This is a genomic window from Streptomyces sp. NPDC037421 (genome assembly GCF_055602105.1).
On the sequence record NZ_JBVJWV010000013.1, the window covers coordinates 60849 to 117851 of the forward strand.

A 57003-nucleotide genomic window follows, 5' to 3' on the forward strand; every position below is an offset into this window, starting at 1 on the left:
CACCACCCCCCCCCCCCCCCCCCCCTCTCCCCCCCCCCCCCCCCCCCCCCCCCCCCCCCCCCCCCCCCCCCCCCCCCCCCCCCCCCCCCCCCCCCCCCGCGGCACCTCAGGCGGACGTCCGTCCGGTCGCGGGAGCGGCGGCCGGAGCACCCGCCGGCGCACCTCCCTGCGCCGGGACCGGGGCCGCGGCGGCCGGGCGGCGGACCAGCAGCCCCACCGTCAGCGCACCCGCCAGACCCATCGCCCCCGACACCAGGAAGGTGTCCCGCAGCCCGCTCGCGAAGGCCGCGTCGACCCACTCCCGCGCCCCCGGCGCCGCCAGCAGCCGCCCCGCCCCGCCGGAGGCCAGGGCGTCGGCGAGCTCCCGGGGCCGCCCGCCGAGCCCGTCCGCCAGCCCGGCGTGGAACACCGCGCCCAGCACCGCGATCCCCAGCGCGGTACCCAGCTGCCGCGCGGTGTTCAGCACACCGCCGGCCATGCCCGCCCGGGCCGGGGCCACCGCCCCCATCGCGGTGGCGGCCAGCGCCGGGGTCGCCATGCCCACGCCCACACCGCCGACCAGCAGCCCGGGCGCCAGCGCGGTCCAGCCGTCACCCGCGTCCAGCATCCAGGCCTGGAGCAGCGCCCCCGCCCCGATCAGCAGCAGCCCGCCGCCGATCGTCAGCCGGGGCGGGGCCCCGTGCAGCAGCCGCCCGGCCAGCGCCGCGACGACGAAGCCGGCGAGGCTCATCGGCAGCAGCACCAGGCCGCCGCCCACCGGGCTCATCCCCTCGGCCGACTGGAGCCAGAGGGAGACGTACATCAGGTACGAGAACGCCGCGCCGGACAGCAGCAGCCCGGCGGCCATCACCGCCACGAAGACCGGGCTGCGGAAGAGCGACAGGTCGAGCATCGGGCGGGAGCCGCGCAGTTCGACGAGGACGAAGGCGGCGAAGGCGGCCACCGCGAGGCCGAGCAGGCCGAGGGTGGCGGGCGAGGTCCAGCCGTTCTCGCCGACCCGGATCAGGGCGTACGTCAGGGCCCCGGCCCCGACGGTGAAGGTGGCCATGCCGGGCAGGTCGAGGCCCCGCGCGCGCGGGTCGCGGGACTCGGCCACCGCCTTCAGGGTCACCCAGACGGCCAGCGCGCAGACGGGCAGGTTGATGAAGAAGATCCAGCGCCAGCCGAAGTGCTCGGTCAGGAGCCCGCCGATGATCGGCCCGGCTGCGGCGGCGGCGCCGTTGACCGCGCCCCACACGCCGAAGGCGACGCCCCGGTCGCGGCCCCGGTAGGCCGCGCCGAGCAGGGCCATGGTGGTGGCGAACATGGCCGCGCCCCCGATGCCCTGCACGGCGCGGAAGGCGATCAGCGCGGCCGGGCCGTCCGCGACCCCGCAGGCGAGGGAGGAGGCGGCGAAGAGGACCAGGCCGCCGAGGTAGACCCGGCGGCGGCCGATCCGGTCGGCGAGCGAGCCCGCGCCGAGCAGCAGGGCGGCCAGGGCGAGGGCGTAGACGTCCATCACCCACTGGAGGCCGGCGAAACCGGTGCGCATGTCGGCGGCCATGTCCGGGAGGGCGACGGTCACGATCGTGACGTCGACCAGGAGCATGAACGCCCCGAGGCACACCGCCGTCAGCGGCAGCCATTTACGCATGGGGGTTCTCCTCGGATCGGGGGTGGGGCGGGGAACGCCCCCGCGTGACCCCACGGTCGCAGCGGGCCGGTCCGGAACCCCACCCGCCGACCGCCGTCTGCCGGATTTCAATCACCGGCGAAGCCCCCATGATGGAAACCATGAATGAAGAGGAGCTGGACGGTCTCGACCGTTCCCTGATCCAGGCCCTGGTGATCGACGGCCGGGCCGCCTTCAGCCGGATCGCCGAGGTGCTGGAGGTCTCCGACCAGACCGTCGTACGCCGCTACCGCCGGCTGCGGAGCGCCGGCCTGATCCGGGTCGTCGGGCTGCCGGTGGGCAGCCGCGTCGGGCTGTTCGAGTCCTGGCTGCGGGTGCAGTGCGCCCCCGACGCGGCGCTCCCGGTGGCCGAGGCCCTCGCCCGCCGCCCGGACATCGCCTGGGTGACCATGAACTCCGGCGGCACGGAGATCCACTGCATGACCCGGGCCCGTACCCGCCGGGACCGCGACGCCCTGCTGCTGGACAAGCTGCCGCGCACCCGCCGGGTGACCGGCATCAGCGCCCACACCATCCTGCGGAAGTTCTTCGGCGGGCCCGACGCGTGGGCGGGCGTCGACGAGCTGCGCCCCGACCAGATCGCGGCCCTGCAACGCCCTCCGGCCGGGCCGGGGCCGGAGCGGTACGTCCTCGACGCCGCGGAGTCGGCTCTGCTGGCGGTGCTGGGCCGCGACGGCCGTGCGGGGTACCCGGAGCTGGCGCGCGCCACCGGGCTGTCGGAGTCCACCGCCCGCCGCCGGCTGGAGCGGCTGCGGGATCTCGGCGCGGTCTTCTTCGACGTGGAGTTCGTGCCCGAGCTGTTCGGCTACGAGGCGGAGGCGACGCTGGTGCTGACCGTCCCGCCGGCCCGGCTGGCGGAGGTGGGCAACGCGCTGGCGGGTCACCGCGAGGTGCCCTTCGCGGCGGCGGTGACCGGGGCGGCCTCCCTGATGGCGGTGGTGGTGTGCCGGGACACCGACGCCCTCTACACGTATCTGACCGAGCGGATCGGCGCGGTGGACGGCGTGGGCCAGGTGGAGGTGATCCCGGCCCTGCGCAGCGTGAAGCGGGCGGGGATGCTGGTCGAGGGCGGGCGGCTGGTGGATCCGCCGCCCGCCCCCTGATCCCGCCCGGCGCGGCTCAGCGCAGCAGTACGCCGCCCGGCGCGTCGGTGTCCACCGGGGTCGCGACCAGGCCCAGTTCGGCCGGGGTCGCCAGCAGCGGGTGCGTCGGCAGGATCCGTACGGTGTAGCCGAAGGGCCCGGTCCGGTCGAGCGCGAGCGGGCCCTCGTAGACCCAGCGCCCCTCCAGGTCGGGTCCGGCGGCGGGCTTGAGCGGGAAGGCCCGCCCGTCCCGGATCACGTCCTGGGCGTCGACCCGCCCGGCGACGGCCTGCACCTCCACGTCCTCCGGCGCGAGCGCGTCCAGCGCGACCCGCACCCGCAGCGTGAGGGTGGCGCCCAGTTCGGCGGTGCCCCCCACGGGCGCGGCGGCGACGGCCTCCACGTGCTCGACGGCGACCCGCGGCCAGGAGGCCCGGATCCGGCCCTTCCACCAGGCCAGTTCCTGCGCGGCGTCGGGGGTCAGGGCCCGGTGGGAGAGCGCGGCGGGGGCGTAGAGGCGTTCCACGTACTCCCGTACCATCCGCCCCGCGAGCACCTTCGGGCCCAGGGACACCAGGGTGCGCCGGACCATCTCGATCCACCGAACGGGCAGCCCGGCCCGCCCGTCCCGGTCGTAGAAGCGGGGCGCGACCCGCTTCTCGATCAGCTCGTAGAGGGATCCGGCCTCCAGGTCGTCGCGGCGGTCCTCGTCCGTGCCGAGCCCGTCGGCCGTGGGGATGGCCCAGCCGAAGTCGGGCTCGAACCACTCGTCCCACCAGCCGTCCAGCACCGACAGGTTGAGGCAGCCGTTGAGCGCGGCCTTCATCCCGCTGGTGCCGCAGGCCTCCAGCGGGCGCAGCGGGTTGTTGAGCCAGACGTCGCAGCCCGGGTAGAGCTTCTGCGCCATGGCCATGCCGTAGTCGGGCAGGAAGACGATGCGGTGGCGCACGCGCGGGTCGTCGGAGAAACGGACCAGCTCCTGCACGAGCCGCTTGCCCCCGTCGTCGGCCGGATGCGCCTTGCCGGCGACGACGATCTGCACCGGGCGGTCCGGGTCCAGCAGCAGCCGGCGCAGCCGCTCGGGGTCGCGCAGCATCAGCGTGAGCCGCTTGTACGAGGGCACGCGCCGGGCGAAGCCGATGGTCAGCACGTCCGGGTCGAGGACGCCGTCCACCCAGCCCAGTTCGGCGTCGGCGGCACCGCGCTGCTTCCACGAGGCGCGCAGCCGGTCGCGCACCTCCTGGACCAGCTGCTCGCGCAGGGCCCGGCGTACGTCCCACACGTCCTGGTCGGCGATCTGCGCGACGGCGTCCCAGCGGGCGGAGGAGCCCACGGCGAGGGCGTCCTCGGTCCGTCCGGCCCCGATCTGGCGGGCGCCGAGCCGCATGACCTCGGGGGCGACCCAGGTCGGGGCGTGCACCCCGTTCGTCACGGAGGTGATGGGGACGTCGGCGGCGTCGAAGCCCGGCCAGAGCCCGGCGAACATGCCCCGGCTGACCGCCCCGTGAAGGGTGGAGACCCCGTTGGCGCGCTGGGCGAGGCGCAGGCCCATCACGGCCATGTTGAACACCCCGGGGTCGCCGCCCGGGTAGGGCTCGGCGCCCAGTTCCAGGATCCGCTCGACGGGTACGCCGGGCAGTTCGCCGCCGTCGCCGAAGTGCCGGGCGACCAGGGAGCGCTCGAAGCGGTCGATGCCGGCGGGCACGGGGGTGTGCGTGGTGAACACGGTGCCGGCGCGCACGGCTTCGACGGCCGCGTCGAAGCCGAGGCCCTGCTCGCCGTCGAGTTCCCTTATGCGTTCCAGTCCGAGGAAGCCGGCGTGTCCCTCGTTGGTGTGAAAGACCTCGGGGTCGGCGTGGCCGGTGATCCGGCAGTACGCCCGTACGGCGCGGACGCCGCCGATGCCGAGCAGCATCTCCTGGAGGAGGCGGTGGTCGCTGCCGCCGCCGTAGAGCCGGTCGGTCACCTCGCGGGCGCCGGCGTCGTTGTCCTCGACGTCGGAGTCGAGCAGGAGCAGCGGCACCCGCCCGACGCGGGCCTGCCAGATGTGCGCGTGCAACGACCGCCCGCCGGGCAGGGCGAGAGACACCCGGGCGGGGACGCCGTCCTCCTGCCGCAGCAGGGACAGGGGCAGCTCGTGGGGATCGAGCACCGGGTAGTGCTCCTGCTGCCAGCCGTCGCGGGAGAGCGACTGGCGGAAGTACCCGTGCCGGTAGAGCAGGCCGACGCCGATGACCGGGACGCCGAGGTCGCTGGCGGCCTTGAGGTGGTCCCCGGCGAGGATCCCGAGGCCGCCGGAGTACTGGGGCAGGGCGGCGGTGATGCCGAACTCGGGGGAGAAGTAGGCGATGGCGGCGGGGAACTCCGCGGCGTTCTCGCTGGTCTGGTACCACCTGCCGCCGTGGAGGTAGTCGTCGAGGTCGGCGGCGGCCACGGCGAGCCGCCGCAGGAACCGCCGGTCGGCGGCGAGTTCCTCCAGCCGGGAGGCGGGCACGGCGCCGAGCAGCCGGACGGGGTCGCCGCCGGCGGCCTGCCAGCCCTCGGGGTCGACGGATTGGAAGAGTTCGCGGGTTTCCGTATGCCACGACCAGCGCAGGTTGCGCGCGAGGTCGGCGAGCGGCATCAGGGGTTCGGGGAGGACGGGGCGCACGGTGAATCGACGGATAGCCTTCACACGTTCCACCTTCGCAGGGGATGACGGATCGGAGCGACCGCACCACGCTGTGCACCCGCGCGTCGCCCCCGGAAGGCTAGCGGCGGAACCCCTCCCCGGCCATCCCGCCTCCGCTGCGGGAGGGGGGCGGGCCGGGCTCGAAGAGCGGTGCCGCGCCGTGCACCCGGGGCCGGGGCGGGGGCGGCCGCACGCCCCCGGACCGGCTCGCCGGCCGCCGGCCCCGTCAGGGCCCGGGCTCGTCCGTGGCCAGCCGCGCGTGCAGGTGTTCGTCGTGCCGGCCGTCCTCGTGCAGCAGCGCCCCGCGCATGGTGCCCTCCAGGGGGAAGCCCGCCTTGAGCGCGACCGCGCAGGAGGCCGGGTTGGCCACCGAGTGGCAGATCCGCAGCCGGTGCAGCCCGGCCTCCTCGAACGCCCAGCGGGACACCGCGGTCACCGCCTGCGGCATCACCCCGCGGCCGCGCCCCCGGGGCAGCAGCCAGTAGAGGAACTCCGCGGCCCCGCCCCGCGGGTCGAAGTCCGCGAGGCCGACCAGCCCCACCGCCCGGTCCGCCTCGTCCGCGACCGCCCAGATCGCCGCCGCCTCCTCGGCCCACTGCCGGTTCCAGCGCGCGATCCGTGCCGCCGCCTCGTCCGGGGTCATCGGCCCGGGCCGGTTCCAGTGCCGGATGTCCGGATCCTCGTACGCGGCCGCGCGCACCGGGGCGTCGGCCTCGCGCCAGGGCCGCAGCAGCATCCCGCAGGGGAGGCCGAACACCGGCTGAGGGGTCCCGCCCCATGGGGCGGGAGGGGCTATGGGGGCTCGCGTGACGAGGGTGTTTTCGCTGTCCATCGGCCCATCCTCACCGACTTGACGGAGCCTCTGCGGATGCCGAGCCGTTCCTTGGTCGTCCGCGTCCACTACGTACGAGTAGTTAACCGACGGCGCGGATTGGGCGGGGTGAGAGTGGGAAGGGCTGTGCGGGTACACGCGGTACACGCACGGCGCACCCGCCCACAACCTTTCCCCGCCACCCGAGTGAACGCGGACAGGAGCGGCCATGCCCGCAGCCCAGCCGTCTTCCGAGCGGCTAGAAACAGAGCGAACAGAGCGTGCACTACCAGCCGTGACTCCGGCTGGCCCGTCACCGAGCCCTGCGAACTGCCCCCAGGTGATCCCATCATGATCGGTCGCATTCCCGTGCTGGACGTCCGCCCCGCCGTCGACTGCGGCGCCAGACCCGCCAAGGCGGTCGTGGACGAGGTCTTCGAGATCTCCGCCACCGTGTTCCGAGAGGGCCACGACGCCGTGGCCGCCCATGTCGTACTGCGCGACCCGAGCGGGCGGCTGCGCCCGCCGGTGCCGTTGCGGGAACTCGCCCCCGGCACCGACCGGTGGGGTGCCCGGGTCTCCGCCGAGGTCGAGGGGAGGTGGACCTACACCGTCGAGGCGTGGAGCGATCCGGTCGCCACCTGGCGGGCCCACGCCGCGATCAAGATCCCGGCCGGCCTCGACACCGGGCTGACCCTCCTCGAAGGCGCGGAGCTCTACGAGCGCGCCGCCGCCAAGATCCCCAAGCGGGACGGGCGCGAGGCCGTACTGGCCGCGGCCGACGCGATGCGCGACGAGGACCGGCCGGCCGCGCAGCGGTACGAGGCCGCGCTCGCGCCCGCGGTGGACGCGGCGCTCGCCCGGCGCCCGTACCGGGAGCTGGTCACGGCCGCCAAGCCGCTGCCGCTGATCGTCGAACGCAAGCGGGCCCTCTTCGGTTCCTGGTACGAGATGTTCCCCCGCTCGGAGGGAGCGGTGGTGGAGCCGGGCAAGGCCCCGGTGAGCGGCACCTTCCGCACCGCCGCCGAACGGCTGCCGGCCATCGCCGCCATGGGCTTCGACGTCGTGTACCTGCCGCCGGTCCACCCCATCGGGTCCACCTACCGCAAGGGACCCAACAACACTCTTTCGGCTGGTAGTTGGGACCCGGGTGTGCCCTGGGCCATCGGTTCCCCGGAGGGCGGCCACGACGCGGTCCACCCCGAGCTCGGCACCCTGGAGGACTTCGACGCCTTCGTGGCGCGCGCCCGCGACCTCCGGATGGAGATCGCCCTCGACTTCGCCCTCCAGTGCTCCCCCGACCACCCCTGGGTGGAGAAGCACCCGGAGTGGTTCCGCCACCGCGCCGACGGGACGATCGCGTACGCCGAGAACCCGCCGAAGAAGTACCAGGACATCTTCCCGGTCCACTTCGACGCGGACATGGCCGGCATCGTCGAGGAGACGGTCCGGATCCTGCGGCACTGGATGGACCACGGCGTCCGGATCTTCCGGGTCGACAACCCGCACACCAAGCCGGTCGTGTTCTGGCAGAAGGTGATCGCGGAGATCAACAAGTCCGACCCCGACGTGATCTTCCTGGCGGAAGCCTTCACCCGCCCCGCGATGATGCGCGCGCTCGCCTCCGTCGGTTTCCAGCAGTCGTACACCTACTTCACCTGGCGCAACACCAAGGCCGAGCTGACCGAGTACCTGACCGAGCTGTCCGGCGACCGTTCGGCGTCCGTGATGCGGCCGAACTTCTTCGTCAACACGCCCGACATCCTCCACGAGTACCTCCAGCGGGGCGGCCGGCCCGCCTTCGAGGTCCGGGCGGTCCTCGCCGCCACCCTCTCCCCCACCTGGGGCGTCTACGCGGGCTACGAGCTCTGCGAGAACACCCCGGTCCGGGAGGGCAGCGAGGAGTACCTGAACTCCGAGAAGTACGAGCTGCGCCCGCGCGACTGGGCCGCCGCCGACCGCGACGGCAGCTCGATCGCCCCGCTGATCACCTCCCTGAACCGGCTGCGCCGGCGCAATCCCGCCCTCCAGCAGCTGCGCGACATCCACTTCCATCCGACCGACAACGAACAGGTGATCGCCTATTCGAAGCACTCCGGCGGCAATTCCGTACTGGTGGTCGTCAACCTCGATCCGCACCACACCCAGGAGGCGACGGTCTCGTTGGACATGCCGGTACTCGGCCTCGACTGGCACGGGTCCCTCGCGGTGCGCGACGAGCTCACCGGCGAGACCTACCACTGGGGCAGGGCGAACTACGTGCGCCTGGAACCGGGCCGAACGCCCGCGCACGTCCTGGCCGCCCTGCGACCGTCCCCGCCCACCGGAGGGTCACCCACCACATGATGATCAACGATCCCGTCCACGACACCTTCGAGGACACCCCCGCCAAGGACCGCGACCCCGACTGGTTCAAGCGGGCGGTCTTCTACGAGGTCCTGGTCCGCTCCTTCCACGACAGCAACGGCGACGGCGTCGGTGACCTCAAGGGGCTCACCGCCAAACTGGACTACCTCCAGTGGCTCGGCGTCGACTGCCTGTGGCTGCCGCCGTTCTTCGCCTCGCCGCTGCGCGACGGCGGCTACGACGTCTCCGACTACACCTCCGTACTGCCCGAGTTCGGCGACCTCGCCGACTTCGTGGAGTTCGTGGACGCCGCGCACACCCGCGGCATGCGGGTGATCATCGACTTCGTCATGAACCACACCAGCGACCAGCACGAATGGTTCCAGCAGTCGCGCAAGGACCCCGACGGGCCGTACGGGGACTACTACATGTGGGCCGACAACGACAAGCAGTACCAGGACGCCCGCATCATCTTCATCGACACCGAGACCTCCAACTGGACGTACGACCCCGTCCGCAAGCAGTACTACTGGCACCGCTTCTTCTCGCACCAGCCGGACCTCAACTTCGAGAACCCGGCCGTGCAGGAGGAGATCATCTCGGCGCTGCGGTTCTGGCTCGACCTCGGCATCGACGGGTTCCGCCTCGACGCCGTGCCCTACCTCTACGCCGAGGAGGGCACCAACTGCGAGAACCTGCCCCGCACCCACGAGCTCCTCAAGCGGGTCCGCGCCGAGATCGACGCGCACTACCCGGACACCGTGCTGCTCGCCGAGGCCAACCAGTGGCCCGAGGACGTCGTCGACTACTTCGGCGACTTCGCCAAGGGCGGGGACGAATGCCACATGGCGTTCCACTTCCCCGTCATGCCGCGCATCTTCATGGCCGTGCGAAGAGAGTCACGCTACCCCGTCTCCGAAATCCTGGCCAAGACCCCGGCGATCCCGGACGGCTGCCAGTGGGGCATCTTCCTGCGCAACCACGACGAGCTCACCCTCGAAATGGTCACGGACGAAGAGCGCGACTACATGTACGCCGAGTACGCCAAGGACCCCCGGATGCGGGCCAACATCGGCATCCGGCGCCGGCTCGCCCCGCTCCTGGACAACGACCGCAACCAGATGGAGCTGTTCACCGCCCTGCTGCTGTCGCTGCCCGGCTCGCCGGTGCTCTACTACGGCGACGAGATCGGCATGGGCGACAACATCTGGCTCGGCGACCGCGACGGCGTGCGCACCCCCATGCAGTGGACCCCGGACCGCAACGCCGGTTTCTCCTCCTGCGATCCGGGCAGGCTGAACCTGCCGGTCATCATGGACCCGGTCCACGGGTACCAGGTCACCAATGTCGAGGCGGCCATGGCGTCGCCCTCCTCACTGCTGCACTGGACCCGCAGGCTGATCGAGATCCGCAAGGCCAACCCGGCCTTCGGCCTCGGCTCGTACACCGAACTGCCCTCGTCCAACCCGGCGGTGCTCGCGTTCCTGCGCGAGTTCGGGGACGACCTGGTGCTGTGCGTGCACAACTTCTCCCGCTTCGCGCAGCCCACCGAACTGGACCTGAGGTCGTTCAACGGGCGGGTCCCGGTGGAGCTCACGGGTGACGTGCGCTTCCCGCCGATCGGCGAGTGGCCGTACCTGCTGACCCTGGCGGGCCACGGCTTCTACTGGTTCCGGCTCCGCAGCGACCAGCGCGCCGACTGACGGACCCGCTACGGGGCGGGCACTCCTTTGGGTCAACGGCCCGCCCCTGTACGGATCATCCTGACCCGACACACGCACATACCGGAGAAGCAACTGCCGCGCATCCGGGACACTCTGCGCATTCTGTGACGGCCCGGGGAAAGGACGCGACGCCATGTCGGAGGCTGCATCCGCCCGGAGTCGGCTGACGCCCGCCCGGGCCGGCGGAACCGCCGGGACCGCCGGAGCACCAGGGTCCGCAGGGACCGCCGCGCTGGAACCGATGCTGAGGGACTGGCTGCCCGCACAGCGCTGGTTCGCCGGCAAGGGGCGCCGGATCGGCACGATCGAGGCCGTCTCGGCGGCCGAACTGCTGCCGCCGGGCTCCGCCCCCGGACTGCTGCACCTGCTGCTCGACGTGGACGGGGACTGCTACCAACTCCTGCTGGGCATCCGCCCGTCCCCGCTCCCGCCCGCCCTCGCGCCCGCCCTGATCGGGCACGCCGAGAGCGGCCCGTACGCCGGCCGGGCCGTGTACGAGGCGCTGGGCGACCCCCGGCTCGCCTCCCTGCTGCTGGAACGGCTGCGCTCCCCCGGGACACTGGGCCCGCTCCGCTTCGACCGGGACCCGGACACGCCGGTCCAGGCCGGGCTGCCGCCCCGGCCCTTGTCCGGGGAGCAGACCAACTCCTCCCTGATCTACGGGGATTCGTACATCCTCAAGGTGTTCCGCCGGGTCGGCCCCGGGGTCAACCCGGACCTGGAGCTGCCCAGGGCCCTGGCCGCCGCCGGCTGCGCCCGGGTGCCCGCACCGGTCGCCTGGTACGAGGCCGAGCTGGCCGGAGGAGAACCGTTGACCCTGGGCGTGCTCCAGCCCTACCTGCGCGGCTCCGACGACGGCTGGCAGCTGGCCCTGCGCAGACTCGGGGCCGGGGCCGACTTCACCGCCGAGGCGCACGCCCTGGGCCGGGCCACCGCCGAGGTGCACAGCACCCTCGCGACCGCGCTGCCCACCCTGGCCCTCGGCCCCGAACAGACCGCCCGGCTCGCCGCCGGGATGACCGCCCGGCTCGCCGCCACCTGCCGCGAGGTGCCCGCGCTGCGGCCGTACGAGGCCGGGCTGCGCGGCGCCTTCGACGCGCTGGCCGCCTCCCGGGGCGCCGGGGTCCCCGCCCAGCGCATCCACGGGGACCTGCACCTGGGCCAGACCCTGCGCACGGCCGACGGCAGCTGGGCCCTGATCGACTTCGAGGGGGAGCCGGCCCGGCCGCTCGCCGACCGCCGCCGCCCCGAACCGGCGGTCCGCGACATCGCCGGGATACTGCGCTCCTTCGACTACGCCGCCCGCTCGCACCGGCCCTTCGCCCCCGCCTGGGCCGACGCCTGCCGGACCGCGTTCTGCGAGGGCTACGCCCGCACCACCGGCCGCGACCCGCGCGAGGACCCGGTGCTGCTGCGCGCGTACGAGACCGACAAGGCGGTGTACGAGGCCCGGTACGAGTCCCGGCACCGCCCCGACTGGCTGCACGTCCCGATGGCGGCGATCCGCCGGCTGTCGGAACCCCAGCGGCCCGCACACCGCATGCCCCCGCCGACTCCCGGCACCACCCCCACCCCCCATCCGAAGCCCCCGAGGAGGCCGCTCGCGTGAGCGCCGCACGACAGCCGTCACCGACCGTCCGCGAGGAAGCCGTACCCGTACCCGAACCCGCGAAGCGGGCCCGCGCGCCTCGGGCCCGCCGCGCCGCCCCGCCCCACGGGGTCCGGCCGGCGCCCGCGCTGGACGCGGAGGAACGGGCCCGGCTGCTGGAGGGCCTCCACCACGACCCGCACTCGGTGCTGGGCGCCCGCACGCAGCGGGGCGGGGTGGCCTTCCGGGTGCTGCGCCCGTACGCGAAGGCCGTCACCATCGTGGCCAAGGGGCTGCGGGCCGAGCTCTTCGACGACGGGGACGGGCTGTTCTCCGGGCTGCTGCCGCTGACCGGGGTGCCGGACTACCGGCTGCTGGTGACGTACGAGAGCGACGAGGTCGAGGTCCACGACCCGTACCGGTTCCTGCCCGCCCTCGGGGAGCTGGACCTGCACCTGATCGGCGAGGGCCGGCACGAGGAGCTGTGGACGGCGCTGGGCGCCCGGCCGATGGAGCACCAGGGCGTGGCCGGCACCCGCTTCACGGTGTGGGCGCCGAACGCCCGGGGGGTGCGGGTCACCGGGGACTTCTCGTACTGGGACTCGGTGGCCTACCCGATGCGCTCGCTCGGCGCGAGCGGGGTGTGGGAGCTGTTCCTGCCCGGGGTCGGCGAGGGCACCCTGTACAAGTACGACATCACCCGCCCGGACGGCGGCCACACCCTGCGCGCCGACCCGATGGCGCAGTACGCGGAGGTCCCGCCGGCGAACGCCTCGGTGGTCACGGCCTCGCGGTTCGTGTGGCAGGACGCCGAGTGGATGGCCACGCGCGGCGCCCGCGCGGCGCACCAGGCTCCGCTGTCGGTGTACGAGCTGCACCTGGCGTCCTGGCGGCCGGGGCTCACGTACCGGCAGCTGGCCGACCAGCTGCCGGCGTACGTGAAGGAGCTCGGCTTCACCCACGTGGAGTTCATGCCGGTCGCCGAGCACCCCTTCGGGGGGTCCTGGGGCTACCAGGTCACCGGCTTCTACGCGCCGACCTCGCGGATGGGCACCCCGGACGACTTCCGGCTGCTGGTGGACTCGCTGCACCGGGCCGGGATCGGAGTGATCGTCGACTGGGTGCCCGCGCACTTCCCGCGTGACGACTGGGCCCTCGCCGAGTTCGACGGGCGTCCGCTGTACGAGCACCAGGACCCGCGCCGGGCCGCGCACCCGGACTGGGGGACGCTGGAGTTCGACTACGGGCGCAAGGAGGTCCGCAACTTCCTGGTGGCCAACGCCGTCTACTGGTGCCAGGAGTTCCACGTGGACGGGCTGCGCGTGGACGCGGTGGCCTCGATGCTGTACCTGGACTACTCGCGCGGCGAGGGCGAATGGTCGCCGAACGAGCACGGCGGCCGGGAGGACCTGGACGCGGTGGCGCTGCTCCAGGAGATGAACGCGGTGGTCTACCGGCGCTGCCCGGGGGTGGTGACCATCGCGGAGGAGTCCACGGCCTGGGACGGGGTCACGCGGCCGACGGACGCGGGCGGGCTGGGCTTCGGCCTGAAGTGGAACATGGGCTGGATGCACGACACGCTGCGGTACGTGTCCAAGGAGCCCGTGCACCGCAAGTACCACCACCACGACATGACCTTCGGGATGGTGTACGCCTTCAGCGAGAACTACGTGCTGCCGATCTCGCACGACGAGGTGGTGCACGGCAAGCGCTCGCTGGTGTCGAAGATGCCGGGCGACTGGTGGCAGCAGCGGGCCACGCACCGCGCGTACCTGGGCTTCATGTGGGCCCACCCGGGCAAGCAACTGCTGTTCATGGGACAGGAGTTCGCACAGGGCTCGGAGTGGTCGGAGACGTACGGGCCGGACTGGTGGCTGCTGGACTCCTCCTATCCGGCGGCCGGCGACCACCGGGGCGTGCGCGACCTCGTGCGCGACCTGAACCGCGCGTACACGGCGGCCCCCGCGCTGTGGGAGCGGGACACGGTGCCCGAGGGTTTCGCGTGGGTGGAGGCGGACGCCGCCGAGGACAACGTGTTCGCGTTCCTGCGGTACGCGCAGGACGGCTCGCAGCTGCTGTGCGTGTCGAACTTCTCCCCCGTGGTCCGGCACGGCTACCGGATCGGGGTGCCGGAGGAGGTGCCGCTGTGGCGGGAGGTCCTCAACACCGACCGGGAGGAGTACGGCGGGAGCGGCGTCCACCACGGCCGGCCGCTGCGCCCGGAGCCGGTACCGGCCCAGGGGCGTGCGGCGAGCCTGCGGATGACGCTCCCGCCGATGGCGACGGTCTGGCTCAGGCCGTGACCGGCGCCAGCGCCTCGTCGAGCTCCTGAAGCAGCCGGCGCTTGGGCCGGGCCCCGACGATCTGCCGGACGGGCTCGCCGTCGCGGAAGAGGAGCATGGTCGGCATGGACAGCACCCCGTAGCGCGTGACGGCTCCGGGGTTGCCGTCCGCGTCGATCTGGACGACCTTGAGGCGGTCCGCCCGCTCGGCGGCCACGGCGGAGAGCACCGGGGCGAGCTGACGGCAGGGGCCGCACCAGTCCGCGGTGAACTCCACCAGTACGGGCCGGCCCCGCTCGGCCAGCACCTGCGCCTCGAAGTCGGCGTCGGTCACTTCCGCCACACCCTTGGCGTGGATCATTTCCGTTCCCCTCTCGTCAGCCGGTCATCTCACAGCGCGGCACGGCCTCCCCGGCGGCCCGCTCGGCCGCCGCCAGCTGGCGCGCGACCTGGTCGCGGACGTCGGCCAGCTGGCCGATCAGCCCGTCCAGCTCGGCGAGCTTGCGGCGGTACACCGCGAGCGAGGCCGGGCAGGAGTCCCCGGCCGGGTGGCCGGCGCGCAGGCATTCGACGAACGGCCGGGTCTCCTCCAGTTCGAAGCCGAAGTCCTGGAGGGTCCGGATCTGGCGCAGCAGGCGCAGGTCGTCCTCGTCGTAGTCGCGGTAGCCGTTGCCGGTCCGCCGGGCCGCGAGCAGTCCGCGTGATTCGTAGTACCTGAGCGTCCGGGTACTGGTCCCGGCCCGCTTCGCCAGTTCGCCGATGCGCATGGACCGACCGTATTCCTTGACGCCGACGTCAAGGGAAGGCCGGGCGTTCACCTGGAAGGTCCGGGGGGGCGGGGGCCCTCGCCACCCCCGTATGCGAGGGCCCCCGCCATGGATCACGGACGGCGGGCTCGACCGGTTCACGAGCTGTGACCGGGATCACTCCCCGGGCTTCCCGGGTCACCTGAAATGGAGTGGCTTGATCCGTACGCTGACCCCACTGCCTTAAATGGATCTTCCCATGACCCGATTACCGGACAGTCGCCGGGAAAACCGCCCAAAGTCATGAACTGCATAGGACTTTCCTACGAGTTATGGGCTTGTTTGAATAGTCTGTAGTCGTCGCAGCTCGGCCACTTCTACCGTGTGCCCTGTGCACTCCAGCCCACCTTTCAATGCCCCCGCCGCGCGTCGCCTGCGCGCGGCCCTGGGCATGGCTCCCGGTCATGTCGCCTACGGCCTGCGGGCCCAGTACGGACTGCTCGTCGCACCAGAGACCGTGATGGCCTGGGAGCGGGGCGAGCAGTCGCCGACCTCCGCCGAGCTCACGGCCCTGGCCGGCGTGCTCTGGTGCTCCCCCGGGGAGCTGCTGGCCGAGCCCGTCACCCTGCGGGAGCACCGCATCGCCCGGGGCCTGGACCCCGAGGACCTGGCCCGCCGGATCGGGGTCGAGGCGAACGCGTACCGGAAGATGGAGGACACCGGGCGCTGGAAGGGCAACGAACGCCAGTCCGCCGCCCTCGCCTCGGTACTCGGCCTGACCCTGGCGCAGTTCGTGACGGCGACCGGCAAGCACGAGGAGCTCGCCGACCTGCTGCGCAGCGCGGCCACCACCCGCTGGCAGGCCTACGTGAAACCGCTGGGCAAGCTGCTGCCGGTGCCCAGGGCCCACCTGGAGCGGGTCCTGGAGCTCCTCTACAACGACTACCAGTCGCGGATGGTGGCCACCCTCGGCTGGGGCGGCGCCGAGGGCGCGGCCGGCACCGGCGACGCGGGGCGGGAGTTCCTCGCGGAGATCACGGACCGGTTCTGGGCCCTGACCGGCGGTGCCTGATCCGGCACGGCGCGCCGGGCGCGCGGCGGCCCCGGAGGCTTCCCGGGGGAGGCGCGCCGGGGCCGTTCGGCGGGGGATCCGGGACGCAGGTCCCGGCGGGAAGGACCGGTCCCCCGGTCAGAAGACCGACTCGGCCTCGTACATCCGGTGCTCGGGGACGGTCTTGAGCTCGGTGACGGCCTCGGCCAGCGGGGCCATCACGATGTCGGTGCCGCGCAGGGCGGTCATCTTGCCGAATTCCCCGCGGTGCACGGCTTCGACGGCGTGCCAGCCGAAGCGGGTCGCGAGGACCCGGTCGTAGGCGGTGGGCACGCCGCCGCGCTGGACGTGGCCGAGGATGACCGGGCGGGCCTCCTTGCCGAGGCGGTGCTCCAGCTCGATGGCCAGCCGGTTGCCGATGCCGGCGAAGCGCTCGTGGCCGTACTGGTCGATGGCGCCCTTCTCGTACGGCATGGAGCCGGCCGCCGGGTGCGCGCCCTCGGCGACGCAGACGACGGCGAACTTCTTCCCGCGGGCGAACCGTTCCTCCACCATCTTCACCAGGGCGTCCACCTCGAAGGGGCGCTCGGGCAGGCAGATGCCGTGGGCGCCTCCGGCCATGCCGGACTCCAGGGCGATCCAGCCCGCGTGACGGCCCATGACCTCGACGACCATCACGCGCTGGTGGGACTCGGCGGTGGTCTTGAGGCGGTCGATGGCCTCCGTGGCGACCGTGACGGCGGTGTCGAAGCCGAAGGTCCGGTCGGTGGAGGAGATGTCGTTGTCGATGGTCTTCGGTACGCCGACCACCGGCATCCCCGCGTCGGCCAGCATCCGGGCGGCCGTCAGGGTGCCCTCGCCGCCGATCGGGATCAGCGCGTCGATGCCGTAACGCAGCGCCAGCTCGTGGGCGTTCTCGGCGGCTTCGTGCAGCCGCGCGCGCTCCATGCGCGCCGAGCCGAGGATCGTGCCGCCGCGGGCCAGGATGCCGCTGACGGCATTGATGTCGAGGGGGCGGTAGTGGCCGTCGAGGAGGCCCTTGAATCCGTCCTCGAAGCCGATGACCTCGTCCCCGTGTCCGACCAGGGCACGGTGTACGACCGACCGGATGACAGCGTTCAGGCCCGGGCAGTCGCCGCCTGCGGTGAGAACTCCGATACGCATCGTGCTGTGTCTCCTGCCGTACATATGAAGGGCGTATTTGATGACGCCTGTCCGATTGTTCCATGTTCCGAGAGGGGTGCGCGCTCGGCACTGCTCCACCCACCAGGCCTTTCGGCCCTCCTGCCCGGACCTTTTCCCGGGGGCGCTCTAACCACTGACGGAGGTATTGTCAAGAGGTCGAGGCACACTGATCAGACATCCACTGCATGGGACGGAGAGCACGCGTGACGCGCAGCGTGTACGTGACCGGTATCGAGCGGGGAGACGGCCGGCAGGTCGTCGAACTGGGGATCATGGAGCTCCTGACCCGGCAGACGGGCCGGGTCGGCGTGTACCGCCCCCTGCTGCACGACGGGCCGGACCGGCTCTTCGACCTCCTGCGGGCCCGCTACCGGCTCGACCAGGACGCCGCGACGGCCTACGGCATGGAATATCACGAGGCCTCCGCCATCCTCGCCGAGAAGGGCACCGACGAGCTGGTCTCCCGGCTGGTCGACCGCTACCACCGGGTGGCCCGGGACTACGAGGTCATGCTGGTGCTCGGCACCGACTACGCCGACACCAACCTGCCCGACGAGCTCGCGCTGAACGCCCGCCTCGCCAACGAGCTGGGCGCGGTCGTCATCCCCGTCGTCGGCGGCACCAAGCAGCCCGCCGAGGCCGTGCGCGCCGAGGCCCAGAGCGCCCACCGGGCCTACGAGAGCCTGGGCTGCCACGTCGTGGCGATGGTCGTCAACCGGGTGGCCCCCGAGGACCGCGACGTCATAGCCGAGCGGCTCGCCGCCCGCCTCCCCGTGCCCTGCTACGTCCTGCCCGACGACAAGAACCTGTCCGCCCCGACCGTCGCCCAGATCACCCGGGCGCTCGGCGGCGAGGTGCTGCTCGGCGACGACGCCGGGCTCGCCCGCGACGCCGTGGACTTCGTCTTCGGCGGCGCGATGCTGCCCAACTTCCTGAACGCCCTGACCCCCGGCTGTCTGGTGGTCACCCCCGGGGACCGGGCCGACCTGGTGGTGGGCGCGCTCGCCGCGCACGCCTCGGGCACCCCGCCGATCGCGGGCGTGCTGCTGACCCTGAACGAGCGCCCGTCCCAGGACGTCCTGACGCTGGCCTCGAAGCTCGCCCCCGGCACCCCGGTGGTCTCCGTGGCCGGCAACAGCTTCCCGACCGCCGCCGAACTCTTCTCGCTTCAGAGCCGGTTGAACTCCGCGACCCCGCGCAAGCTGGAGACCGCGCTCGGCCTCTTCGAGCGGCACGTGGACACCGCCGAACTGCGCGGCCTGCTGTCGGTGGCCCGCTCCGAGCGCGTCACCCCGATGATGTTCGAGCACGAGCTGCTGGAGCGGGCCCGCTCCGAGCGGCGCCGCGTGGTGCTGCCCGAGGGCACCGAGGAGCGGGTGCTGCGCGCCGCGGACGTGGTGCTGCGCCGGGGGGTGTGCGACCTGACCCTGCTGGGCGAGGAGCAGGCGATCCTGAAGAAGGCCGGCGACCTGGGCGTCGACATCTCGGCCGCGCAGCTGATCGACCCGGCGGTCTCCCCCCTGCGGGAACGATTCGCCGAGTACTACGCCAAGGCCCGCGCGCACAAGGGCATGACCGTCGAGCTGGCCCACGACGTGGTCACCGACGTCAACTACTTCGGCACCCTGATGGTCCAGGAGGGCCTGGCCGACGGCATGGTCTCCGGCTCGGTGCACTCCACCGCCGCGACCATCCGCCCCGCCTTCGAGATCATCAAGACCAAGCCCGAGGCCTCGATCGTCTCCTCCGTCTTCTTCATGTGCCTGGCCGACCAGGTCCTCGTGTACGGCGACTGCGCCGTCAACCCGGACCCGGACGCCGCACAGCTCGCCGACATCGCCGTGCAGTCGGCGGCCACCGCCGCCGCCTTCGGTGTCGACCCGCGGATCGCGATGCTCTCGTACTCCACGGGCACCTCGGGCTCCGGCGCGGACGTGGAGAAGGTCCGCAAGGCCACCGAGACCGTCCGCGAGCAGCGCCCCGACCTGCTCATCGAGGGCCCGATCCAGTACGACGCCGCCGTGGAGCCCTCGGTCGCCGCGACCAAGCTGCCGGGCTCCGAGGTGGCCGGCCGGGCGAGCGTGCTGATCTTCCCGGACCTGAACACGGGCAACAACACGTACAAGGCGGTGCAGCGTTCGGCCGGCGCCGTGGCGGTCGGCCCGGTGCTCCAGGGCCTGCGCAAGCCGGTGAACGACCTCTCGCGCGGCGCGCTGGTCCAGGACATCGTCACCACCGTGGCGATCACCGCGATCCAGGCGCAGTCGCAGTCCCGGCCCCAGGCCCAGTGATCCCCCCACCGCACCCGAAGGAAAGACCCCCCACCGTGACCGCAACGCGCGTACTCGTCCTCAACTCCGGCTCCTCGTCGGTGAAGTACCAGCTGCTCGACATGGCCGACCACTCCCGCCTCGCCGCCGGCCTGGTGGAGCGCATCGGCGAGGAGACCTCCCGCCTCGTGCACGAGCCGCTCACCGGAGCCGGAGCCGAGGGCGGCAAGCGCGAGCGGCTCGGCCCGATCGCCGACCACGGCGCCGCCCTGCGGGCGGTCGCGGCCGAGCTGGCGGCCGACGGGCTGGGCCTGGACTCCCCCGAGCTGGCGGCCGTGGGCCACCGGGTGGTGCACGGCGGGACCCGGTTCACCCAGCCGACGGTCATCGACGACGAGGTGCTCGCGGAGATCCGCAGCCTGATCCCGCTGGCCCCGCTGCACAACCCGGCGAACGTGACCGGCATCGAGGTGGCGCGCGAGCTGCGCGGGGACCTGCCGCAGGTGGCCGTCTTCGACACCGCCTTCCACGCGACGATGCCGGAGCACGTGGCGCGGTACGCGATCGACGCGGCGACCGCCGACAAGTACGCCATCCGGCGGTACGGCTTCCACGGCACCTCCCACGCCTACGTGTCGCGCGCGACCGCGGCACTGCTGGGCCGGGCGGTGGAGGACGTGAACGTGATCGTGCTGCACCTGGGCAACGGCGCCTCCGCCTCGGCGGTGCGGGGCGGGGTCTGCGTGGAGACCTCCATGGGCCTGACCCCGCTGGAGGGCCTGGTCATGGGGACCCGTTCCGGCGACCTGGACCCGGCGGTGATCTTCCACCTGGCCCGGGTGGGCGGGCTCTCCGTCGACGAGATCGACTCGCTGCTCAACAAGAAGAGCGGTCTGCTGGGTCTGTGCGGCGACAACGACATGCGCGAGGTGACGCGGCGCGCGGGCGAGGGCGACGAGGCGGCCCGCCTCGCGCTGGCGGCCTACGTCCACCGTCTGAAGAAGTACATCGGCGCGTACACGGCGGTCCTGGGACGGGTGGACGCGGTGGTGTTCACGGCGGGCGTCGGCGAGAACGCCTCCGCCGTGCGGGAGGCCGCGATCGCCGGTCTGGAGGAGCTGGGCCTCGCGCTGGACCTGGAGGCGAACGCCGAGCGCTCCCCGGAGCCCCGGCTGATCTCCCCGGACTACGCGCGGGTGGCGGTGGCGGTGGTCCCGACGGATGAGGAACTGGAGATCGCCTCCCAGGCGTACGCGTTGGTTACCCAGTAGTCACTTGGACTTTCCGCCAGACGGAATATTCCGCTACGAAACAAACGGATAGGATCCGCTTCATGCGCCGTTCCAAAATCGTCTGCACGCTGGGCCCCGCCGTCGACTCGTATGAGCAGCTGAAAGCGCTCATCGAGGCAGGTATGAACGTGGCCCGATTCAACTTCAGCCACGGATCCCAGGCAGAACACCAGGAGCGGTACGACCGCGTCCGGAAGGTCTCCGAGGACACCGGGCGTGCGGTCGGCGTCCTCGCCGACCTCCAGGGCCCCAAGATCCGCCTCGAAACCTTCGCCGAGGGTCCCGTCGAGCTGGTGCGCGGTGACGAGTTCACCATCACCACCGAGGACGTCCCGGGCGACAAGTCCATCTGCGGCACCACCTACAAGGGCCTCCCGGGCGATGTCGCCAAGGGCGACCAGGTCCTGATCAACGACGGCAACGTCGAGCTCCGGGTGACCGAGGTCGACGGCCCCCGGGTCAAGACCATCGTCATCGAGGGCGGTGTCATCTCCGACCACAAGGGCATCAACCTGCCCGGCGCGGCCGTGAACGTCCCCGCCCTGTCGGAGAAGGACGTCGACGACCTGCGCTTCGCCCTCCGCATGGGCTGCGACATGGTCGCCCTGTCCTTCGTCCGCGACGCCAACGACGTCAAGGACGTCCACCGGGTCATGGACGAGGAGGGCCGCCGGGTCCCCGTCATCGCCAAGGTGGAGAAGCCCCAGGCCGTCGAGAACATGGAGGCCGTCGTCGCGGCCTTCGACGCGGTCATGGTGGCCCGCGGCGACCTGGCCGTCGAGTACCCGCTCGAAAAGGTCCCGATGGTCCAGAAGCGGCTCATCGAGATGTGCCGCCGCAACGCCAAGCCGGTGATCGTCGCGACCCAGATGATGGAGTCGATGATCACCAACTCCCGCCCGACCCGCGCGGAGGCGTCCGACGTCGCCAACGCCATCCTCGACGGCGCCGACGCGGTCATGCTGTCCGCCGAGTCCTCGGTGGGCGCCTACCCGATCGAGACCGTCAAGACGATGTCGAAGATCGTCACGGCGGCCGAGGAGGAGCTCCTCTCCAAGGGCCTCCAGCCGCTGGTCCAGGGCAAGAAGCCGCGCACCCAGGGCGGCTCCGTCGCCCGCGCGGCCTGCGAGATCGCGGACTTCCTCGACGGCAAGGCCCTGGTCGCCTTCACCCAGTCCGGCGACACCGCCCGCCGCCTGTCGCGCTACCGCGCCACGCAGCCGATCCTGGCGTTCACGACGGACGTGAACACCCGCAACCAGCTCACGCTGAGCTGGGGCGTCGAGTCGGCCATCGTCCCGCACGCCGACAGCACGGACGCGATGGTCGACCTGGTGGACGCCGAGGTGCTCAAGCTCCAGCGCTTCAACCCCGGCGACACCATGATCATCACGGCCGGCTCGCCCCCCGGCGTCCCGGGCACGACCAACATGGTCCGCGTCCACCACCTGGGCGGCGGCACCGCACCCGACGCCTGAAGGCCCGAGGCCTGACGCCGACCGCCTGACTCTGCCGCACAGAGACCGAGGGCGGCACCCCGGACTTCCGGGGTGCCGCCCTCGGTGCTTTCCGTTGCCTGCGGCTACCGGCCGGTAGTTTCGGCCGAAACCCAGCGTGTGTGGCCGAAAACGCACTACCGACGGTAACCCGGTCGTGAAACGCTCGAACCGCCTTGGGGGAAGGCGAACGGGGTTGTGCACCTGACCCGTGCACACAGGGGGAATCGACCATCTTTGCTCCACCGTGCCGCTGCCGCATGCCGCGGTGGCACGGCCGTGCGTACGCGCCTTCCTTCGGGCTGACCAAAACCCCTGAAGACAGGCAACAAGCACGTGCAGAGAACCACCCTCCTGCGGGGCAGGAGTCGCGCTTCCCGCGACGCCCTGCGGCGCGGACTGGCAGGCACCGCCCTGCTCACCGCCTCCGCGGTACTCGTCGGCCTCATCCAGGCCGCCCCCGCCGGCGCGGTAGAGGTCCCCCCGGACAACGAGCCTCCGTACCGGCCGATCAGCCTCGGCGAGCAGGCCCGCCTCGACCGGTGTGCGGGCGGTTTCGCCCTGCACATCGGCGGCCCCGAGATGAAGAAGACGGCGGCCACGGCCCTCACCGGTCCCGCCGCCGACCTGGCCACCGCGACGGACCTGGCCACCGGGATGTACCCGCTGGACCAGGCCCGGATCAAGGACCGCGACTCCTACGAGGGCTCCCCGGTGGCCTCGGCCGAGCGGCGGGAGCGCTGGGAGAAGGCCAACTACCCGTACTGGAAGTCCGGCACGGGCGCGGGCATCGACCAGTACGCCCCCAAGTTCGACAAGGACGTCGTCGCCTTCACCCTGGGACCCCAGCGGGACCTGTACAACCAGCTGGGCTCCGACGCTCACGCCGTGCCCTCGAAGCCCGCCCTCGACAAGGCGAAGGCTCTCGCCGCCGAGCTCAAGGGCAAGGACGAGAACCACGACTTCGTCACCAACTCGATGCTGAAGGACGCGTCGAGCGGCAACTACCGCATGCCGACCGCGAGCGACATCGCCCGCTACCTGCGGCTCGGCGGTTACATGCAGAAGACCCCCGCCGAGGACTCGGCCGAGTTCCGCCTCGAGGTCGAGGCGCTGAAGGTCGCCTGGGGCGCGTGCGACAGCCGCAACCCGCTCGACTTCTACCGGGTCATGTCCCCGATCGTCGTCACCGCGCACCTGGAGTGGGAGAAGGAGTACGCCACCCAGGCCAAGCCGCGTGCGGAGATCGTGAACGCCGAGGTCGCGGCCGCGGCCGAGGTGCGCGAGTCCACCGAGGCCATGATCGAGGCGCTGGGCCAGGCGTGGCTCGCCGACCAGATCCTGACCTGGCAGAAGTACTGGGCCGGCCAGCCGGCGTCGAGCCGCCCCGCCGCGTCCGTGTTCACCCAGGCCACCAAGGACCTGGCCACGGCCCGCACCAAGGCAGCCGAGCAGGCGAAGAAGGCGGCGGCCTCCGCCGCGTCCGCCAAGACGGCGTCCGAGAAGGCCGACACGGCGCAGGACGCGGCGTGGGCGCTCGCCGACGCGGCCAAGGCTCCGCGCGGGCGGGGCCTGCTCTTCGCGCAGCAGTCCGTCCAGGTCGCGAAGGCCTCGGCCGCCGCCGCCCAGGCCGCGGCGAAGGCCGCCGAGACGGCGTCGAACGCCGCCAAGGCCACCGTCGCGGACAGCAACACCCTGTACGCCCTGGCGCAGACCCAGTCGCACGCCCTGAACACCGAGTTCCGCCGGGTCGCCGCCCAGGAGGCCGCCGCCCAGGCGAAGGCCGCCGCCGCGTCGGCGGCGGCCCAGGCCAAGGAGGCCGCCGACAACGCCGCCAAGGCGAAGGCGGCGCAGGCCAAGGCAGAAACCGCCCGGGACACGGCGAAGACGGCCGCCGACAACGCCAAGGCCCAGCGCATCAAGGCCGAGCAGGAACGTGACCTCGCCAAGGCCGAGCACGCCAAGGCCACGGCGGAGCGGAACAAGGCGCTGGCGGCGGAGAAGCGCGCCACCACCGAACGCGAGGCGGCGGCCAAGGCCCGTACCGCCGCCGAGTCCGCCGGCTCGACCGCCGCGGACAAGCTGGACACCGCCGAAGGCGCCGAGAACCGGGCGGCCATCGCCCGTGACGCGGCCGCGCAGGCGGAGCGCGACATGCGGGCCAAGGACGCCCGCGCCGCCGCCCTGGAGTCGGCGGCGGCCGCCGCCGAGGGCACCGCCGCCGCCGGCGACAGCCGCAAGGCCGCGACGGAGGCCCGCGCCGCGGCCAACACCGCGAAGGGCGCGGCGGACCGTGCCCGCACCGCCGCCGACGAGGCGGGCTCCGCAGCCGTCGAGGCCCGTGCCGCCGCCACCCGGGCCGAGGGCGCCGCCGCCCGCTCGCAGGCCGCGTACGAGAACGCGAACTCGCAGTGGTGGACCAGCTACGCGGCCGCCCAGACGGCCCACGCGGCCGCCGCCGAGGCCATCGACGCCTCGGACGCCGCCTCCGCGAACGCCGTGAAGGCGGAGGCGGAGGCCAAGAAGGCCCAGGCGGCCGCGGTCCAGGCCAAGAAGGAGGCGGCCGCGGCCCAGGACGAGGCCGAGAAGACCTCGGCCTGGTCCGCGGTCACCGCCGGACACGCCTACGCGACCGCCCAGGCGGCCATGGCCGCCCGCGACTCGGCCGCGGAAGCCGTCAAGCCGGCCAACACCGCCATCGCGGCCGGCACCCCGTACCGGGAGTCCGACTCCGCCGCCGCCTTCGCGGTCCTGGTGGGGCAGTCCGCCAAGTCGCTCGCCGAGCAGCAGGCGGCGGCGGCCACCGCGAAGTCCGAGGAGGCCGCCAAGGCCGCGGCCGCCGCCAAGGCACTGGCCGACAAGGCCTCCGGTGACGCCAAGCTCGCCGCCCAGGCTTCCGCCGCCGCGGCTGCCGACACCGCCGCGGCACTGAAGTCGGTCGCCGCGGCGCGTGCCTCCGCCGCCACGGCGGCCAAGGCAGCGGCGGCCGCCAAGGCCGCGGAGACCAAGGCGACGGAGTACAACTCCCAGGCTGGTGCCGAGGTCCTCCTCGCCGGAAACGCCTCGCGGGACGCGGCGAGCGAGGCAGCGGCCGCCAACAGCGAGGCCACCGAGGCGGAGAAGAGCGCCGCCAACGCCCGCACCGCCGCCAACGCGGCCAAGAAGGACTCCGACGCCGCGAACACCGCGGCCACCAAGGCCGAGTCGGACGCGAAGGCGGCGGAGGGTGCCGCGGCCAACGCCCAGCAGTCGGCGAAGGACGCCGACGCGTCGGCGGACCGCGCCGAAGAGGCCCTCCGCAAGTGGCAGGAGGAGCAGCGCGCGGCGCAGATCGCGGCCTCCAAGCAGGACGGCGGTCCCGGCTACGGCGGCGCGGACCTGAACCTCAGCCAGGAGGAAGCGCTGCGCAAGGCCTGTGGACAGGCCTGCGTGGACGAGTACAAGGCCGCCTTGGAAGCGGCCAACAAGGACGTCATCGACTGGGTGGTCGAGAACGGCGGCCAGATCCTCCTCGACGTGCTGGGTGTCACGGCCGCGAAGAAGTGCTTCTCCTCCTGGGACGTGGAGAGCTGCCTGTGGACGGCACTGAACGTCGTCCTCGTCGGCGCCCTCGTACTGAAGATCCCCCAGGTCGCGGTGGCCGTGACCAAGGTGGCGGTCGGTCTCGGCGGCTACTTCCGCGCGACGGCGGCAGCCGCCCAGACGCTGGCCCGGCTCAAGCCGATCGCCCAGGTGAGCGCGCACGTGGAGTTCGGTGCGTACACCACCACCACGGCGGTCACCGAAGCCGTCGTCAACATGAAGCGGGCGATGACGGCCGGCGGCTGGCAGTGGACGATCAACACCGGTCACGGCTTCCACCGGGCCCACTCCTACCGCAAGGGCGAGCAGGCCTTCGACGCGCTGAACACCACGCACCTGACGGCCGACCAGATCGAGAAGGCCCTGATCCTCAAGACGCTGGAGCACATGGGCACGGGCGCGAGCATGGAAGGCTTGCAGAAGCTGTACGTCACCATCGACGGGATCAAGATCAAGGGACACATCATGAAGGTCGGTGAGAACCTCATCTCCATCTCGACGTACGTCCGGGTCGGCTAGCCCGCCGCCAGGCGCTGCCGCGCACACGGCACCCCTCAGGCACACAGGAACGGAGCGAGGAATCTCGATGAAGGATCTGATCACGTTGGGGCGCGCCGTCGTCCCCGAGAACAGAGTGGACACACCCCCGGAACGGTTCGGGGAGGCCGAGTTCGCTTACGTCGAGACGATCATCTACGCGGACCCGGACGAGATCCTCGCGATGCTCCGGACGCTGAAGGCCGAGAACTTCATCGGCCTTCCCTCGTGGGCCCGCAACCTGGCCTACCGGATCGTCTGCCTCCAGCGACCGGACGACGCGGCCGTGCTGCGCGAGGCGGCCGAGGACCTCTTCGCCTTCGCGGACTGGGACGAGATCGCGGAGGAGCTGGTGGCGCGCGCCGACCGCCTGGATCCGCCGGGAGCGCCTCACAGCCGGTGACCATCACGGGAAGCGGCCCGCACCCCAAGGGGGTGCGGGCCGCTTCCCGTGCCGGGACTACTACTCCGCCGGGCCGACGTAGTTCTTCAGGCCCGGGACGGTGAGGTTGCCGCCGAACTGGCCGGCCTGGACGACCTTGACGTTCGTGAAGAACGCGAAGGGGACGTTCACGGGCGGCGGGGTCTTCGGGGTGAACTCGACCGGGATGAGCCCGAAGAGGTTGCCCTTGAGGCTTTCGGTGTACATCGTCACCTTCGCGCCCCGGATCGTGGACGTGGAGCCCGGCCGCGACTTCAGGTGGGCGATGTTGGGCCCCGTGCCCACGGTCTGGTAGAGGTCCTTGATGTCCAGCGAGTCCGCCGTGAACTTCAGGACCTTCTTGACCTTGCCGCCCGCCGTCTTCACCTCCACGATGCCCTCGTAGTCGAGGCCGTAGAGGGTCAGCAGCGAGCTGTCCAGGTACCAGGGCTCGTCCGGCAGGAGCGGGATGCCGGGCTCCAGCTTGGCGTTGGCGAAGGCCTCGGCGTCGAAGGTCGGGCAGGGGAAGGGCTGCTTCCCGTTCGGGTCCGTCGTCGCCGACGTCGAGGGAGAAGGGCTCGGCGAGGCCTTCTCCCCGTCCTTGGCCGTCTTTCCCGTCTCGTCCTTCGGGGTCTTGACGGTGTCCTTGACGTCCTGGGGCAGTTCCTCGACCTTGACGCCCGCCTTCTTCGCGGCGTCGCGGATCGCGTCGGCCGTCGGGTCGGCGGTCTTGGTGGCGCTCGGGGTGGGCGCGGGCGCCGGGGTGGCCGGCTTCTTCGCGTCCTGGAGGGGCTTGCCGAGTCCGTCCACGAGGTCCTTGAGGGCGTCGCCGACGCCCAGCGGGTCCAGCGGGTTCGCCGGCTTGGCGGCCGGGGCCGACGCCGACTGGGACGGGGAGGCACTCGCCTTCGGGGTCCCGGGCTGCTTGGCGGACGGGGAGGCCGAGGGGCTCGCCGTCGGCTTCGGGGCCTTGCTCGCGCCCGGGGACGGGCTCGCACCGGGTGAGGAGGAGACCGAGGGCGACGGCGACGTCGATGTGGACGTCGACGGCGTCGGCGAGGCCGACTGCGTGGGCTCGTCGGACCGGGTCACGCACGGGCCGGGCGCGAAGGGGATGTCCTTGTCGTCGGCCAGCGCCATCTTCGGGGCGATGCCCATCCCGACGAAGACCGCCGTCGGCATCGCCGCGAGCGCCATCGTCTTGCCGACGGGTATCTGGATCTTGTTCAGCAGTGACTTCCTGGGCGCCGCGTGGCGCGGGCCCCTTCTCACACGGGGCTCGGCACCGGGGGCCACGCCCCGCTGAGTCTCGTCACCCGGCACTGTTCCTCCCGCCATCGGCGTGGGCAGTCGTCTCGGTCGCGTACGGCGCTTGCGTGTCACGGGGGTGGGGAACCCCCAGGAGGCCGCCGGTGAAGTCCTCGGCCTTGGCGGCGTCGGCCTCCTCGGGATCCTCCTCCGCCGGCTTTCCCGGAGCCCAGGCCAGGGCGAGCGCTCCGCCGAGGAGGGAGAACAGGAAACCGAAGAAGAAACCGCCCAGGTTGGACACCGGCAGAGAAACCAGGGCCAGCAGGATCGAGGCGACACCCGCGAACACCCGGATGCCCTGCTGGAACCACAGGGCGATGCCCAGGGTGATCAGCAGGATGCCGATGATCAGCGAGCCCGCGCCGGCGGTCGTGGCCATGGCGATGGTGACGTTGCCCAGCCGGAGGTCCGCGTAGGGGAAGTAGGCGATCGGAACGCCGCCCAGGGACGTGAAGAGACCCGCCCAGAAGGGACGGCTGCCCCGCCAGGCGCGGAAACGGTGGTGCACGACGGTGAGCCAGTGGTCGTCTGCGGCGCGAACCGGGGCCTCGGGGTTCATGGACAACAGCTCCCTGGAAACGGTGGTACGGAGAACTCTGTGGAGCCCGGACGGGCGCACGGCGGCCGCTGCCGCCGGCCGCCCGCCCGGTCACCTCACAGGACTGAAGCGGCTTACTTCTCGTCCTGGTAGCACGGCTCGTTGCCGCTGATCAGGCGCAGCTTGAGGTCGGGCAGCGTGAAGGTGCCCGCCGTCGTCGCCCAGGCCTTCTGACGGACCTTCGTCAGCACGGCCTTCTTGGCGCGCTGCGAGAACAGGGCGTTGTTCGACACCGTGTTGGCCTGAGGCCCGGTCGGGTGCGTGTCGTCCTTCGCGTCGCCCACCGCGACACCGATGTCCAGGTCGGTGAACGTGGCGTCGGTGTCGAGCTCGGCGACGTCCAGGTAGATGTTGTGCGCGACGGCGGGCGTGCCCTTGTGGCCGGTGCGCAGCTGCATCGTGATCGGGCCGAGGCCCGGGACCGGGGTGACCAGGGACTGGCACATGTTGGTGATCTCGGCACGACGGAACCCGGAGATGGTGACCGCGTGCTTCGCGGGCTTGCCGTCCAGGCCCTTGCCCTCGGCGACGCTGCCGTACTGGAGCAGGTCGTCACCGTCGAGCTTGTCGGCCGACACCTTGAAGTCCTGGCCGGAAACGCTGAAGGACGCCGCGAGGGCACCCTGCGCCAGACCCACACCGACTGCGGCGGTGGCCGCCATGCTGGGCACCATGACGAGCGCGAAGCGCTTCCATCTGGTTCCGCCACGAACCTGTGAACTCATCTTGTTCCTCCTTCTCGGACGTACATCTCCGGTCCGGGCCGGGAGGCCCGTCCTGGGATGGGAGAAGTGCTACGTCCTCGGGAAGGAGCGCAGGCGGCCGAGCCGCGGCGCAGCCGCGTCCGATACACCGGCGTTCACCCCCGAGCGACAACCACTGGGCCACGCGTTCGCGCAACCTGGAGGACAGGCCCTGCCGGTGTGGCAGAGACCCCCCTGTCCACGGCCGGTGCCACTGCCACCGGCCGGCCCGGTGGGGACCCTCCGCCGCGGTTCCGGGTGAGCGGTTCTGCGGGAAGGACCGAGCGTCGCCGATCGTGGTCCATTCCCGGCCGGGGCACAAGGGGGTTCGTTACTGGCGGGTAACGGCTGGATAACCGGAGTCTTGCCCGGTGCCGTCGGGCGGCCACACAGGGTGTCACCCTGGGCCACGACAGAAGGGGTGAAGAACGAACCAACCGGACAGTTCACGGGGTTCGATTTACTGCGAGTAACAGCGGCCGCGATTACCAAGTTTTGGCAAAACGCGGCCGCTGTTTATCTCCGTGTCAACAAAACGCCGGTGGCGGCATACGCAACCGGAGTACGGCTAGAACAGCACCCGGGCCAGCGCCGTACGGGCCGCCGAGACCCGCGGGTCGTCCGCGCCGATCACCTCGAACAGCTCCAGCAGCCGGACCCGTACCGCGTCCCGGTCGTCACCGAAGGTCACCCGGACGGTGTCCACCAGGCGCCCGAAGGCGTCCGCCACGTGCCCGCCCGCGAGGTCCAGGTCGGCCGCCGCCATCTGAGCGGCCGGGTCCTTCGGCTTCGCGGCCGCCTCGGCGCGCACCGCCTGCGGGTCCATGTGCTGCACCCGGGACAGCAGCTCGGCCTGGGCCAGACCCAGCTTCGCTTCGGTGTTCGCCGGGTCGTCGGCCAGTACGTTCTTGTACGCCTGCACCGCACCGCCCAGATCGCCCGCGTCCAGCGCGACGACGGCCGCCTCCAGCAGCGCGTCGTACGGACCGGCCGGAACCTCGGCGGGGGCCGCCGGGGCGCCCTCGGCGTCGGCGTCGACCTGGAGTCCGGTGAGCCCGAAGCGCTCCTCGGCGACCTGGACCAGCTGGGCCAGGGTCTCGCGGATCTGCTGCTCGGGCGCCACGCCCTGGAACAGCGGCAGCACCTGGCCGGCGACCACGGCGAAGACCGCCGGGATGCCCTGGATGCCGAACTGCTGCATCAGCATCTGGTTGGCGTCGACGTCGATCTTCGCCAGTACGAAACGGCCGTTGGCCTCGACGGCGAGGCGCTCCAGCAGCGGGCCGAGCTGCTTGCAGGGCTCGCACCACTCGGCCCAGAAGTCGAGGACGACCGGAACCTCATTGGAGAGCTGGAGCACGTCGCGCTCGAAGCCCGCCTCGGATACGTCGATGACGAGGGCGGACGATGGTACGGCGCCGCCGGGCGCGCTGCCCGCGCCGCCGCCCTGCCGGGCCGCGTCGTTGCGCGCCTGCTCGGCCTTGGCCTTGGCTTCGCCGGCCGCCTTCACAGCGGCGAGGTCGACGACGCCGCTCATGGACATGTTTCTGGGCTGCATGCGTACATCCTCCCCCCTGTGCGCGCGCCGACGAAAAGGATCCCGAAAGATCGTCCTGCGTTGTGCGTTGTTCGGCGCCGGGTCCCCACCTGGCGCCAGTAGCTTCGCGTGGTTGCCGCTCTTACGCTACGAGCCGTAGCGTAACTCCCCCGGAGCCCGCGCGCCCCGTGATCTGAACCACAGCGAACAGGCCCCCGCCGGTTCCCCTACCGGCGGGTATGGTCTCGGCCATGCGCAACCCCAGCCCCGGTGTCAGCTCCCCGCACGGCCGTCCCGGCCGCCCCCGCAGCGCGGCCGCCGACACCGCGATCCTCGCGGCGACCCGGGACGCGCTGGTGGAGCTGGGCTGGTCGAAGCTGACGATGGGGGACGTCTCGGCCCGCGCCGGGGTCGCGAAGACCACCCTCTACCGGCGCTGGGCCGGCAAGAACGAGCTGGTCGTGGACGCCGTCGCCGAGCTGTTCGACGAGCTGGAGCTGCCGGACCGCGGCTCGCTCGAAGCCGACATCGAGGACGTGGTGCTCCAGTTCGCGCGGCTGCTGCGGCGCCCGGAGGCGCGTACGGCCCTGATGGCCGTGGTCGCGGAGTCCACCCGGGACGAGGCGCTGCGGGACCGGATCCGGTCGGCGATCGTGGACCGGCAGAAACGTCTCGTCGTACTGGGCCGCGAACGGGCACAGGCCCGGGGCGAACTCCCGCCCGAGGAGGACGCGGCCCTGGCCCGCCACACCACGGACCTGATCTTCGACGTGATCGCGGGCACGGTGGTGCACCGGGCACTGGTGAGCTGCGAGCCGGTGGACGAACTGTGGGCGGGTGCCTTCACCGCCCTCCTGATGCACGGCCTCCAGGGCGCGGCCCGCGCCTGACGAACGGGAAGGGCGGTCGCGCCCGCCGCCGCAGGGCGGGCACGACCGGCCTTCCACCGGTTCCCCGCGGGGCTAGAACCCCGCCGGCTCGGTGTAGACGCCCCACTCGTCGCGCAGGACGTTGCAGATCTCGCCGAGCGTGGCCTCGGCGCGCACCGCGTCCAGCATGGCGGGGATCATGTTCGACCCGTCCCGGGCGGCGTCCAGCATCGCCTTCAGCGAGGCCGTCACCTTGGCGTCGTCGCGGCGCTCCTTGCGGGCGGCCAGGGCACGGACCTGCTCGCGCTCCACCTCGTGGCTGACCCGGAGGATCTCCAGGTCGCCGGTGACGGAGCCGTGGTGGACGTTGACGCCGACGACCCGCTTGTCGCCCTTCTCCAGGGAGCGCTGGTACTGGAAGGCCGACTCGGCGATCTCGCCGGTGAACCAGCCGTCCTCGATGCCGCGCAGGATGCCGGAGGTGATCGGCCCGATGGGGTGCCGGCCGTCCGGGTGGGCGCGCAGGCCGCGCTCCTTGATCTGGTCGAAGATCTTCTCGGCGTCGGCCTCGATGCGGTCGGTGAGCTGCTCGACGTACCAGGAACCGCCCAGCGGGTCGGCGACGTTGGCGACGCCGGTCTCCTCCATCAGCACCTGCTGCGTGCGCAGCGCGATCTCGGCGGCCTGCTCGCTGGGGAGGGCGAGGGTCTCGTCGAGGGCGTTGGTGTGCAGGGAGTTGGTGCCGCCGAGGACGGCCGCGAGGGCCTCGACCGCGGTGCGCACGACGTTGTTGTACGGCTGCTGCGCGGTGAGGGAGACGCCGGCGGTCTGGGTGTGGAAGCGCAGCCACATGGCCTTGTCCGACTTCGCCCCGTAGACCTCCTTCATCCAGCGGGCCCAGATGCGGCGGGCGGCGCGGAACTTGGCGATCTCCTCGAAGAAGTCGAGGTGCGCGTCGAAGAAGAAGGAGAGGCCGGAGGCGAAGTGGTCCACGTCCAGGCCACGGGAGAGGCCGAGCTCCACGTAGCCGAAGCCGTCGGCCAGGGTGTAGGCGAGCTCCTGCGCGGCCGTCGCCCCGGCCTCGCGGATGTGGTAGCCGGAGACGGAGAGCGGCTTGTAGGCGGGGATGCCGCCCGCGCAGTACTCCATGAGGTCGCCGATGAGGCGCAGGTGCGGCTCGGGTTCGAAGAGCCACTCCTTCTGGGCGATGTACTCCTTGAAGATGTCGGTCTGGAGCGTGCCGTTGAGCACGGCCGGGTCGACGCCCTGGCGCTCGGCGGCGACCAGGTACATGCAGAAGGCGGGCACGGCGGGGCCGCTGATGGTCATGGAGGTGGTGACGTCGCCGAGCGGGATGTCCTTGAAGAGGACCTCCATGTCGGCGGCGGAGTCTATGGCGACGCCGCAGTGGCCGACCTCGCCGAGCGCCCGCGGGTCGTCGGAGTCGCGGCCCATCAGGGTCGGCATGTCGAAGGCGACGGAGAGCCCGCCGCCGCCGGCGGCCAGGATCATCTTGTAGCGCTCGTTGGTCTGCTCGGCGTTGCCGAAGCCGGCGAACTGCCGGATGGTCCAGGTCCGGCCGCGGTAGCCGGTGGCGTGCAGACCGCGGGTGAAGGGGTACTCCCCCGGCCAGCCGATGCGCTCGAACCCCTCGTAGGAGTCGCCGGGGCGGGGCCCGTAGACGGGGTCGACGTCATCTCCGGAGAGCGTCGTGAAATCGGCCTCGCGCTTGCGGGCCTTGTCATACCGGGCCTGCCAGCGGCGGCGGCCCTCCTCGATGGCGTCAGCGTCCATACCCATGAATTTACTAGGACGTCCTAGTAAATGTCGATGGCAAACCCCCGGGGAGTCTCCCCGGGGGTGTCCGGATCCGGTCGGACCCCAGCCCCGCTCAGGCCTTGGCGGTCGCCATGCCGTCGGTGACCAGCGGCTCGACCTCGGCGCGGATGCCGCGCTCGACGAAGAAGGCGGCCAGCGGGATGGTCCCCGAGACCAGCACCCACAGCAGCTTGCCGAACGGCCACTTCGCCTTGGAGCCCAGGTCGAAGGCGAAGACCAGGTAGATCATGAAGAGCACGCCGTGGACCTGCGAGACCGCGAGGGTCAGGCCGGCGCCGGTGTCGAAGCCGTACTTCGCCACCATGCAGGCACAGAGGATCAGGAGCATGACCGCGGTCACGTAGGCCATGACGCGGTAGCGGGTCAGCACGCTTCGTTTCATGGCGTCGAGCCTAACCGTCCGTTTTGCGCGATCTTGACGCGGCCCCGGCTGCCGGCCCGGCTCCGTGACTCAGTTCTCCTCGAAGTCCGCCGCGGCCACCCGCAGCGGGCGCAGCAGCGCGAAGATCTCCGCGCACTCCTCCGAGTCGTACACGCCGAGGCCGAAGTCGACCGCCATCAGGTCCTTCGTCGCCGCCTCGACCACCTCGCGGCCCTTCGCCGTGATCGACGCGAGCGTGCCGCGGCCGTCCTGCGGGTTGGGGCGCTTGTCGACCAGGCCGGACCTCACGAGCCGGTCCACGGTGTTCGTCACCGAGGTCGGGTGGACCATCAGGCGCTCGCCGATCTTCGACATCGGCAGCTCGCCCGCCTGGGAGAAGGTGAGCAGCACGAGCGCCTCGTACCGGGCGAAGGTCAGCCCGTACGGCTTCACCACCGCGTCCACCTCGGCCAGCAGGATCTGGTGCGCGCGCATGATGGAGGTGATCGCCGCCATCGACGGCACGGGACCCCAGCGCTGACGCCAGAGCTCGTCGGCGCGGGCGATGGGGTCGAAGGGGAGGCTGAGCGGCTTGGGCATCCACCAGACCCTACCGGGCGGTCATTTGACCGCGAGCCCCGTCTCATCCCTCGACCGCCGCACTTCGGCCAGGAGCAGTACGACGACCGCGGTGCCGAGCGCACCGGACCCGGCGACGACGACGTGCGCCGGGAGGAACTCGGCTGCGGCACCGGCGAGGGCCATGCCGACTCCCTGGAAGGTCATCAGGCCCGTGCCCAGCAGGGTCATCGCCCGTCCGCGCAGCTCGTCGGGGACGGCGTCCACGTACATCCGGTCCAGCCCGAGGGTGTAGGCGTTCGCCAGCCCGGCGAGCAGCAGCGCCGCCAGGACCACGGCCGGGCCGGGGCGGACGGCGAACAGCAGCAGCGGGAGCGGGGAGGCGGCGGCCAGCGGCGCCGTGATCCGCGAACGCGTTCGGGCGGTGAGCGCCGACCCCGCCCAGAGTTCACCCGCGACGGTGCCGACGGGCAGCGCGCACATCAGCACCCCCAGGGTGACGGTCCCGGCCCCGACGCCCTCGGTGTACGGGGCGAGCAGCGCCTCCGGTACGACGGCGAAGGCGGGCGGCAGCCAGCACAGCAGGGTGAGCGCCCGCAGCCGGCGCCCGCCGAGGACGGCCCGCAGCCCGCCGAGCGGGGATTCGCGTACGGCGGGACCGGCGGCGGCGCGGGCGGGCCGGGCCCGGGTGCCCAGGCGCAGCAGCAGCGCGGAGGCCAGGAACCCGGCGGCGGTCAGCGCGAGCGCCGCGCGCGGGGAGACGGCGGCCAGCAGCAGGCCGCCGAGGCCGAAACCGGCGAGCTGGGCGCTCTGCGCGACCATCCGCAGCAGCGAGCGGCCGAGTACGAAGGCCTCGCCGGTCCCCAGGACGTCGGTGAGGGAGGCGCTGCGGGCGCCCTGGAAGAGGGGGGCCACGAAGGCCATGGCGCAGCGCAGTACGAGGATCCCCGCGACCGGCGTCCCCGGCCAGACCATGCCGGCCGCGCAGGCGGCGCACAGCAGGTCGCACCCGACGAGCACCCGCCGGGCGGGGTACCGGTCGGCGAGCGGGGCGAGCAGGGTGCCGCCGAGGGCGTACGGCAGGAAGCCGAGGGCGAAGGTGAGCGCGCTCATCAGGGGGGAGCCGGTGGCGCGGTAGACGAGGACGGTGAGGGAGATCTCGGCGACGACGACGCCGAGCAGGGACAGCAGGTGCGCGGCGAAGACGGCGCGGAACTCGCGGACGCGGAACACGGGGCGGTACCCCGGGCCGGGGTCCCCGGCCGCCGGGGTGATGGTCGCGTTGTCGGTGGGCATGGCCCGAACCCTGGCGGGGCTAGGCTGACCGGCCGAGAGATTCGCCCCAGTCCGAATCCGCGGCCCCGCCGGGAGGTGACGCCCCATGGCATTCCACTACCGGTTCGGGCCGGCCGACCTGCTCCGGTGCCGGTTCGCGGTCTCTCCGCTCTGGGAGACGCAGGAGGCCGTACGGGTCCTGCTGCGCCCGCACCGGCAGGCGTACCACCTGCCCTGGCTGAGCCGGGTCCGGTCCGCCGCGGCCGGCCTGGACCTGCGTCCGCTGTGGCTGCTGATGCCGAGGAAGGGGCACAACCCGGACCTGCTGAGCCCGGCCCCGGCCGGCCCGTCCGTCACCTTCGCGGAGGAGCTGGCCCGGGTGCGGGCGGCGGCCGGTGACCCGGAGGCGGCCCGCGAGGACCTGCGGCGGGCGCTGGTCTGCACCCCGGGGGCGGTGGACGGCGACATCGGGCGGCGGATGCTGGCGGATCCCGCGCGGGCGGTGGGGGAGCTGGCCGATCTGTACGAGCGGGCCTGGGCGCTGCTGATCGCCCCGCACTGGGCCCGGCTGCGGGCCCTGCTGGAGGCGGACGTGCTGTTCCACTCCCGCCGACTGGCGGCGGGCGGGCTCCAGGCGCTCCTCGACGGGCTCCACCCGGACCTGCGCTGGTACGGGGAGGAGCAGACCCTGACCATCGAGCGCCCGTCCCACCACGACCGCGAACTCGGCGGGCAGGGGCTGCTGCTGATGCCGAGCGCCTTCGTCTGGCCGGAGGTGGTCGGCGGCTTCGACCCGCCGTGGCAGCCGGCACTGGTGTACCCGGCCCGGGGCATCGGCGCGCTGTGGACGGCCGCGGCGGGTCCGGCCCCGCGGGCCCTCGCGGGGCTGCTGGGGCGGGCCCGGGCGGAGGTGCTGTGCGCCCTGCACGAGCCCGCCTCGACCACAGCCCTCGCTCACCGGCTGGGCCTGGCCCCCTCGACGGTGTCGGCACACCTGAAGGCCCTGCGGGCGGCGGGGCTGCTGCTCGCGTTCCGCCAGGGCCGCCAGGTCCTGTACGAGCGCACCCCCCTGGGCATCGCCCTGACCTCCGGCTCCGCCGACTGACCCCGCCCGCTGCGCCGGACTGGCCCCCTACCCGCCCTACCCTCCCCCAGACTCCGTCCGGGGGACCCCCAGCCCGTCGGCGTTTGAGGCGCGGGTCCGGGGGCGGAGCCCCCGGGGAACGGGCGAAGGGCGGGCCGGGGACCTCGCCCCGCGCAGCGGCCCCCGCACCCGCCAGGCGGCGGAGTCAGCCTCGGGTTCCCCGCCGCAGGCCGTGCCGGACGGCTCGCTGCGTCAGCGGACCGAGGCCCTCCAGGACGCCGGCCAGCGCGGCCAGCTGCTCCAGGGCGTCCAGCGCCCGCCCGGCGCCCTCCGGGTCCACGCCCTCGTACAGCTCGATGCCGACGAACGACGCGGCCGTGGCCCGGGCCAGCCCCGCCGGGTCGGCGAACCCGGCCAGCGGGGTCGCCGCCAGCAGCCGCCCCAGCACCGCCTCCAGCTCCTCGATCCACAGGCCCAGCCCCGCGGCGGTCGCCGCCGCCAGGGAGGGCGAGTTCTGCCCGGCCGCGAGCAGCTGCCCGAGCATGGCGACGTACCCGGCGGCCCGCTCCTCGGCGTGCATCTCCCGGGCGAACTCCAGCAGCTCGGGCAGGCTGCCCAGCGCGGCGAGCCGGTCGCGGTAGCGGTCGACCCGCTGCTCGGCGCCGTACCGGCAGGCGGCGGCAAGCAGCTCGTCCACGGAGCCGAAGTGGTAGAAGATCAGCCCCTGCCCCACCCCGGCGGTGGCCGCGATGGTCCGGGCCGAGGCCTTGGCGATGCCCTGCTCGACGAGGGTGCGCAGGGCCCCTTCGAGGAGCTTCTCCCTGGTTGCCGCACTCGCCGCACTCGCCGCGCTCACGCCCGGACCTCCTCGCGGACGGGCCGCAGGTCGCCGCGGACCCCGTGCGCGCGGGCGTCGACGTACTCGGCGGTGAAGGAGCCCTCGTACCCGAAGAGCGGCCCGAAGCGGCGGTTGACCACCCGTACCCGGATCCGGAACCGGCCGGTGGCGTCGTCGAAGGACTCCCGCACCTCGGCGTCGCCGCCGATCAGCTCGGGCACGCGGACGTCCACGGGGCCCTCGCGGAAGCGGTGCTCGCCGGAGCGGATGAGCAGCGAGCCGTCGGGCTCGGCGCTCATGTGCAGGTCGCTGGCGAGGTGCTGGTGGGTGCCCAGGTAGTCGAGGACGCAGTCGCGTTCGGGGCTGTGGACCATCGTGGCGTCGAACCGGCGCGGCCCGTCCGGGAGCTGGAAGGTCCGTACGAAGGTGACGGTCTCCCGCCCGAAGGAGTCGGCGTAGGGCAGGTTCTCGATCACGAAGGGGATGTTGCGCCCCTCGCGAGGCACCAGGATGTTGCGGGTCCCGCCGAGCCGGAGGAAGGGCTTCACGAAGCTGCGGCCGTGCCAGATCCGCTCCATGGTGCCCCGGCCGACGCAGCCCTCCCCGCTGTCCAGGCCGACGGAGAAGCGGCGCTGGATCTGCGGGTGCAGACGGTCGAAGCCGGCGCCCATGTGGGCCCGGAAGATGGAGGTCACGACGGCTCCAGGGTGGTCAGCAGGCGGGGGGCGGGGGCGGCGGTGCGGCCGGGCGGCGTGCGCAGGCAGCGGCGGGCGGCCGGGGTGCCGGGCAGCGGCGGCAGCAGCAGCGCGGCGGCGACGGCGGGCAGGGCGGCGGCTGGCGGGGCGTACGCCAGGGCGGCGGCGCAGAGCAGCGCGCGCAGGGCGGTCTCCGCGAGGGCCCGGGCGAGCGCACGGCCGGGCGGGGTGCCGCGTTCGCACCACAGCCGCAGCCGGTCGAAGGACCACGCGGTGCCCCAGCCCATGAGGGGACGGAACACCAGCCGGTCGGCGAGGGCCCCGAAGCGGCCCCAGCGCGGCCGGTAGTCGTAGCCGGTGAGGAAGCGGATCCCGTCGGGGCCCGGGACGTAGCGCCAGTACCCGCTGCCCTCGGCGAGCAGGGACAGCGGATGGCCCGAGGCGAAGCGCAGGGCCGAGACCCTGGTCCCGTCGGGGCGGTGGCGTTCACCGGCGGAGATCCCGGTGCCGGCGACGGAGAGGAAGGGCAGTACGCGGGTGGCGTAGCGGAAGCGCTGGGGCTCGCCCTCGGCGCGCGGGAGGTAGTCGATGGAGGTGAACCTCAGGTCCCACCGCTGGTGCTGCGCCGGGTCCTGGCTGCGCTCCCAGAGCTCGTCCATCCCGGCGCGGATCACCGTTTCGACGTACAGGCCCATCGCCACCTCCCCCTCCTCCATTTGAGCGGTCGCTCAAAAAGGAAGGTAGGCGATTTTGAGCGGTCGCTCAATGACTTGAGCGACCGCTCAATCGTGAGCCCGGCCACACCCGGACGGGTCCCGGGCATGCGAAAAGCGCCCCCCGCCGGCGGGCGGGGGGCGCTTTTCGGAGGGGCTTCGGAATCAGTGCGGGCGGACGGCTCAGCCCTCGGCGAGGTGCCGCTCCACCGTCTCCGCCTTCGAGGTGATGCCGTCGGTGACGCCGGGCCGGATGTCGGCCTTCAGGACGAAGGAGACCCGGGGCGCCCGCTCCTCGACGGCGGCCACGGCGCGGCGCACCACGTCCATGACCTCGCCCCACTCGCCTGAACGCGCTCACCTCTGAGCACATGAACCGGTGAGCGGGGAACCTGCGTGCCGAGGCGCGGGCAGCGCTCGGGGCACATCGCTCTTGGCCGGGCGTAATACGCGTCATACACTCCACGTGTGGCCAAGACCAGGATCAGCATCAGCCTTGAGGAGCACCAGGCCGACCGCATCAAGCGGCATGCCGAACGGGCCGGCCTGGATGTCTCCGCGTACCTCGTGCACGCGGCAACACGGCAGATGGCCGAGACCGAGGCCATAGAGGATCAGTTCGCGAGCGTGGACGCCATCATCGCAGCGGCCGAGGCCGAGGCCGCAGGTCTGTCTTCGGAGGCCGTCACGCCGGTCGGCGAGTTGACCGAGCAGGAGCAACAGGAGGTCGAATCCGCCCTCGACCTCGTCTACGGGCCGGACCGAGCCGGTGCCCGCCCCGGAGAGGCCGCGTGAACGTGCGGGTCCCTGTCTACGACACGGGGATGCTGATCGCCCTGGCGGGCCGCAAGGCCAAGCCGGCCCGCCTGCATGAAGCACTGAAGGCCACCCCGCACCGGGCGGTGGTTCTCGGGCCGGTGCTGGCCCAGGTATGGCGCCCGAATCCGGCACTCGTGCACGCACTGGGCACCGCCCTCAGAGACTGCACGGTGCCGCAGGCGCGCAGCTCGGCGCCGCCGATGCGCGAAACCAGGGCGGGCCGGCCTGAGTGCATCGCCTGCGCGACGGGCTTCGACCTGGCTGACTGGCACCGAATCGGCACCGTCCTGGGTCAGGCCCGACTCCCACCGAAGAAACGGCCCGACGCGGTGGATGCCTGCGTCGCCCTGGCCGCCACGAAGCACGGCAGTGCGGTGATCTTTACCAGTGATCCGGAGGACATCGCCGCTTATCTGGCGGTGCTGAATCCGCCGGATGTGCACGTCCACGCCGTGTGAGCGTGTCAGCCCTCGGCGAGGTGCCGTTCCACGGTCTCGACCTTCGAGGTGATTCCGTCGGTGACACCGGGACGGATGTCCGCCTTGAGGATGAAGGAGACCCGGGGCGCCCGCTCCTCCACGGCCGCCACCGCGCGCTTGACCACGTCCATCACTTCATTCCACTCGCCCTCGACGGTGGTGAACATGGCGTCGGTGCGGTTCGGCAGCCCGGACTCGCGTACGACGCGGACCGCGTCGGCCACGTACTCGCCGACCTCTTCACCGACCCCCAGCGGGGTCACCGAGAACGCGACGATCACGCGTCCGCCGCCTGGCGCGCGCGGGCGGCGATGACGCTGTCGGTCTCGTCGCGCTTGAGCAGCTTGTCGCCGTAGAGGCCGCCGAAGGGCAGCAGCGCGAGGACGAAGAACAGGGCGACCTTCTTGACCGGCCACTTCGCCTTGTTCCAGACGTCCAGCAGGAAGATCGCGTAGATGACGAACAGGATCCCGTGCAGGATGCCCAGCGGCATCATGAGGTAGTCGATGTCCGATACCCGGCTCAGCAGCGAGCCGAAGATCAGCAGGGCCGGGAACGACAGCGCCTCCGGGACGGAGATGAGGCGCAGCCGGTGCAGGGCGGAAGCGGTCTTGATGTCCACGTGGAACCTTCGGGGCCGGGTACCTGGGGTCCGTCCCAGTGTCTCAGCCGCCCTCCGCGATCTTCCCGCGGGGCCCCGGATCCGTCGAAGCCCGGCGATTGTGGCGGATATCGGCCCACCAGACCCTGTTCGCCCCGGCCCGCTGCCGATACCTTCATCCCCGTGGCTCAGTTCAGACTCCAAGGCAGCAAGGTGCTCGCCGTCGACCTGACCGGTGACGCCGTGAAAGCGAAGAACGGCGCCATGGTCGCGTACGACGGCCAGATGGCCTTCAAGAAGATGACCGGCGGTGGCGAAGGCCTCCGCGGAATGGTGACCCGCCGGCTGACCGGCGAACAGATGACCGTGATGGAGGTACAGGGGCACGGCACCTGCTACTTCGCCGACCGCGCGAGCGAGATCAACCTCGTGAACCTGCGCGGCGAGAAGCTCTACGTCGAGTCCAGCAACCTGCTGTGCACCGACGCCGGCCTGCGCACCGGCACGACCTTCACCGGTCTGCGCGGCGCCACCACGGGCAACGGGCTCTTCACGACGACCGTCGAGGGATCCGGCCAGGCGGCGATCATGTCGGACGGGCCGGCGGTGGTGCTGCGCGTCAGCTCCCAGTACCCGCTGTCGGTCGACCCGGGCGCGTACATCGCGCACACCGGCAACCTCCAGCAGTCCTTCCAGTCAGGGGTCAACTTCCGCACCCTGATCGGCGAGGGCTCCGGCGAGGCGTTCCAGATCCGCTTCGAGGGCGAGGGCCTGGTGTACGTCCAGCCGAGCGAGCGCAACACCGTCGGGGGTGACATCTGATGCCGTTCCGCGAGATCAACTCGAAGATGGTCGAGGCCCAGGTGGTCCCCGGCCAGAAGATGTACAGCCAGCGCGGGGCGATGCTCGCCTACCGGGGCGAGGTCTCCTTCACCCCGAGCAGCACCGGCGGCCAGGGCGGCGTCATGGGCATGATCGGGCGCCGGGTGGCGAACGAGCAGACCCCGCTGATGACGGTCGAGGGCAGCGGCACCGTGATGTTCGGCCACGGCGGCCACCACATCCAGGTGATCAACCTCCAGGGCGAGACCCTGTACGTCGAGGCCGACCGGCTGCTCGCCTTCGACGGCACCCTCCAGCAGGGCACGATGTTCATGGGCTCGCAGGGCGGCGTCATGGGCATGGTGCGCGGCCAGGTGACCGGCCAGGGCCTGTTCACCACCACCCTGAAGGGCCACGGCGCGGTCGCCGTGATGGCCCACGGCGGAGTCATCGAGCTCCCCATCACCCCGAACCGGCCGGTCCACGTCGACCCGCAGGCGTACGTGGCCCACCACGGGGACGTCCGCAACAAGCTCTCCACCGCGCTCGGCTGGCGGGACATGGTGGGGCGCGGCTCGGGAGAGGCGTTCCAGCTGGAGCTTTCCGGCCAGGGCGCGGTCTACGTACAGGCCTCTGAGGAGAAGCTGTGAACTTTGGCCCCGTGACCGGCGGGCCAGGCGGCCCGACGGTGTTCGACCCGCACAGCCTGCCCTCCGACGACAACGTGAACGCGTACACCTTCTGCGTGGAGCTCAAGGGGAGCCAGTGGTTCCTGCAGAAGGGCAAGATGATCGCCTACTACGGGCGCATCGAGTTCAACGGCATCGGCAACGGCCGCTTCGACCGCCTGCTGCGCACCAGCTTCCACTCGCCGCTGCACGCCAGTGACTGGGTGGTGGCCGAGGGGCAGGGCAAGATGCTGCTGGCCGACCGGGCCTTCGACGTGAACTCGTACGACCTGGACGAGGGCAACCTGACCATCCGGTCGGGGAACCTGCTGGCGTACGAGCCCTCGCTCGCGCTCAAGCAGTCGATCGTCCCGGGCTTCCTGACCTTGATCGGAACCGGGAAGTTCGTCGCGGCGTCCAATGGACCGGTGGTGTTCATGGAGCCGCCGCTGCGTGTCGACCCGCAGGCGCTGGTGGGCTGGGCCGACTGCCCCTCCCCCTGCCACCACTACGACCACGGCTACATGTCGGGCGTGATGGGCGGGCTGCGCTCGCTGACCGGCATCGGCGGCACCTCGGGCGAGGAGCACCAGTTCGAGTTCGTCGGCGCGGGCACGGTCCTGCTGCAGTCGACCGAGCTGCTGATGGCCGAGCAGTCGGTGGGCGCGGTGGGCGCCGGGGCGGCCGCGGGCAACGCCCAGGGCGTTCCGGGGGCCGGCCAGGGTCCGCTGGGGCAGCTGGGCGTGCCCCGGATGCCGGGACAGCTGGGCGATCTCCAGCGGCGCTTCGGGCTGTGAGGCCCGCAGCCCGCACCACCAGAATCCGATGTTCCTATTTTTGTACGTAATTCAACTTCTTAGGTAGAGTTCTTTCATGGAGACGATGGAGACCGAGACGGCCACCCGCTGGCTTACCGACGCCGAACAGTGCGCCTGGCGCACCCACCTGGACGTCAGCAGACTGCTGATGCACCAGCTGGAAAAGGATCTCCAGCCCTTCGGACTCACCAACAACGACTACGAGATCCTGGTGAACCTCTCGGAGTCGGAAGGCCTGCGGATGCGCATGAGCGACCTGGCCACCGCCACGCTCCAGTCCAAGAGCCGGCTCTCCCACCAGATCACCCGCATGGAGACAGCGGGCCTGGTCCGCCGGGTGAACTGCGAGTCCGACCGCCGCGGCCTGTACGCGGTCCTCACGGACGAGGGCATGGAGACCATGCGCAAGGTCGCCCCGCACCACGTGGCGTCCGTCCGCGAGCACTTCATCGACCTGCTGCCGCCGGAGGCCCTCCAGGCGCTGCGCGAGTCGCTGCGCCCGGTCGCGGAGCACCTGCGCGGCAACCGCGGCAAGATCTGAGCGCGCGCCGCGGACGCGGGAAAGGGCGGGGAGCCGAGGCTCCCCGCCCTTTCCCGCGTCCCGCGCCCCTCAGCCCTCGGTCAGGCTGTCCAGCAGCGCGTCCGCGGCCGCGTAGGGGTCCAGCTCGCCGGCCGCCACCCGGGCCGCCAGCGCGTCCAGGTGCGCGTCCCCGTGCAGGTCGGCCAGGCGCCCCCGCAGTGCGGTGATCGCGATGGTCTCCACCTCCCGCGCCGCCCGCGCCGCCCGGCGCTCGGCCAGCACCCCGCGCTCGTCCATCCACGCCCGGTGCTTCTCCAGCGCCTCGACCAGCTCGTCGATGCCCTGTCCGCGCGCCGCGACCGTCTTGACGATCGGCGGCCGCCAGTCGCCGGGACCGCGGGTCTCGCCCAGGCCCAGCATGTGGTTCAGCTCCCGGGCGGTGGCGTCCGCGCCGTCCCGGTCCGCCTTGTTCACCACGTACACGTCGCCGATCTCCAGGATCCCCGCCTTGGCGGCCTGGATCCCGTCGCCCATGCCCGGAGCCAGCAGCACCACCGAGGTGTCGGCCTGCGAGGCGATCTCCACCTCGGACTGCCCGACGCCGACCGTCTCGACGAGGATCACGTCGCAGCCGGCCGCGTCCAGCACCCGGATCGCCTGCGGAGCCGCCCACGCCAGCCCGCCCAGGTGACCGCGGGTGGCCATGGAGCGGATGTAGACCCCGGGGTCGGACGCGTGGTCCGACATCCGGACCCGGTCGCCGAGCAGCGCCCCGCCCGAGAAGGGCGAGGACGGGTCGACCGCGAGCACGCCGACCCGCTTGCCGGCCGCGCGGTAGGCCGAGACCAGCGCCGACGTCGAGGTCGACTTCCCGACCCCCGGGGAGCCGGTCAGCCCGACCACGTACGCGCCGCCGGTCAGGGGGGCCAGGGCGGCCATCACCTCGCGCAGTTGCGGGGACGCCCCCTCGACCAGTGAGATCAGCCGGGCCACTGCCCGCGGCCGGCCCTCACGGGCCTGCGCCACCAGCGTGGGGACGTCCACCGTCGCCATGCGCGCCCCTACGCCTTCGGGACGCGGATCACGAGGGCGTCGCCCTGGCCGCCGCCGCCGCAGAGGGCGGCCGCACCGGTACCGCCGCCGCGGCGCTTGAGCTCCAGCGCCAGGTGCAGCACCACACGGGCCCCGGACATGCCGATCGGGTGCCCCAGGGCAATGGCGCCGCCGTTGACGTTCACCTTTTCCGGGGTCACGCCGAGGTCCTTCATTGACTGCACGGCGACCGCCGCGAAGGCCTCGTTGATCTCGATGAGGTCCAGGTCGGAGACCTCCAGGCCGTCCTTCTTCAGGGCGTGCAGGATCGCGTTCGAGGGCTGCGACTGGAGGGAGTTGTCGGGGCCGGCCACATTGCCGTGGGCGCCGATCTCGGCGAGCCACTCCAGGCCGAGCTCCTCGGCCTTCGCCTTGCTCATCACGACCACGGCGGCGGCGCCGTCGGAGATCTGCGAGGAGGTGCCGGCGGTGATGGTGCCGTCCTTGGCGAACGCCGGGCGCAGCTTGCCCAGGGACTCCACGGTGGTCTCGGGGCGGATGCCCTCGTCGACGGCGAAGATGACCGGGTCGCCCTTGCGCTGCGGGATCTCGACCGGGGTGATCTCGGCCTCGAAGACGCCGTTCTTCTGCGCGGCCGCGGCCCGCTGGTGGGAAGCGGCGGCGAACTCGTCCTGCGGGGCGCGCTCGATGCCCAGTCGGGTGTTGTGCTTCTCGGTGGACTCGCCCATCGCGATGCCCTCGAAGGCGTCGGTGAGGCCGTCGTAGGCCATCGCGTCGAGCATCTCGATCGCACCGTACTTGTAGCCCTCGCGGGACTTCGGCAGCAGGTGCGGGGCGTTGGTCATGGACTCCTGGCCGCCCGCGACCACGATGTCGAACTCCCCGGCGCGGATGAGCTGGTCGGCCAGCGCGATGGCGTCCAGGCCCGAGAGGCACACCTTGTTGATGGTGAGCGCGGGCACGTTCATCGGGATGCCGGCCTTGACGGCGGCCTGGCGGGCGGGGATCTGGCCCGCGCCGGCCTGGAGCACCTGGCCCATGATCACGTACTGGACCTGGTCGCCGGAGATGCCGGCCCGCTCCAGCGCGGACTTGATGGCGAAGCCGCCGAGGTCGGCGCCCGAGAAGGACTTCAGCGAGCCGAGCAGCCGCCCCATGGGCGTGCGGGCCCCGGCGACGATCACTGAGGTGGTGTTGTTCGTTCCGGACATGAGGCACAGCCCCTTGAGGATGAGGAGTGAACGAGGGTTTACCCGAATGTACTGAGCGGTACCCGCGCAGTCACCGGGCAGTCGGTGTGATCGCTGGCACGTTGCGTGACGACCCTCCTCGGCGGTGCACTGGTCCCATGCTGACAAGAATCGACCACATCGGGATCGCCTGCTTCGACCTGGACAAGACCGTCGAGTTCTACCGTGCCACGTACGGGTTCGAGGTGTTCCACACCGAGGTCAACGAGGAGCAGGGCGTCCGCGAGGCCATGCTCAAGATCAACGAGACCTCCGACGGCGGGGCCTCCTACCTCCAGCTCCTGGAGCCCACCCGCGAGGACTCCGCGGTGGGCAAGTGGCTGGCCAAGAACGGCGAGGGCGTGCACCACATCGCCTTCGGCACCGCCGACGTCGACGGCGACGCGGAAGCCATCCGCGGCAAGGGCGTCCGCGTCCTCTACGACGAGCCCCGCACCGGCTCCATGGGCTCCCGGATCACCTTCCTCCACCCCAAGGACTGCCACGGGGTCCTCACCGAACTGGTCACCAGCAAGCCTCACGGCACCGACCACTGAAGCGGTCGGCCCACGGGACGGCACACCACCGGCGGTGGTGGGCCGTCCCGTGGGCCGGATCGGCTCACACCACCGCGGAACTGCCGGGACGGGCGGCTCGTGGATCCGCCGTCGGCGTCGCGTGGACGTCGTACGTCTTCTTGATCACATGCTGCGCGGCCCGCTCGGCCGGCCCCGCGCGAGGGCATCGGCGGCGGCTCGACCCGCACCACGAGCTCCACGTCGACGACGCTGCGCACGACGGGCGGCTCGCGCGTTCGAACACCGCAAACCCGGCGTCGGGGCCAGGAGAGGGCATTCCCCGACGACCCCGTCCGGAGCGCCTGCGCAACAGCGCACTGATGTCCCCATTCCCCGGCCGGTAGAGTGGCCATGGCTCGGCCGGGGTTCGGTGCGGAACGGGGTCGGGGCCTGCAAGCCCTGCCCCGATATCTGACACCATTCCCCGGGGGCGTCGTTCAGCGGGCGAGCGATGCTCATTTGGGAGTGAGCTTGCGACCAGGGGACGGATGGGACCGCGCTGTGCGGGGCTACGAAAGCCAGGAGAGCCATCAGGCCGAAGCCGACCATCTCTCGCGCTTCGAAGCCGAGATGGAGCGGCTGAAGAAGGAGCGCGGGAAGGCCGTCCAGCACGCCGAGGACCTCGGGTACCAGGTCGAGGTGCTGCGCGCCAAGCTGCATGAGGTGCGGCGCGCGCTCGCGTCCCGCCCTGCCTACGACGGCGCGGACATGGGCTACCAGGCGGAGCAGCTGCTCCGCAACGCCCAGGTGCAGGCCGACCAGATGCGGTCCGACGCCGAGCGCGAACTGCGCGACGCCCGGGCGCAGACGCAGCGGATCCTCCAGGAGCACGCCGAGCACCAGGCGCGCCTCCAGGCCGAGCTGCACGCCGAGGCCGTCAACCGGCGCCAGCGCCTGGACCAGGAGCTCAACGAGCGCCGCCAGACCGTCGAGGCGCACGTCAACGAGAACGTCGCCTGGGCCGAGCAGCTGCGCGCCCGTACGGAGTCCCAGGCCCGCCGGCTCATGGAGGAGTCCCGCGCCGAGGCCGAGCAGGCGCTGAACGCCGCCCGCGCCGAGGCCGCCCGGACCGCCGAGGAGGCCCGCCGCCGGCTCGCCGCCGACGCGGAGGCCGCCCGTGCCGAGGCCGAGTCGGCGCTGCTGCGCGCCCGCAAGGAGGCCGAGCGGCTGCTGGCCGCCGCCTCCGCGCAGGCCCAGGAGGCCACCGAGCACGCGGAGCGGCTGCGCACCACCACCACCGCCGAGGCCGAGCAGACCCGGCAGCAGACCATGGACCTCGGCCGGGTCGCCGAGGCCCGCGTCCAGGAGGCCGACGGGGCGCTGCGCGCCGCCCGGGCCGAGGCGGAGAAGCTCCTCGCGGAGGCCAAGGAGAGCGCCGCCCGGCAGCTCGCCTCGGCGGAGTCCGTCAACGACCAGCGCACCCGCACCGCCAAGGAGCAGGTCGCCCGGCTGGTCGGCGAGGCCACGAAGGAGGCCGAGGTCCTCAAGGCCGAGGCCGAGCACGCGCTGGCCGACGCCCGCGCCGAGGCGGAGCGGCTGCGCACCGAGGCCGGCGAGCAGGCCCGTACGGCCGCCGCCGAGGACACGGCGGCGCAGCTGGCGAAGGCGGCCCGCACCGCCGAGGACGTGCTGAACAAGGCCTCGGAGGACGCCCGGGCGACGACCCGTGCCGCGTCCGAGGAGGCCGAGCGGATCCGCCGCGAGGCGGAGACCGAGGCGGAGCGGCTGCGCGCCCAGGCGGCGGCCACGGCGGACGAGCTCAAGGGCGCCGCGAAGGACGACACCGAGGAGTACCGGGCCCGCACGGTCGAACTCCAGGAGGAGGCGCGGCGGCTGCGCGGCGAGGCCGAGCAGCTGCGCGCGGAGGCCGTCGCCGAGGGCGAGCGGATCCGCGGCGAGGCCCGCCGCGAGGCGGTGCAGCAGATCGAGGAGGCGGCCCGGACCGCCGAGGAGCTGCTGGGCAAGGCCAAGTCGGACGCCGACGAACTCCGCGGCGGGGCCGCCGCCGAGAGCGAGCGGGTCCGCGCCGAGGCCGTGGAGCGGGCCACCACCCTGCGCCGGCAGGCCGAGGAGACCCTGGAGCGGACCCGCGCGGAGGCCGAACGGCTGCGCGCGGAGGCCGAGGAGCAGGCCGAGGCCCTGACCGCCGAGACGGACGCCGCCGTACGGGCGCGCCGTGAGGAGACCGAGCAGGCCCTGGCGGCGAAGCGCGCCGAGGCGGACGCGGAGCTGGCCCGGCTGCAGTCGGACGCCGAGGCCCGGCTGACGTCGGCGGAGCAGACCCTGCGCGAGTCCCGCCTGGCGGCGGAGAACATCCGCAAGGAGACCACCGAGGAGAACGACCGGCTGCGCGCCGAGTCCGCGGAGCGCATCCGCACCCTCCAGGCGCAGGCGGAGTCGGAGGCCGAGCAGCTGCGCGGCGAGGCCGCGCAGGACGCCGGCCGGGTCCGCGCGGAGGCCGAGCTGGTCTCCGTACGGCTGCGCGCCGAGGCGGAGGCCGAGTCCGAGCGGGTGCGCACCGAGGCGCAGGAGACCGCGGACCGGCTGCGCGCCGAGGCGAAGGCGGCGGCCGAGCGGGTCGCCGAGGAGGCCGCGGAGGCCCTGGCGGCCGCCCAGGAGGAGGCCGCGCGGCGCCGCCGGGAGGCCGAGGAGACCCTGTCCGCGGCCCGGACGGACGCGGGCAACGAGCGGGCGCAGGCCCGTGAGCAGAACGAGGAGCTGCTGGCGCAGGCCCGCAAGCGCTCGGAGGAGGCGCAGGCCGAGGCGGCCCGCCTGACCGAGGAGGCGGAGCGCCGCGCGGCGGAGCTGGTCGCGGCGGCCGAGGCCACCGCGCAGCAGGTACGCGACTCCGTGGCCGGGCTGCACGAGCAGGCCGAGGAGGAGATCGCCGGGCTGCGCAGCGCGGCCGAGCACGCGGCGGACCGTACCCGCACCGAGGCGGAGGAGGAGGCGGACCGGGTCCGCGCCGACGCCCACGCGGAGCGCGAGCGCGCGGCCGAGGACGCCGCGCGGGTGCGCAGCGAGGCCCGTGTGGAGACGGACGCGGCGAAGGAGCTGGCGGCGCGGACCGTCGGCGACGCGATCACCGAGGCCGAGCAGCTGCGGGCCGACACGGCCGAGTACGCGCAGCGGGTGCGCACCGAGGCGACGGACGCCCTGGCCGCGTCCGAGCGGGACGCGGCGCGGACCCGGGCGGACGCCCGTGACGACGCGAACCGGATCCGCGGCGAGGCGGCGGAGTCCCTGGAGGCCTCGCGCGCCGAGGGCGCGCGGATCGTGACCGAGGCCGAGGCGGAGGCGGAGCGCCTCACCGAGGAGACCCTCGCGGCGAACGCGGCGACCGTCACCGACGCCCGGGCGGAGGCCGAGCGGCTCACCGGCGAGGCCGCCGAGGCGGCGGACGCCACCCGCGCCGAGGCCGCGGGCACCCTGGACGAGGCGCGCGCCGAGGCCAACCGGCTGCGCACCGAGGCCGCCGAGCAGGCGGACCGGCTCATCACCGAGGCGGCGTCCGAGGCGGACAAGCTCACCGAGCAGACCCGCAAGGACAACGAGCGCACGGTCGGCGAGGCCGCGGCGGAAGCCGAGCGCCTGACGGCCGAGGCGGCACGGGTCCTGGAGGAGGGCGAGGCGCGGGCCGCGGCCCTGAAGACGCAGGCGGCCGACACCCTGGCCGCCGCCGAGCGGGACTCGGCGCGGATCCTGGTGGACTCCCGCGCGGAGGGCGACCGGCTCATCGAGGAGACCCGCGCGGCCAACGAGCGCACGGTCGGCGAGGCCGCGGCGGAGGCCGACCGGCTCGTCGCGGAGGCGGCGCGGACGCTGGAGGAGGCCCGCGCGGAGGGCGGCCGGATCATCGGCGAGGCCACCGCGGAGGCGGAGCGCGTCACGGCCGCGGCGAACGAGACCCTGGAAGCCGCCGAGCGGGACGCCGAGCAGACCCTGGACGAGGCGCGCGCCGAAGGCAACCGGCTGCGCACCGAGGCCGCCGAGCAGGCGGACCGGCTCATCACCGAGGCGGCGTCCGAGGCGGACAAGCTCACCGAGCAGACCCGCAAGGACAACGAGCGCACGGTCGGCGAGGCGGCCACCGAGGCGGAGCGGCTGCGCGCGGAGGCGGCGGAGGCGCTGGCCTCGGCGCAGGAGCACGCGACCCGTACCCGGTCCGAGGCGGAGCGGGTCAAGGCGGAGGCGGCCACCGAGGCGGAGCGCGTCCGCACGCAGACGCGTACGGAGTCGGAGCGGCTGCTGGACGAGGCCCGTGAGGAGGCCAACAAGCGGCGCACGGAAGCCGCGGAGCAGGTGGACCGGCTCATCACGGAGGCGGCCGCCGAGGCGGACAAGCTGACCGCTGACGCGGGCCGGCAGGCGCTGGCCGCCACCACGGCGGCCGAGGAGCAGGCCGACGCGATGGTCGACGCCGCCCGCAAGGAGGCGGCGCGCATCACGTCGGAGGCGACCGTCGAGGGCAACGCCACGGTGGAGAAGGCCCGGACGGACGCGGACGAGCTGCTGGTCGGCGCGCGTACGGACGCGGCCGCGATAAGGGAGCGGGCGGAGGAGCTGCGTTCCCGCGTCGATTCCGAGGTGGAGGAGCTGCACGAGCGTGCCCGCCGGGAGTCGGCCGAGCAGATGAAGTCGGCCGGCGAGCGCGTGGACAAGCTGGTCCGCGCGGCGACCGAGCAGAGCGCCGAGGCGGAGGCGAAGGCCAAGGAGCTGGTGTCGGACGCGAGCAGCGAGGCGAGCAAGGTCCGCATCGCGGCCGTGCGCAAGGCCGAGGCGCTGCTCAAGGAGGCCGAGACGAAGAAGGCGGAGCTGTCGCGGCAGGCCGAGAAGGTGCTCGCGGAGGCCACGGCGGAGGCGGAGCGGCTGGTCGACGAGGGCCGTCGCGAGCTGGAGGTCCTGGTGCGCAGGCGCGAGGACATTCAGGCGGAGATCTCCCGTGTCCAGGACGTTCTTGAGGCGTTGGAATCATTCGAGGCACCTTCGGGTGGCGGAAAGCCCGCATTGGGCGGCCAGGGCGCGGGGGGCGTGAAGGCCGGCGTTTCAGCGGGTTCCACTCGTTCGGGTGGCAAGGCGTCAGAGGGGTAGTCAGAACACAGGATGTGTGCTTCTGAGGGAGGTTCAGTCGAAGGAGTGGCAATCATTCCGTCGCCTTGCCACTCAAAAGGGGTGTCATTGTCCAGGGCAAACCCGGATTGACTCGATGACACGCCGCCCTGGCGCCTAGGATTCCCCTTAACACCTCACGTAGCACCTCATCGGTCTCATTCGACAGGAACCCCATGAGCGACACTTCCTCCCCCTTCGGCTTCGAGCTCGTGCGGCGTGGTTACGACCGCGGTCAGGTGGACGACCGCATTACCAAGCTGGTCTCCGACCGCGACAGCGCCCTAGGACGTATCAACTCTCTGGAAAAGCGGATCGAGGAGCTGCACCTCGAAACGCAGAACGCCCAGGCCCAGGTGAGCGACGCGGAGCCGTCGTACGCCGGTCTCGGCGCCCGGGTCGAGAAGATCCTGCGGCTGGCCGAGGAGGAGGCGAAGGACCTGCGCGAGGAGGCCCGTCGCGCGGCCGAGCAGCACCGCGAGCTGGCCGAGTCGGCGGCCCAGCAGGTGCGCAACGACGCCGAGTCGTTCGCGGCGGACCGGAAGTCGAACGCGGAGGACGAGGGCGTCCGCATCGTCGAGAAGGCCAAGGGCGACGCGGCCGCCCTGCGCGCCGAGGCCCAGAAGGACGCGGCCTCCAAGCGCGAGGAGGCCGACGCCCTGTTCGAGGAGACCCGCGCCAAGGCCGCCCAGGCCGCCGCGGACTTCGAGACCAACCTGGCCAAGCGCCGCGAGCAGTCGGAGCGCGACCTGGCCTCGCGTCAGCAGAAGGCCGAGAAGCGCCTGGCGGAGATCGAGCACCGCGCCGAGCAGCTGCGCCTGGAGGCCGAGAAGCTGCGCACGGACGCCGAGCGCCGGGCCCGCCAGACGGTGGAGACCGCGCAGCGCCAGGCCGAGGACATCGTGGCCGACGCCAACGCCAAGGCCGACCGCATCCGCAGCGAGTCCGAGCGCGAGCTGGCGGCGCTGACCAACCGCCGCGACTCCATCAACGCGCAGCTGACCAACGTCCGCGAGATGCTGGCGACGCTGACGGGCGCGGCCGTGGCGGCCGCCGGCTCCCCGATCGACGACGAGCCGGTCACCCGGGGCGTCCCGGCCCAGCAGAGCCGCTAGTACGCCCGCGCGTACGCCGCCGTCTACCTGCGGGTAGCGAAACCGGCACATCAGGGGCCGTACGTCACCTTTTTGAGGTGGCGTACGGCCTCTGGCCGTTCTAGCGTGGCCGCATGATCGAGCTTGAGGGCCTTACGAAACGCTTCGGCGCGAAGACCGCCGTGGACCACCTCAGCTTCCAGGTCAGACCGGGGGTGGTGACCGGCTTCCTCGGCCCCAACGGGGCGGGGAAGTCCACGACCATGCGCATGATGCTCGACCTCGACCGCCCGTCCGGCGGTTCGGTCCGGATCGACGGGAAGCACTACCGGGACCTGCCGGAACCGCTGAAGCACATCGGGGCGCTGCTGGACGCGAAAGCCATGCACGGCGGTCGCAGCGCGTACAACAACCTCCTCTGCCTCGCCCAGTCGAACCGGATCCCGGAGCGACGGGTGGCCGAGGTGCTGGACCTGGTCGGTCTGACGCCGGTGGCCAAGAAGAAGTCGAAAGGATTTTCGCTCGGAATGGGCCAGCGGCTGGGAATCGCCGCCGCGCTGCTGGGCGATCCGGAGATCCTGATGTTCGACGAACCCGTCAATGGTCTCGACCCCGAGGGAATTCTCTGGATCCGCAATCTTATGAAGGGGCTGGCCTCGGAAGGGAGAACGATCTTCGTCTCCTCCCACTTGATGAGTGAAATGGCGCTGACAGCAGACCATTTGATCGTCATCGGACAGGGAAAGCTCCTTGCCGACATGTCGATGTCCGATTTCATCCGGCAGAACTCCCGCAGTTACGTACGGTTGCGCTCGCCGCAGCAGGAACGCCTCAAGGACGTCCTGCACGAGGCCGGCATCAACGCGGTCAGCGTGCCCGCCACCGGCACCCTGGAGATCGACGGCGCCGAGCCCGAGCGGCTCGGCGAACTGGCGGCCCAGCACCAGATCGTGCTGCACGAACTCAGCCCGCAACGGGCTTCGCTGGAGGAAGCGTTCATGCGCATGACGGCGGACTCCGTCGAGTACCACGCCCACGCGCCCGGCGCGCCGGGGGCGCCCGTCCCGGGACCCGCGGGCCCCGCGTGGGGCGCCGGCTTCGAAGCGACCCGCAAGGGCGGTGAGTGACCGTGGCCTACCCCGCAGTCCTCCGCTCCGAGTGGACCAAGATCCGTACCGTCGCCTCCACCAGCTGGACCCTCGTCATCGCCTTCCTCGCGACCGTCGGTTTCAGCGCCGCCTTCTGTGCCGCGGTCAACGCAGGCTTCGACGACATGAACGAGGCCGAGCGGGCCACGTTCGACCCCACCCTGCTGAGCTTCAGCGGGATGGCTTTCGGCCAGCTGTCGATGATCGTCTTCGGCGTGCTGGTGATCAGCACCGAGTACAGCACCGGCATGATCCGCACCTCGCTGGCCGCCGTCCCCGGACGCGCGGGCTTCCTGCTGGGCAAGGTCACCGTGGCCACGGCCCTGGCCCTGGCCGTCGGACTGCTGACCAGCTTCGTGTCGTTCTTCCTCGGCCAGGCGATCCTGGGCGACCACGGCATCGGCATCGACGGGGCGAACGTCCTGCGCGCGGTGATCGGCGCAGGCGTGTACATGGCGCTCCTCGCGCTGTTCTCCATGGGTGTGGCCGCCATGCTGCGCAGCTCGGTCGCCTCGATCAGCATTCTGATCCCGTTCTTCCTGATCGTCTCCAACCTGCTGAGCGCCTTCGCCACGACCCGCAGGTACGGCCAGTACCTGCCCGACAAGGCGGGCTCCAAGATCATGCAGATCGTCCCGGACACCGTGAACCAGGTCCAGGCGCCCTACGGCCCCTGGGGCGGGCTTGGGATCATGGCCCTGTGGGTGACCGCCTCGGTACTGGGGGGCTACCTGGTCCTGAAGAACCGCGACGCGTGACGGACCGGAGTGACGCGGTGTCCTCCTCGTGACGGACGCCTCCCGTACTACGGGAGATCCCCGGGTCGGATCTCAGGGGCAGCTCAGGGATCCGCCCCGGCAGGGAACCGCAGGAGCCTCGATATCCTCTTAAGGCGTACGCGGGCGAAAGCCGTCCCGGCTGGCAAGGGGCACAAGGATGATCGAGGCAGTCGGCCTGACCAAGCGCTTCGGCGCCAAGACCGCCGTCGACCAGCTGTCCTTCCAGGTCAGGCCGGGCCACGTGACCGGCTTCCTGGGGCCCAACGGCTCCGGGAAGTCCACCACCATGCGCATGGTCCTCGGGCTGGACCGGCCCACCTCGGGCCGCGTCACGATCAACGGCCTCCCCTTCCGGGAGCTGCCGAACGCACAGCGGCACGTCGGCGCCCTGCTCGACGCCAAGGCCATGCACGGCGGCCGCCGGGCCCGCACGCACCTGCTGGCCATCGCCCAGCTCTCCGGGATCCCCGAGAAGCGCGTGGACGAGGTCCTCGGCGTGGTCGGCCTGCAGGACGCCGCCCGCCAGCGCACGAAGGGCTTCTCCCTCGGCATGGGCCAGCGCCTCGGCATCGCGGCCGCCCTGCTGGGCGACCCGCAGGTGCTGCTCTTCGACGAGCCGGTCAACGGCCTCGACCCCGAGGGCATCCTCTGGGTCCGCAACCTCATGCGGAAGCTGGCCGCCGAAGGCCGGACCGTCTTCGTCTCCTCGCACCTGATGAGCGAGATGGCGCTGACCGCCGACCACCTGATCGTGATCGGCCGGGGCCGGCTGCTGGCCGACATGAGCACCCAGGACTTCATCACGCACAATTCGGCCGGATTCGCGCGGGTGCGCGCCGCCGCCGGCCCCGCGGCCGACGGCTCCGACGGCCGGACCGCCCTCGGCACCGCGCTGACGCAGGCGGGCGGCCGGGTGCTCCAGGAGCCCGACGGGGCGCTGCGGGTGACCGGGCTGGAACTGCCCCGCATCAGCGACCTGGCGCACGGGGCCGGCGTACGGCTGTGGGAGCTCTCCCCGCACCGGGCCTCGCTGGAGGAGGCGTACATGCGGATGACGCAGTCCTCCGTCGAGTACACCTCCACCGAGGACCCCCGCGCCGAGCTGTGGGAGCCCGAGCCGCTGACCGTCCCGGAGTGGGAGGAGGAGGCGGCGGCCGTCCCTGCCGAGACCGCGGCGAGCTTCTTCGCTCCGCCGCCGCCCGGATCCGGGCGCCCCTTCCTGATGCCGGGCAGCGCGGCCGATCTCGCCCGAGGCTCCGAGAACACCCCAGAGGACCCCCGATGACCCCCACCCCCGCCGGCCCGCCCGCGGCGAGCGCGGAGCAGCCGCAGGCGTACAGCTCGCCGCTGCCCACGCCGCGGCCGCACCTGGGGCACGCCCTGGCCTCGGAGTGGACGAAGCTGACCTCGGTGCGCTCCACCCTGTGGACGCTCGGCTCCCTCGTGGCGCTGGTCGTCGGCGTGGGCATGATCGCCGTGCTCCAGACCTCGCCCGCCGACTACCAGTACCTCCCCTTCACCGGTCCCGCCCTCTTCGGGCTGATGGCCGGCCAGGTGTCCGTGATCGTGCTCGGCGTGCTGACGATCTCCTCCGAGTTCGGCACCGGCCTGATCCGCACCACCTTCACCGCCGCCCCCGAGCGGCTGCGGGTGCTCACCGCGAAGTACCTGGTCTTCGGTGCGTCCGCGTTCCTCGTCACCCTGGGCTCGGTGCTGTTCGTCGGCCTGTGGGCCGCGATCCTGCACAACGGGCCCGCCGCCGGGGTGCACGGCCTGAGCGACTGGACGGGCGCGGTGGCCGGCTCCTTCTACGTGACCCTGCTGGGCGTCCTCGCGCTCGCGGTCGGGGCGCTCGTACGGCACTCCGCGGGCGGGATCGCGGTCATGCTCGGCGTGGTCACGATGCCCCCGGTGCTCGGGGCGATACTGACCTCCTGGCCGGTCACCTCGGGGCTCGGGGCTCTGGTGCTCCGCTACAACGCCCCGGTGGGCCTGGTCCAGCTGTTCGGGCTTCAGGGCGTCGACATGGAGGGCCGGTCGGCCCCCAGCGACGTGGTCCAGCTCGTGCTGCTGCTCGTGGTGACGGCGGGC

General features: G+C 72.4%; 47 protein-coding genes and 1 pseudogene (1 of these 48 cut by a window edge). 26 read left to right on the top strand and 22 right to left on the bottom strand.

The genetic code is table 11. The features are described 5' to 3' along the window. Positions 1-106: 106 nt before the first annotated feature. Positions 107-1633, bottom strand: a complete 1527-nt coding sequence (locus ACZ7IF_RS20410) for an MFS transporter (protein ID WP_470973056.1) — start codon at positions 1631-1633, stop codon at positions 107-109. Positions 1634-1773: 140 nt separating this feature from the next. Between ACZ7IF_RS20410 and ACZ7IF_RS20415 the strand changes: the two genes are divergently transcribed. Then, positions 1774-2775, top strand: a complete 1002-nt coding sequence (locus tag ACZ7IF_RS20415) for an Lrp/AsnC family transcriptional regulator (RefSeq protein WP_470973058.1) — start codon at positions 1774-1776, stop codon at positions 2773-2775. 16 nt (positions 2776-2791) lie between these two features. On the opposite strand, the gene glgP is transcribed toward ACZ7IF_RS20415, so the two are convergent. Both glgP and ACZ7IF_RS20425 read right to left on the bottom strand, forming a co-directional pair. After that, positions 2792-5428, bottom strand: coding sequence for an alpha-glucan family phosphorylase (gene glgP / locus ACZ7IF_RS20420; RefSeq protein ID WP_470973060.1), 2637 nt, complete (start codon positions 5426-5428; stop codon positions 2792-2794). Positions 5429-5651: 223 nt separating this feature from the next. Further along, a complete protein-coding gene (locus ACZ7IF_RS20425; protein ID WP_470973063.1) occupies positions 5652-6257 on the bottom strand; it encodes a GNAT family N-acetyltransferase in 606 nt (201 codons plus the stop codon). A 330-nt stretch (positions 6258-6587) separates the two neighbouring features. On the opposite strand from ACZ7IF_RS20425, the gene ACZ7IF_RS20430 reads away from it, so the two are divergent. The 4 genes from ACZ7IF_RS20430 (at position 6588) to glgB (ending at position 14197) form a co-directional block, all read left to right on the top strand. Further along, the gene (locus ACZ7IF_RS20430; protein WP_470973065.1) at positions 6588-8582 is read left to right on the top strand and encodes an alpha-1,4-glucan--maltose-1-phosphate maltosyltransferase; all 1995 of its coding nucleotides are present in this window, start codon (positions 6588-6590) and stop codon (positions 8580-8582) included. Next, complete coding sequence (treS, locus tag ACZ7IF_RS20435) at positions 8579-10285, top strand: maltose alpha-D-glucosyltransferase (protein ID WP_362459543.1); 1707 nt, start codon at positions 8579-8581, stop codon at positions 10283-10285. The genes ACZ7IF_RS20430 and treS overlap by 4 nt, the downstream gene beginning before the upstream one ends. 154 nt (positions 10286-10439) lie before the next feature. Continuing rightward, positions 10440-11915, top strand: a complete 1476-nt coding sequence (locus tag ACZ7IF_RS20440) for a maltokinase N-terminal cap-like domain-containing protein (RefSeq protein ID WP_470973068.1) — start codon at positions 10440-10442, stop codon at positions 11913-11915. Next, positions 11912-14197: a 1,4-alpha-glucan branching enzyme gene (glgB, locus tag ACZ7IF_RS20445; RefSeq protein WP_470973070.1), complete on the top strand. Its 2286-nt coding sequence runs from the start codon at positions 11912-11914 to the stop codon at positions 14195-14197. Before ACZ7IF_RS20440 ends, glgB begins: the two co-directional genes overlap by 4 nt. On the opposite strand, the gene ACZ7IF_RS20450 is transcribed toward glgB, so the two are convergent. Both ACZ7IF_RS20450 and ACZ7IF_RS20455 read right to left on the bottom strand, forming a co-directional pair. Continuing rightward, positions 14187-14537, bottom strand: a complete 351-nt coding sequence (locus tag ACZ7IF_RS20450; protein WP_470973072.1) for a thioredoxin family protein — start codon at positions 14535-14537, stop codon at positions 14187-14189. The two genes, glgB and ACZ7IF_RS20450, sit on opposite strands and share 11 nt — an antisense overlap. A 16-nt stretch (positions 14538-14553) precedes the next feature. Further along, positions 14554-14943 (bottom strand): MerR family transcriptional regulator, encoded by a 390-nt coding sequence (locus ACZ7IF_RS20455; RefSeq protein ID WP_470973074.1) that lies wholly within the window; start codon positions 14941-14943, stop codon positions 14554-14556. A gap of 430 nt (positions 14944-15373) precedes the next feature. On the opposite strand from ACZ7IF_RS20455, the gene ACZ7IF_RS20460 reads away from it, so the two are divergent. After that, the gene (locus tag ACZ7IF_RS20460; protein WP_470973076.1) at positions 15374-15994 is read left to right on the top strand and encodes a helix-turn-helix domain-containing protein; all 621 of its coding nucleotides are present in this window, start codon (positions 15374-15376) and stop codon (positions 15992-15994) included. Positions 15995-16111: 117 nt separating this feature from the next. On the opposite strand, the gene ACZ7IF_RS20465 is transcribed toward ACZ7IF_RS20460, so the two are convergent. Beyond that, positions 16112-17137, bottom strand: a complete 1026-nt coding sequence (locus ACZ7IF_RS20465) for an ATP-dependent 6-phosphofructokinase (protein ID WP_470973078.1) — start codon at positions 17135-17137, stop codon at positions 16112-16114. A 224-nt stretch (positions 17138-17361) separates the two neighbouring features. On the opposite strand from ACZ7IF_RS20465, the gene pta reads away from it, so the two are divergent. The 5 genes from pta to ACZ7IF_RS20490 all read left to right on the top strand — a co-directional run bounded on the left by pta (position 17362) and on the right by ACZ7IF_RS20490 (position 26738). Continuing rightward, positions 17362-19449: a phosphate acetyltransferase gene (pta, locus tag ACZ7IF_RS20470; RefSeq protein ID WP_470973080.1), complete on the top strand. Its 2088-nt coding sequence runs from the start codon at positions 17362-17364 to the stop codon at positions 19447-19449. 35 nt (positions 19450-19484) lie between these two features. After that, positions 19485-20699: an acetate kinase gene (locus ACZ7IF_RS20475; protein WP_470973082.1), complete on the top strand. Its 1215-nt coding sequence runs from the start codon at positions 19485-19487 to the stop codon at positions 20697-20699. A gap of 62 nt (positions 20700-20761) precedes the next feature. After that, positions 20762-22198, top strand: a complete 1437-nt coding sequence (pyk, locus tag ACZ7IF_RS20480) for a pyruvate kinase (protein WP_470973084.1) — start codon at positions 20762-20764, stop codon at positions 22196-22198. Between the two features lie 354 nt (positions 22199-22552). After that, entirely contained in the window at positions 22553-26317 is a 3765-nt protein-coding gene (locus ACZ7IF_RS20485) for a hypothetical protein (RefSeq protein ID WP_470973086.1), read from the top strand. A gap of 67 nt (positions 26318-26384) precedes the next feature. After that, on the top strand, positions 26385-26738 hold the full coding sequence (locus ACZ7IF_RS20490) for a hypothetical protein (RefSeq protein WP_470973088.1): 354 nt from the start codon (positions 26385-26387) through the stop codon (positions 26736-26738). A gap of 60 nt (positions 26739-26798) precedes the next feature. Here ACZ7IF_RS20490 and ACZ7IF_RS20495 read toward each other — a convergent pair whose 3' ends face one another. The 4 genes from ACZ7IF_RS20495 to ACZ7IF_RS20510 all read right to left on the bottom strand — a co-directional run bounded on the left by ACZ7IF_RS20495 (position 26799) and on the right by ACZ7IF_RS20510 (position 30963). Further along, a complete protein-coding gene (locus tag ACZ7IF_RS20495; protein ID WP_470973090.1) occupies positions 26799-28079 on the bottom strand; it encodes a hypothetical protein in 1281 nt (426 codons plus the stop codon). Further along, the gene (locus ACZ7IF_RS20500; RefSeq protein WP_470973092.1) at positions 28069-28623 is read right to left on the bottom strand and encodes a DUF6114 domain-containing protein; all 555 of its coding nucleotides are present in this window, start codon (positions 28621-28623) and stop codon (positions 28069-28071) included. The genes ACZ7IF_RS20495 and ACZ7IF_RS20500 overlap by 11 nt, the downstream gene beginning before the upstream one ends. Before the next feature lie 113 nt (positions 28624-28736). Then, positions 28737-29387 (bottom strand): DUF6230 family protein, encoded by a 651-nt coding sequence (locus tag ACZ7IF_RS20505; protein ID WP_470973094.1) that lies wholly within the window; start codon positions 29385-29387, stop codon positions 28737-28739. 586 nt (positions 29388-29973) lie between these two features. Next, positions 29974-30963 carry a tetratricopeptide repeat protein gene (locus ACZ7IF_RS20510; protein WP_470973096.1) on the bottom strand — a complete coding sequence of 330 codons (990 nt, stop codon included), beginning with the start codon at positions 30961-30963 and terminating at the stop codon, positions 29974-29976. A gap of 230 nt (positions 30964-31193) precedes the next feature. Here ACZ7IF_RS20510 and ACZ7IF_RS20515 point away from each other — a divergent pair, with 230 nt between their 5' ends. Beyond that, positions 31194-31832, top strand: coding sequence for a TetR/AcrR family transcriptional regulator (locus ACZ7IF_RS20515; RefSeq protein WP_470973098.1), 639 nt, complete (start codon positions 31194-31196; stop codon positions 31830-31832). A gap of 72 nt (positions 31833-31904) precedes the next feature. On the opposite strand, the gene ACZ7IF_RS20520 is transcribed toward ACZ7IF_RS20515, so the two are convergent. The 4 genes from ACZ7IF_RS20520 to ACZ7IF_RS20535 form a co-directional block, all read right to left on the bottom strand. Then, entirely contained in the window at positions 31905-33605 is a 1701-nt protein-coding gene (locus tag ACZ7IF_RS20520) for an acyl-CoA mutase large subunit family protein (protein ID WP_470973100.1), read from the bottom strand. A 97-nt stretch (positions 33606-33702) separates the two neighbouring features. Next, entirely contained in the window at positions 33703-34032 is a 330-nt protein-coding gene (locus ACZ7IF_RS20525) for a DUF3817 domain-containing protein (RefSeq protein ID WP_362459597.1), read from the bottom strand. 69 nt (positions 34033-34101) lie between these two features. Next, positions 34102-34611 carry a MarR family winged helix-turn-helix transcriptional regulator gene (locus tag ACZ7IF_RS20530; protein ID WP_470973102.1) on the bottom strand — a complete coding sequence of 170 codons (510 nt, stop codon included), beginning with the start codon at positions 34609-34611 and terminating at the stop codon, positions 34102-34104. Between the two features lie 21 nt (positions 34612-34632). Then, positions 34633-35886, bottom strand: coding sequence for an MFS transporter (locus ACZ7IF_RS20535; RefSeq protein WP_470973105.1), 1254 nt, complete (start codon positions 35884-35886; stop codon positions 34633-34635). 85 nt (positions 35887-35971) lie between these two features. Between ACZ7IF_RS20535 and ACZ7IF_RS20540 the strand changes: the two genes are divergently transcribed. Further along, entirely contained in the window at positions 35972-36970 is a 999-nt protein-coding gene (locus ACZ7IF_RS20540; RefSeq protein WP_470973107.1) for a DUF5937 family protein, read from the top strand. Between the two features lie 184 nt (positions 36971-37154). On the opposite strand, the gene ACZ7IF_RS20545 is transcribed toward ACZ7IF_RS20540, so the two are convergent. The 4 genes and pseudogenes from ACZ7IF_RS20545 to ACZ7IF_RS20560 all read right to left on the bottom strand — a co-directional run. Then, positions 37155-37805 carry a TetR/AcrR family transcriptional regulator gene (locus tag ACZ7IF_RS20545; protein WP_470973110.1) on the bottom strand — a complete coding sequence of 217 codons (651 nt, stop codon included), beginning with the start codon at positions 37803-37805 and terminating at the stop codon, positions 37155-37157. After that, on the bottom strand, positions 37802-38482 hold the full coding sequence (locus ACZ7IF_RS20550; protein WP_470973112.1) for a DUF4166 domain-containing protein: 681 nt from the start codon (positions 38480-38482) through the stop codon (positions 37802-37804). The genes ACZ7IF_RS20545 and ACZ7IF_RS20550 overlap by 4 nt, the downstream gene beginning before the upstream one ends. Further along, positions 38479-39177, bottom strand: a complete 699-nt coding sequence (locus ACZ7IF_RS20555) for a hypothetical protein (RefSeq protein WP_470973282.1) — start codon at positions 39175-39177, stop codon at positions 38479-38481. The genes ACZ7IF_RS20550 and ACZ7IF_RS20555 overlap by 4 nt, the downstream gene beginning before the upstream one ends. Before the next feature lie 201 nt (positions 39178-39378). Beyond that, positions 39379-39543, bottom strand: a pseudogene (locus tag ACZ7IF_RS20560) (thiamine-binding protein); the annotation flags it as partial. 120 nt (positions 39544-39663) lie between these two features. Here ACZ7IF_RS20560 and ACZ7IF_RS20565 point away from each other — a divergent pair. Then, positions 39664-39990, top strand: a complete 327-nt coding sequence (locus ACZ7IF_RS20565) for a hypothetical protein (protein ID WP_470973115.1) — start codon at positions 39664-39666, stop codon at positions 39988-39990. A 29-nt stretch (positions 39991-40019) separates the two neighbouring features. Further along, entirely contained in the window at positions 40020-40472 is a 453-nt protein-coding gene (locus ACZ7IF_RS20570; RefSeq protein WP_470973117.1) for a hypothetical protein, read from the top strand. Between the two features lie 5 nt (positions 40473-40477). On the opposite strand, the gene ACZ7IF_RS20575 is transcribed toward ACZ7IF_RS20570, so the two are convergent. After that, the gene (locus ACZ7IF_RS20575; RefSeq protein ID WP_470973119.1) at positions 40478-40774 is read right to left on the bottom strand and encodes an MTH1187 family thiamine-binding protein; all 297 of its coding nucleotides are present in this window, start codon (positions 40772-40774) and stop codon (positions 40478-40480) included. Further along, a complete protein-coding gene (locus ACZ7IF_RS20580) occupies positions 40771-41115 on the bottom strand; it encodes a DUF3817 domain-containing protein (protein WP_267032597.1) in 345 nt (114 codons plus the stop codon). Before ACZ7IF_RS20580 ends, ACZ7IF_RS20575 begins: the two co-directional genes overlap by 4 nt. 162 nt (positions 41116-41277) lie before the next feature. Between ACZ7IF_RS20580 and ACZ7IF_RS20585 the strand changes: the two genes are divergently transcribed. The 4 genes from ACZ7IF_RS20585 to ACZ7IF_RS20600 all read left to right on the top strand — a co-directional run bounded on the left by ACZ7IF_RS20585 (position 41278) and on the right by ACZ7IF_RS20600 (position 43943). Further along, complete coding sequence (locus ACZ7IF_RS20585) at positions 41278-41916, top strand: AIM24 family protein (RefSeq protein WP_470973121.1); 639 nt, start codon at positions 41278-41280, stop codon at positions 41914-41916. Continuing rightward, positions 41916-42566: an AIM24 family protein gene (locus ACZ7IF_RS20590; protein ID WP_470973123.1), complete on the top strand. Its 651-nt coding sequence runs from the start codon at positions 41916-41918 to the stop codon at positions 42564-42566. Before ACZ7IF_RS20585 ends, ACZ7IF_RS20590 begins: the two co-directional genes overlap by 1 nt. An 11-nt stretch (positions 42567-42577) precedes the next feature. Beyond that, positions 42578-43381 (top strand): AIM24 family protein, encoded by an 804-nt coding sequence (locus ACZ7IF_RS20595; RefSeq protein WP_470973125.1) that lies wholly within the window; start codon positions 42578-42580, stop codon positions 43379-43381. 85 nt (positions 43382-43466) lie between these two features. After that, entirely contained in the window at positions 43467-43943 is a 477-nt protein-coding gene (locus ACZ7IF_RS20600; RefSeq protein ID WP_405983000.1) for a MarR family winged helix-turn-helix transcriptional regulator, read from the top strand. Between the two features lie 69 nt (positions 43944-44012). On the opposite strand, the gene meaB is transcribed toward ACZ7IF_RS20600, so the two are convergent. Both meaB and ACZ7IF_RS20610 read right to left on the bottom strand, forming a co-directional pair. Further along, positions 44013-44975, bottom strand: coding sequence for a methylmalonyl Co-A mutase-associated GTPase MeaB (gene meaB, locus ACZ7IF_RS20605; protein WP_470973127.1), 963 nt, complete (start codon positions 44973-44975; stop codon positions 44013-44015). An 8-nt stretch (positions 44976-44983) separates the two neighbouring features. Continuing rightward, a complete protein-coding gene (locus ACZ7IF_RS20610; RefSeq protein WP_470973129.1) occupies positions 44984-46186 on the bottom strand; it encodes an acetyl-CoA C-acetyltransferase in 1203 nt (400 codons plus the stop codon). A gap of 137 nt (positions 46187-46323) precedes the next feature. Here ACZ7IF_RS20610 and mce point away from each other — a divergent pair, with 137 nt between their 5' ends. From mce to ACZ7IF_RS20645, 7 genes are all read left to right on the top strand, one after another. Then, positions 46324-46761 carry a methylmalonyl-CoA epimerase gene (mce, locus tag ACZ7IF_RS20615; RefSeq protein WP_470973131.1) on the top strand — a complete coding sequence of 146 codons (438 nt, stop codon included), beginning with the start codon at positions 46324-46326 and terminating at the stop codon, positions 46759-46761. 522 nt (positions 46762-47283) lie between these two features. Then, on the top strand, positions 47284-51873 hold the full coding sequence (scy, locus tag ACZ7IF_RS20620; protein ID WP_470973133.1) for a polarized growth protein Scy: 4590 nt from the start codon (positions 47284-47286) through the stop codon (positions 51871-51873). A 194-nt stretch (positions 51874-52067) separates the two neighbouring features. Next, positions 52068-53006: a coiled-coil domain-containing protein gene (locus ACZ7IF_RS20625; RefSeq protein WP_007266614.1), complete on the top strand. Its 939-nt coding sequence runs from the start codon at positions 52068-52070 to the stop codon at positions 53004-53006. Positions 53007-53119: 113 nt separating this feature from the next. After that, positions 53120-54112, top strand: coding sequence for an ABC transporter ATP-binding protein (locus tag ACZ7IF_RS20630; protein WP_470973136.1), 993 nt, complete (start codon positions 53120-53122; stop codon positions 54110-54112). Continuing rightward, positions 54109-54891, top strand: coding sequence for an ABC transporter permease (locus ACZ7IF_RS20635; protein WP_470973138.1), 783 nt, complete (start codon positions 54109-54111; stop codon positions 54889-54891). The genes ACZ7IF_RS20630 and ACZ7IF_RS20635 overlap by 4 nt, the downstream gene beginning before the upstream one ends. Positions 54892-55069: 178 nt before the next feature. After that, positions 55070-56197, top strand: coding sequence for an ABC transporter ATP-binding protein (locus ACZ7IF_RS20640; protein ID WP_470973141.1), 1128 nt, complete (start codon positions 55070-55072; stop codon positions 56195-56197). Continuing rightward, on the top strand, positions 56194-57003 hold the 5' portion of the coding sequence (locus ACZ7IF_RS20645; RefSeq protein WP_470973144.1) for an ABC transporter permease. It continues 45 nt past the right edge of the window; the window shows 810 of its 855 coding nt (coding positions 1-810); it begins with the start codon at positions 56194-56196; its stop codon lies beyond the right edge, outside the window. The genes ACZ7IF_RS20640 and ACZ7IF_RS20645 overlap by 4 nt, the downstream gene beginning before the upstream one ends.

What these genes read in the sequence shown, in the direction of transcription:
- ACZ7IF_RS20640 (WP_470973141.1), top strand. Translation starts at nt 55,070, where the DNA reads ATGATCGAGGCAGTCGGCCTGACCAAGCGCTTCGGCGCCAAGACCGCC.
- ACZ7IF_RS20415 (WP_470973058.1), top strand. Translation starts at nt 1,774, where the DNA reads ATGAATGAAGAGGAGCTGGACGGTCTCGACCGTTCCCTGATCCAGGCC.
- ACZ7IF_RS20600 (WP_405983000.1), top strand. Translation starts at nt 43,467, where the DNA reads ATGGAGACCGAGACGGCCACCCGCTGGCTTACCGACGCCGAACAGTGC.
- ACZ7IF_RS20455 (WP_470973074.1), bottom strand. Translation starts at nt 14,943, where the DNA reads ATGCGCATCGGCGAACTGGCGAAGCGGGCCGGGACCAGTACCCGGACG.
- meaB (WP_470973127.1), bottom strand. Translation starts at nt 44,975, where the DNA reads ATGGCGACGGTGGACGTCCCCACGCTGGTGGCGCAGGCCCGTGAGGGC.
- ACZ7IF_RS20590 (WP_470973123.1), top strand. Translation starts at nt 41,916, where the DNA reads ATGCCGTTCCGCGAGATCAACTCGAAGATGGTCGAGGCCCAGGTGGTC.
- ACZ7IF_RS20530 (WP_470973102.1), bottom strand. Translation starts at nt 34,611, where the DNA reads ATGCCCAAGCCGCTCAGCCTCCCCTTCGACCCCATCGCCCGCGCCGAC.
- ACZ7IF_RS20570 (WP_470973117.1), top strand. Translation starts at nt 40,020, where the DNA reads ATGCTGATCGCCCTGGCGGGCCGCAAGGCCAAGCCGGCCCGCCTGCAT.
- ACZ7IF_RS20510 (WP_470973096.1), bottom strand. Translation starts at nt 30,963, where the DNA reads ATGCAGCCCAGAAACATGTCCATGAGCGGCGTCGTCGACCTCGCCGCT.
- pyk (WP_470973084.1), top strand. Translation starts at nt 20,762, where the DNA reads ATGCGCCGTTCCAAAATCGTCTGCACGCTGGGCCCCGCCGTCGACTCG.
- ACZ7IF_RS20515 (WP_470973098.1), top strand. Translation starts at nt 31,194, where the DNA reads ATGCGCAACCCCAGCCCCGGTGTCAGCTCCCCGCACGGCCGTCCCGGC.
- ACZ7IF_RS20440 (WP_470973068.1), top strand. Translation starts at nt 10,440, where the DNA reads ATGTCGGAGGCTGCATCCGCCCGGAGTCGGCTGACGCCCGCCCGGGCC.
- mce (WP_470973131.1), top strand. Translation starts at nt 46,324, where the DNA reads ATGCTGACAAGAATCGACCACATCGGGATCGCCTGCTTCGACCTGGAC.
- ACZ7IF_RS20630 (WP_470973136.1), top strand. Translation starts at nt 53,120, where the DNA reads ATGATCGAGCTTGAGGGCCTTACGAAACGCTTCGGCGCGAAGACCGCC.
- ACZ7IF_RS20520 (WP_470973100.1), bottom strand. Translation starts at nt 33,605, where the DNA reads ATGGACGCTGACGCCATCGAGGAGGGCCGCCGCCGCTGGCAGGCCCGG.
- ACZ7IF_RS20465 (WP_470973078.1), bottom strand. Translation starts at nt 17,137, where the DNA reads ATGCGTATCGGAGTTCTCACCGCAGGCGGCGACTGCCCGGGCCTGAAC.
- ACZ7IF_RS20425 (WP_470973063.1), bottom strand. Translation starts at nt 6,257, where the DNA reads ATGGACAGCGAAAACACCCTCGTCACGCGAGCCCCCATAGCCCCTCCC.
- ACZ7IF_RS20610 (WP_470973129.1), bottom strand. Translation starts at nt 46,186, where the DNA reads ATGTCCGGAACGAACAACACCACCTCAGTGATCGTCGCCGGGGCCCGC.
- ACZ7IF_RS20460 (WP_470973076.1), top strand. Translation starts at nt 15,374, where the DNA reads ATGGCTCCCGGTCATGTCGCCTACGGCCTGCGGGCCCAGTACGGACTG.
- ACZ7IF_RS20505 (WP_470973094.1), bottom strand. Translation starts at nt 29,387, where the DNA reads ATGAGTTCACAGGTTCGTGGCGGAACCAGATGGAAGCGCTTCGCGCTC.
- ACZ7IF_RS20525 (WP_362459597.1), bottom strand. Translation starts at nt 34,032, where the DNA reads ATGAAACGAAGCGTGCTGACCCGCTACCGCGTCATGGCCTACGTGACC.
- ACZ7IF_RS20540 (WP_470973107.1), top strand. Translation starts at nt 35,972, where the DNA reads ATGGCATTCCACTACCGGTTCGGGCCGGCCGACCTGCTCCGGTGCCGG.
- ACZ7IF_RS20490 (WP_470973088.1), top strand. Translation starts at nt 26,385, where the DNA reads ATGAAGGATCTGATCACGTTGGGGCGCGCCGTCGTCCCCGAGAACAGA.
- ACZ7IF_RS20410 (WP_470973056.1), bottom strand. Translation starts at nt 1,633, where the DNA reads ATGCGTAAATGGCTGCCGCTGACGGCGGTGTGCCTCGGGGCGTTCATG.
- ACZ7IF_RS20625 (WP_007266614.1), top strand. Translation starts at nt 52,068, where the DNA reads ATGAGCGACACTTCCTCCCCCTTCGGCTTCGAGCTCGTGCGGCGTGGT.
- ACZ7IF_RS20430 (WP_470973065.1), top strand. Translation starts at nt 6,588, where the DNA reads ATGATCGGTCGCATTCCCGTGCTGGACGTCCGCCCCGCCGTCGACTGC.
- ACZ7IF_RS20555 (WP_470973282.1), bottom strand. Translation starts at nt 39,177, where the DNA reads ATGGGCCTGTACGTCGAAACGGTGATCCGCGCCGGGATGGACGAGCTC.
- ACZ7IF_RS20500 (WP_470973092.1), bottom strand. Translation starts at nt 28,623, where the DNA reads ATGAACCCCGAGGCCCCGGTTCGCGCCGCAGACGACCACTGGCTCACC.
- ACZ7IF_RS20535 (WP_470973105.1), bottom strand. Translation starts at nt 35,886, where the DNA reads ATGCCCACCGACAACGCGACCATCACCCCGGCGGCCGGGGACCCCGGC.
- ACZ7IF_RS20450 (WP_470973072.1), bottom strand. Translation starts at nt 14,537, where the DNA reads ATGATCCACGCCAAGGGTGTGGCGGAAGTGACCGACGCCGACTTCGAG.
- treS (WP_362459543.1), top strand. Translation starts at nt 8,579, where the DNA reads ATGATGATCAACGATCCCGTCCACGACACCTTCGAGGACACCCCCGCC.